This is a genomic window from Blautia sp. AF19-10LB (genome assembly GCF_003461245.1).
GTDB classification, from domain to species: Bacteria; Bacillota; Clostridia; order Lachnospirales; family Lachnospiraceae; genus Blautia_A; species Blautia_A intestinihominis.
On the sequence record NZ_QTWS01000018.1, the window covers coordinates 1 to 57,671 of the forward strand.

A 57,671-nucleotide genomic window follows, 5' to 3' on the forward strand; every position below is an offset into this window, starting at 1 on the left:
GACTTGCATGTGTTAAGCACGCCGCCAGCGTTCATCCTGAGCCAGGATCAAACTCTCTGTAAAAGTGTTTGATGTCTCAAGACAACCAACTAGCTTAGTTATCTCTCGTCATTACTGTTATAAAAAGTTCATTCTATTGAATGATGATTCGTTAAGAATTTTCGAGAATCGTATGTGTTTCACTGTTTAGTTATCAAGGTTCTTTTGTTTTGCTCTCTTGCGACAGCTCATCTAGGTTATCACATTCATCAGCGCTTGTCAAGTACTTTTTTCATTTTCTTTTCGAAGCTTTTATGATGTTTGCGCGTCGCTCTCAGGCGACTTGTCTACTCTATCACATCTTCATTTCCTTGTCAACAACTTTTTTCACATTTTTCAAAACTTTTGAAATTGTTTAAGTTGTTTATTCAGAAGAAACAATTCTTCGTGACAGCTCAGTTAGAATACCACTATAAAACCAATCTGTCAACACCTTTTTTCACTTTTTTTCTTTTTTTGTGTTATACTTTATAGTATCTCCCCAAAATGGGGCAAACATATCACATTACTATAGAAGAAAGAGGTTTTTATCTTGAAACAGCAATCACCCCCTTCAACATCAACCGCAGCAAATCCACTGGGTTCTGCCCCTGTTGGCAGTCTTCTTGCCAAATTTGCAGTCCCTGCCATTATCAGTATGCTGGTCAATGCTCTCTATAATATAGTAGACCAGATCTTTATCGGTCAGGGTGTCGGCATGCTTGGAAATGCCGCTACCAATATTGCATTCCCGGTTACGACGATCTCAACTGCTGCCGCTCTGCTTCTGGGAATCGGTGGTGCATCCAACTATAATCTGGAAATGGGCGCAGGTAATGAGCACAAAGCAAGCGAGATCGCCGGAAGCGCACTTTCCACACTGGTCATCACCGGAGTATCCATTGCCGCAGTCATTCTGATTTTCCTGCGGCCGCTGCTTATCTTTTTTGGCGCGACGGATACTGTTATGCCTTATGCAACAGATTATGTAAGCATCATTGCGATCGGTCTTCCGTTCTTTACTTTATCCGTCGGCGGAAATCATCTGATCCGTGCTGACCGCAGTCCTACTTATTCCATGACCTGCACCCTTACCGGAGCAGTCATCAACACCATCCTGGACCCGTTATTTATCTTTGGTTTCAAATGGGGCATCAAAGGTGGCGCCTGGGCAACTGTGATCGGTCAGATCGTATCTGCATTTCTGGTCCTGCTTTATTTTACAAAATTCCGCAAAATGTATCTGGACCGCAAAATGCTAAAGCCACAAATACACCACCTCAAAGCGATCACTTCACTTGGAATGGCTTCCTGCATCAATCAGATCGCAATTGCAGCTGTTCAGATCGTAATGAACAATATCCTTCGCTATTATGGATCAATTTCTGTTTATGGAAGTGATATTCCGATCGCATGCGTCGGAATCGTATCCAAAGTAAATATGGTCTTCCTGGCAATCTGTATCGGAATCGCTCAGGGTGCACAGCCAATCTGGGGCTTTAACTACGGTGCACGAAAATTTGACCGTGTTCGACAGACATATAAATATTCAGCCACCGCCTGTACGATCATTGCAGTGATCTTTTTCCTGTGCTTTCAGTTTTTCCCTCATCAGATCGTGGGAATGTTTGGCGGCGGAAGTGATCTGTACTTTAAATTTGCGGAAAATTATCTGAGGATCTTTATGCTTCTCACTTTTGCAAATGGCATTCAGCCAATGTCCGCAGGATTTTTTACTTCTATAGGAAAAGCAGGACTTGGTATTATCATGTCCCTTACGAGACAGGTGATCTTCCTGCTTCCACTTGTTGTGATCTTTCCGAAGTTTATGGGAATTGACGGCGTAATGTACGCAGGGCCAATTGCTGATGCGGCGGCTTTTGTACTCGCAGTCGTGTTTGCAAGAAGGGAACTCTCACAGATGAAAAACGAGTAAATCAGCGGACTTGCCACTGGCCACTGACACCTCCTCGATATGCAATGCAACAAAAAAGCCGGAGGGGCAGGTACAATACCCGTCCCCCCTGGCTTTTATTTACAGGCATATTCTTCGACTTCCACCACCACGTCGCCCCTTTTTTCTTTCCATATCATAAGATACACTTTATACCCCAGCGAATCTCGCGCGATCGTAAAAGGCTCTTCTCTCAGAATATCTGACTTATATCCCTGTTCCTCCAATTCCTGCTGTCTTTTTCTCGCCATTTTCAGCATCTTCTCATATTTCCGTTCCAGCTCATCCCCAAGAAAACGCCGTGGATACTCCGCTGTTGCTTCCCGCAGTCTCCGTGTCAGCAGATCCACAACTGCAGCATGTTTCTTTTTATGAAGCATGGCTGCAATTCTTTTTGCCCGGAATTTTGTCGGATGTTTCCGATATGTTTCCAGCTTTTTTTCGAGAGAAATATCTCCGCACTCCGCAGAGAGTTCTTTCATATAAGTAATGGCTTCCTCCGACGGAACCCAGGGATCCTCCCGCGGCACGATATACTTTTCAGGAACTGCCGGATAGCAGCAATAATTTAATGGAGGAAACTCTACAAGTGCCGCCAGACGTTTTTCTTCCTCAGTGCAGTATTCTTCGCCAAGATAATCGTACTTATCTCTCAGAATCGCAAGCCTGTATTCGAGCTGTCTCAGATATTCATATCCCTTAACCCAGAAATGTCCGGTGTACGCATATTCATACAGATACACTTCCAGATCCATCTCTTCAAAAAACAACGTCAAGACTGTCTCTCCCTGTTTCACCACCAGCACAAATTCCTCACCCTGTTTGTTCAGAGATGCTTCCAGTTCTCCCTCATACTCCGCATGATATTCGCCTGTCATCCGGGCATCCCGGAAGACCAGAAAGCTCTCCACAGCATCATTCATCAGGTATACCAGCCGTATATCCTGTCCTCTGCCAGCTCCGCTTTCTGAAAAAATCAACTCAAACTGATCCTGTTCCAGAAGCTGTGCCAGCTTTTCCAATGTATTTTCTGTCATTCTTTCTTCCTTAACTGATCTGCCATCTTACACGGCTTCCATTTTCATCTTTGTTTACGATCAGCTGATCTTCTATCTCCTGTTTAAGTTCTGTCACATGGGAAATGATTCCGATCAGTCTTGAGCCCTCTGCCATCTCCTGAAGGACTTTTACCGCCTGGTTGCGTGAGTGCTCATCCAGCGAACCAAAGCCTTCATCTATAAACATCATATCCAGATTGACCGCCGCAGAACTTTCCTGGATCTGATCTGCCATTCCAAGTGCGAGTGATAATGCCGCCATAAAAGATTCCCCTCCGGAAAGTGTCCGCACTTCCCGTTCTTTGCCGGTGACTGTAGAATATACCATCAGATCCAGTCCGCGATTTTTACCTTCGCCTGCTTTTTCCAAGTCATACATCCGAAATTCAAACTGCCCTGCAGACATCTCCTGAAAACGTCGGTTCGCCGCATAAAGGATCCTCTCCAGATAATATCTCTGGACATACGTTTCCAGATCCATACGTGCTCCACTTACATTTCCTGATGTCATCCGATACAGAGCATCGATCCGGGCATGTTCCTCCACAACTGCCTTTCGTTCTTCCAGTCTGGATGAAAGAGCAGCCAAAATCTCTCCATCGTCTTTGCTGTCCATACGCAGTTGATTATAAATCTTTTCTGCTTCCAGATATTCTGTCTCGGCCAGATCTCTTTCCTTCTGAATTTCTTCCAGGACTGGCCGTCCGACCTTCCCAACTGCATTCTTTGCAGAATCCCTCCTTGCCTGCTGTGCCGCTTTCTTTTCATAATAAGTATTAACTGTTTTCTGAAATTCTTCTGCCGCCTCACGGCTGTAAGCCTCTGCAAGTTCTTTCCATTCTTTTTCCGCCATCTGCTTCGTGCTCATTATTTCTATATAAGAAGTTTTTCGTTCTTCCACGCACTGTTTCTGTGTCGGAATTTCCTGTTGATAACGGCCGATCAGTGTCTCTGCCTGCTTTTGCGAATTCACAGCTTCTTTTGCTTCTGCCGAAGCCTTCTGATATGTTTCCTCCGCACGCTGTTTGCTGCTCACTGCCTGATGCAAAGCTGCCTTTGCCGCTTCTTCTGTCTGAAATTCTGCAGAATCTTTCAGATTTTTCAATGTAGCCTCACTGCCTGCCAGTTTTTCTGCCGCTTCTTTTTCTTCTGTCATACATTGAGTATACGTTTCCCGAAGTTTTCGTCTCTGTTCTTCTATATTCTGAAGTGCCTCACGGAGTTTCGCCAGAAGTTTCGCGTCTTTCTTTAACTTGTTCAGTTCTTCTTCCAGCTGCTGCTTCCAGTTCTCCAGCACCTGGTCCATTTCTGTCACACTCGACTGCTCCGTTATAGAAGAAATACTTTTTCCCAGACGTTCCTGAAGTTTTCGTACACTGCCAATGTAGGTCGTTTTTCGTGTCTCATATTCTGCTCTTGCCGCCGCGACATCTCCTGCCGATTTCTCCTGCTTTTTGCGAAGTTTATCCACATTTATCTGCATATTCTGGAGTTTTTCTTCGGAGATATCCACATATTCCACAGCCCTTTTATGTGGATTCGGATGTTCTGTCGAGCCACATACGGGACATGGTTTTCCCGGTTCCAGTTCTTCCGCAAGAAAACCTGCCTGTGCGTTCAAAAAACGCTGTCTCATACTCTCATATTTTGTATTTGCCGCATTATAATCTTCTGTTATTCTGACATAATCTTCTCTTGCTTTGATCGCTTTTTTGCGGCACTGCTCTGCCTGATTTCCAAGTGTTCGAACGTCAGAAATTTCCTGCGAAACAGCATCTGCTTCTTCCTTTTTCCCCTCCGCAACTGCCAGTTTTTTGTCCACTTCTGCCAGCTCTTCACTCTGTATTTTCCACTGTTCAGCTTTCTGCTCCAGAGTTTCCTGCTGCTGCTGTGTTTTCTGCGTTTTTCTGGTCGCTTCGTTGTAACTTTTTCTGTCTGTTTCTGTCTGTATAGAAAGGTTTTTTATCTGCGTCAAAACCTCTAATGACTTCTGTACTTTCTCAGATATTCTGCTGTGATTCTGCAGCTCCTGATCGTATGTCTGCTTCGCCTGTTCTTCAGCACTTTCGGCTGCTTCCCGCGCGTTTTTCAGCATTGGCAGGCGTTTTTCCTGACTCAGCAGTGCTTCTTCCAGATCTCTCAGATGTTTCTGGGCATCACTCAGAAGCATATAGTTTTCCCTGATCTCCCAGGTATCTCTGATACGTCCGAGCAGCCCCTGCATCTCCTTTATTCTGCCTTCATCAGATGCATATTGCTGCAGTTTCTGTTCCGCATCTTCGAGCTGTACAAACCACTTCAGAAGTTCTTCTGCTCTTGTATATGCCTCTCTTTTTTCATCTCTTTTTTTAGCCGCTTCCTGGTATTCTTTTTCCGCCTCGCGGGTATGTTTTCCCAGCCAGTCACATAGTATTTCCAGCTCTTTCAGGAAATCTGTGAGGCGTGTCATCTCACCTTCTTCAAGTTGTTTTTTCAACTGTTTGAGTATCTCTGATCCGTATATTTCAGGTATGCGGATCCTGCTCACTTCGCTCTGACACTGTGTTTTCAAAACAGCGATCTCTTTCTCTTTTGCACGCTTCCGATTACCCAGTTCTGCCACGATCTCCTGGTACATTTCTGTATTAAAAAGCTTCCGGAAGATCACTTTTTTGTCATCGGATCTTGCCCGCAGAAGCTCCATAAATTCACCCTGTGCGATCATCGCAACCTGCATGAACTGCCCCTTCGTAAGTCCTGTGATCTCCTGTAATTTCCGGTCAGTTTCTTTGGACGGATATTCAGTCCCATCCGGCATAATGAGACTTACAGATCCCGTAACTTCTCTCTGTTTTCCCTTCGCCGCACCTCTGGTGATCATCTTGAGATGTCTCGGAACGCGGCGCACGGTATACACTTCCCTGGTCTCGCCCTGTCCCTCTGCAAAGACAAGTTCCACAAACGGTTCCTGCGCAAAATCCACATACTGACTCTGCAGAACAACGCCGTCTTTCTTATTTGTCGAAGAACTTGCCTCCCCATATAAAGCAAATACGATCGCATCAAAAATAGTCGTTTTCCCCGCTCCGGTATCTCCCGTAATAAGAAAAAGATTCTGGTTTACTTTCTCAAAATCGATCACTGTTTCCTTACCATAAGAGCCAAATGCCTGCATTTTTAAGCGTAAAGGTTTCATCTATTTCACCCCCTGAACCGTGTAAAGTACATCCTGCAGGATCGTCTTCTCTTCCTCATCCAGATCTTTTAGAAAAGAGCAGCATAACTCATAAGGGTCAAGCAGTTCTTCCGTCTGTAACGTTCTGGTATAATCAGCTTTTCTCAGATTTTCCCTTCGGATCTCCAGCAGATTCGGAAATGCCAGCCGGATGCGCTCCTGCATATCGATCACATCAAGATCTGCTTTATCTGTCAAAATGACTGTTACATAATCTGCACAGGATTCTTCCAGAACCTCTTCCAGTGTTCCCTTTACAACCTTCACCTGACGCAGTGGTTCAAGTGGTAAGACTGTTGTTTTGACTTCGCCTTTTGCGCCCATTTCTACCATTATGATCCCTTTCTGCTGCTGTGCTTCACTCACAGAGCAGGCGAGAGGTGTTCCGCAATAACGCCAGTTTTCGCTGCCAGCTTTCATTGGTTTGTGGATATGTCCAAGCGCCGCATAATCAAAAATCTCCAACACATCTGCGGAAATTTCATCGATATTTCCTACCGTGCAGATTTCTGATTCCATTCGCTCGATCTCATCTGCTTTCTTGCCGACAGGAAGATAAAACTGGTGGCTGACGAGTACATTTCTGTCATTCTCATCAATTTCCTCACGCCCGATCAGTCTGTGCAGAGTTTCATTATAAGAAAGATTATTTCCATTCTCATCCACCCCCACGACCTGTTTGACCATAGATGGTTTTACAAACGGAAGCAGATAAAAATTCACGTTTCCATATGCATCATGCAGAACGACTTTTTCTATATATTCTGCCTCTGTTCTCGGTGGCTGACCGATCATATATACCTTCTGTCTGGACAAAACATTTCGAAAACAGTTGACCCTCGGCGCACTGTCGTGATTTCCGCTGATCATCATGATCACCGCATTCGGAACAGTCTCCGTCAGTTCTTCGAGAAACCGGTCAAAAACTTCGACTGCTTCGGCAGACGGAACGGCTTTATCATAAATGTCTCCCGCGATCACAACCGCATCCGTCTCTTCCCGACCTGCTGCCTCGACGATCTTACTCAAAATATATTCCTGATCTTCCCGCAGATCACGGTTCATTAATTTCAATCCGATATGTAAATCTGATAAGTGAAAAAATTTCATAGTCACGTTCCTCTCCGGCAGTATTTTCTGCCTGTTACGATTCACCCTATTCATGGCACTCTCTGTCTCCATCATAACATCTTAGCTGTCTGCCTGCATCTTTTTCTTTCGCTATTTCTCAACAAGGAACTTTTTTATGTCGTTTCTTTTGCCTTTTGCACAATTTACTTATTCTAAAACCGATATTTTTCAGCTTTTATTAGTTACTTTTTACAAAGTTTTTTTGTCTTATTGATTTTTTTTGTGTATTATGATACACTTTGTTAAAAGGTATTACCTCATACCAATAATATCAAAAAATAAGAAAAAGGAGCAGCAAAACATGTATAGAGAACATGAATATTATCTGAAACGATGCATCGAAGTTTCCAAAACATCCCGTGAACACGGAAACACACCATTCGGCGCAATCCTCGTTGACGAGGATGGAAATATCCTGTTAGAACAGGAAAATGTAGAGATTTCCACTCACAAGAGCACCGGACACGCTGAAACACAGCTTGCAGAAAAGGCATCCACCATGTATTCCAAAGATTTTCTCTGGAAATGCACACTGTATACAACCGCAGAGCCATGTGCAATGTGCGCCGGCTGTATTTACTGGTCCAATATCGGCCGCGTCGTTTATGCAATGACAGAAAAGGATCTGCTGTCACTGACCGGATCTGATGAACAGAATCCTACCTTTGATCTTCCATGCAGAGATGTTTTTGCCAGAGGTCAGAAGGATATCCGGGTGATCGGACCATTCCCGGAACTTGCACCGCTTGCAGCTGAAGTTCACAGGGGATTCTGGAACAAATAACTTATGGGATCAGGGATTACAAAAACTATTTTATTTTTTTAGAGGGTATTTACTATGGGAAACACAAACAATACTAACGAACAGGATACAGAGTTCGCACTTTGTACCGTTCCTGAGAATGAGCGAAAAAGCTATTTCAGTCTGACGATCGTCTGGACTGGATTCGTATTTGTTATTACCAGTATGATGGCAGGAGGGGGATTATCTGCCGGGCTGGATTTTAAGGGAATTTTACTTGCTGTTGTACTTGGAAACGTCTTTTTGAGCATAATCGCCGTGGCTGTCAGCTATATTGCCAGCAAAACAGGCCTTACCTTTGCTCTGCTTACCAAATACAGCTTTGGTGAAAAAGGCTCCCGCGTTGCTTCCATGTTTGTACCTGTCGTAAACATCGGCTGGTATACCATTCAGGCAGCAACCTACGGACATTTTATCGCCCAGGCATTTAACTGGAGCGGAACTGCTGAATTATTCTGCATGGCTGTCAGTGCAGTTATCATGGGGATTTTCTCCATGAAAGGCTACAAGGCTATCAGTATTCTTGGATACATTGCAATCCCTGCAATCGTATTCCTGTCACTGGCAACCTCCATCTGTGCAGTAGGCATGGTTGGTGCAGACGGCATCTGGAACCATGTTCCGACCGACAGTATTTCTATCGGAAGCGGAATCACGATTGTAATCGGTACCTGGATTCTTTCCACTGCTACCTGTATCGCAGATATCATGCGCTATGCAAAATCTGCCAAATCTGCAATCGCAGCTACACTTACCGGACTTCTGGGCGGAAATATTTTTATGATTCTCTGCGGTACACTGACTTCCATCGCTGTTGGAGACAGTGATCTGACAAACGTACTGTTATCCATGGGTCTGCTGATTCCATGTCTGATCCTGATGACTACCAATATTTTTACTACCAATGCATCAAACCTGTATTCGACTTCACTGAACCTGTCCAACGCATTCAAGATGGACCGTAAGAAGATTATCATTGTGATCCTGATCATCTCTGCCGGTGCAACGCTCTGCAGACCTTATCAGATCTCATTCCTGTTTACATTCCTGAACCTGCTTGGTACTATCGTACCTCCACTTCCGGGAATTATTCTGGCTGACTATTTCATCATTCATCATGGAAGTTACGCCAGACTTGAAGGTGTGAAATTCCACAACTTCAACATTATCCCGTGGATTGCATGGGTTCTTTCACTGGTTCTGGTATTTACACTTCCATTTGGACTTCCGTCCCTGAATGGACTGATCCTCGGTGCAGTCATCTATACTGTACTTATGAAAATCACCAAAAAACAGGTTATCAAGGAGGATTAACTCATGGAAGAACTGAGAAAATATAAAATCGCAGCACTTATCGGAATCATCGTCATGGGCATCGGTGCTTTTATGGCGTGCCTCTGCACAACTTCATCACTGATCATGACAGGAAATGTTTTATTGATTGCCAGCATCTTTGTTCTGATCTACGCTTTTTCATCCTGGCAGCCGTAACAGAAACAATACTCAGCTTTGATAAATTTTTTCCTACCAAAAAAGAAACAGATCTTCTGTTCCGCACAGAGGATCTGTTTCTTTTTTATTTACTGTTCAAAAAATTCTTTTACGGATCTGGGAATACTTCAGTATAGAAGTATTGATATATTCACGAATATAAACACTCTCCCGGTTCTTCTCATCATAATTTACCGAACTCAGAAAAAGAAATGGTTTTCGCTCCGGAAAACCTTTTACTTTCATTCCTCTCGGCAGTATATCATCGCTCAGGATGGTATCGATTTCCACCTTATCCCAGGCAATCCTTCTTCCGGTTTCCTGATAAAGAAAATAGAAAATACTGTCTTTGTAGTTCTTCAGTTTCTCCAGTGCCTCCTCAGAAAAAATTTCTGTCGACACATAATCGTAGCTGATCACGCAGGGATGTTCATCCGCATAAAATACCTTAAGTGCACTCCAGACCTGTGCTCCCGGTGCCAGTCTCAATGCTTCCGCTACTTCTTTTTCGGCCGGCTCCATCCGAATTTCCAGTATCTCCATCCGTGCTTTATATCCACTGCTCTCGATCAGATCCGGAAAATGGATTGCCTGGTCAAACCGGCATGCAATTTCCCGAAAGTGCGGATTGACAAAAGTACCTCTTCCATGAACCCGGATGATAATTCCCTCTGCTGCCAGATCATCCAGCACGCTTCGAAGCGTCACCCTGCTGATCCCGAGAATACGGCAGAGTTCCTCTTCCCGCGGGAGTTTGTTGGCTACATCCAGATCCAGAGAATGAATATACTCTTCCAGTTCCGCACGAACCTGAGATTTAAGATTAATCTTTTTTATCTGTTTCATTATAATCATCAGTTCTTTCTGGTATATTTTCTTTTCTGTAAATAATAGTACCACAATTTCCTGATATATGAAAAGATTAGATTGATACTTTTATACTACAACAAAATTACTATCCCAATTAACTCCCATATATATTGACGTATTCTCATGTTTTTTTTATAATCAAACTACACCTACACCAGATAAAAAATTGAATATGATTCGACTATAATTTATGTAGGGAGGTTTTCTATTGTTTCAAATTTCATATTCCAAAAAGGCAATCAAATTTTTAAAACGCCAGGATATTCCTTCGCAGAAAAGATTGATAGCAGCCATTTCCAGACTTCCGTTGGAGGGTGATATAAAGAAATTACAGGGTACCGACGGATATCGTCTTCGTGTAGGAAATTTCAGAGTTTTATTTAATGTTAATGGTATCATAATAGATATCATCGATATCGGAAACCGTGGTCAGATTTATAAAGGAGTGTGATACTATGTCCAGTATAAAAGAACGAATTTTCGGAGCTGTTACTGTTATGAGCGAAGAGGATGCGCAAAAAGTCTGGGATCTGATTCTCTCCACTTTTGCTCTTGATAATATCGAACAGGTTGTGCCTGATCCCGACGAACAGGCAATTATGAACGCCTATAAAAATGGCGATCCTGATTATCAGCCATCTGTTTCTCAGGAAGATTTGCTTAAAGAATTGAATTTAAAATAACAAGAAAAAAGTTCCTGACAAAGTGCCGGGAACTTTTTTCTGTCTTATTTTTTATTTGTGTTTCTTCAAAATCCTTGTCTGCAGCGATGCCATGACTTCGCTTTCGGTTCCATAGAGCAGTTCATACTCTGCCGGAACTGGAACAGCCTGTGGCTTGCGCGCATAGTTCTGGATGAAGAGGTATTCAGTGTCTTCGCTTTCTCTTACGGTTACGGCAACGCCTTCCGGAATGAATTCGATCGGGGATTTCAGACCTGCTTCTGCAGCTACTCTGCCGTAGAAGTCCTGATAGAATCCAAGTTCCATATCCGCGCATACATAGTATACATGGCCTTTGCCGAATGCCTTGTGTGTCAGCACCGGATATCCCTGATAGAAGTCTTCGCCGTAGCGCATCAGCACTTCCGCATCGGAAACTTCAACCAGTTCGCAGAGGTTTTTGCAGGTATATACGCTGCTGATTCCAAGATGGCTTCCTGCCTCCGGGATTGCATGATTTTCTTCCCAGTCATAGAGAGCATCGATCTCTGCACTGCGGATTCCGGTCACATCCATAAGACCATACGGAGTTCCATCAAGGAAGCATCTGTCTGTACCGTCCACCAGTCCTGACCAATAGGAAAGCACCAGAGTTCCGCCGTTCTCTACATAAGTACGGAGTTTTTCTTCGTATCCGTCTTTGAACATATATGCCATCGGAGCTGCCAGGACTTTGTAGTCTGCAAGGTCATGTTCCATTGCGATAACGTCAACATTCAGACCCTGTTCTCTAAGTGCACGGTAGTTCTTCTGCACATTTTCACGATAATGCATATCTACATTTCTCGGTCCCTGCACATCAGCGATCGCCCAGTCATTTTCGCGGTCATAAAGGACAGCCGCCTGTGACCTCATACTGGTTCCAACAGTCTCCTGAATCTGTTCCAGAACCTCTCCAACCTCTGTTACTTCACGGAAAACACGGGTATCTTCTTTGCCGTAATGATCGATCACAGCACCGTGGAATTTCTCGGAAGCGCCCTGACTCTGACGAAGCTGGAAATACAGAACACTGTCAGAACCGTGAGCAACTGCCTGGAGAGAACCTGCCAGAAGCATTCCCGGTTTTTTGAGTTTGTTGATCGGTTTCCAGTTCGTTGCAGACGGGCAGGATTCCATAAGAAGGAACGGCGCTTTCTTGATGCTGCGCATCAGGTCGTGCTGCATTGCCGCGTCAACAGCTGTGACATATTCCTCTTTTTTGTGCCATCCCGGATAGTTGTCCCAGGATACAATATCAAGAACATCTTTGAATTTTTTGTAATCCAGACCGTCAAAATCATACATCAGATTGGCGGTCACAGGCAGTTCAGAACCTCCTTCACGAATCGCATCAACCTCATTTTTGATAAAGTCGATCGTCTGATCTGTGACAAAACGCTTCCAGTCAAGTTTCAGTGCATGAAGTTCATTTTCACCCTTCGTGGATGGGCTTTCGATCTGATCAAAGCTGTTGTAAATGTGGCTCCAGAATGTTGTGCACCAGCTCTTGTTGAGGTTTTCGATCGTGCCATATTTTTCTTTCAGCCATTCTCTGAACTTCGCCTGGCACAGCGGGCAATGGCATTCTCCACCGAACTCGTTGGAGATGTGCCACAGCATAACTGCCGGATGTTTGCCGAATCTTTCGGCTAATTTCTTATCGATCGCATGGACTTTTTCTCTGTATACCGGAGAGGTAAAGCAGTGATTATGTCTGCCTCCGAAAAATCTTCTTGTTCTGTCCGGGTCCATACGAAGGACTTCTTCGTATTTGTCTGCCATCCATTTTGGTCTTGCTCCTGACGGAGTTGCAAGGATGGTATAGATGCCTTCTTTGTAAAGATTATTGATAATCTCTTCCAGCCAGTCGAAGTTATATTTTCCTTCTTCCGGTTCAAGAACAGCCCAGGAAAAAATCCCTACCGATACAGTGTTGATATGTGCTTTTTTGAAATATTCGATGTCTTTCTGAAGGATATCCGGGCGGTCAAGCCACTGCTCCGGGTTATAATCTCCACCATGAAGGTAACGTCCGTATTTCATCTGTTTCGCCATGTTGTCTCCTCTTAAAGTCCTTTAAATACAAAGGAAAATTCCATCTTTTTATCGGTTTCCAGTAAATATTCTTCGTGTGTGCGTGCTCCCCAGCTGTCATCTCCACCGATTCCCATCTGGTCTTTTGCAACACGTACAACAGTGTAATGAACCTCCGGAAGTTCGTATGGATGCATTGCATTTTCCATCTCATGCGGAGTGTATGGAAGTGCTGAGAACATCATTGGACCATTGTTCTCATCCATCTCAAAGAGCATTCCTCTTCCCTTGCGGTCAGTTACTTTTGCCCAGCGCACTTCTTCTTTTGCACCACATTCCTGCGGAACCATATATCTTGCAATATTGTCTGCGACTTTGTTTGCATAGATGCCAAGTTTTGCTCCTTTTTTACGGTCAGAATAGGTCTCTGCCTCTCCAAGTCCGTACCATTCCACACGGTCATAATCTGCATTGAATTTGAAGATCACACCAAATTCCGGCATGTCGCCAAGTTCTTTGACTGGGTCATAACTGAGGGTTGTCTTTACTCTTCCATCACCGGATACTTCATAGGAAAGTCTGCATTCGCTGAGTGGTGTGGTCGGCATGAGATACGTGTAAGTCACTTTTACAGTCTTCTCATTTACCTCTACTTCCGGCTCATTTCCCGGGCCGTATGGTCCCTGACGGAAGTCTTTGTGGCTTAAGTACATGCTGGCGATCTTCCACTGTCCGTAGCGCATTCCCATGAGATTTCCACAGTCATTATCCGTTGGTGCACGCCAGAAGTTTGGCTTTGGAATTGCCTCGATCATTTCTTTTCCGGCATATTTATAAGATACCAGACCGCCGTTCAATACAGAGAAAAGTACTTCAAAATGCGCTCCTCTGACACCGATATTGTGTGTACTGCGGATCACTTTTACACCTTCCGGGCAGGTCTTTTTCGGTTTTTCAACCTGGTATACATACTGTCCAAAAGCTACCTCATGTCCCGCTTCTGCCCATGCTTTATCTTCTTTCAGATGGAAGGAAACAGTCACTGCATATTCGCCTGGTTTCTCTTCTTTTGCGAGTGGAAGTGCATAGGTTTCTTCGCTTAATGGAGCAACTGCCGTTGCAAGAGAAGCCTTGCGGATCACTTTACCATTCTTTGCAACAGTTACTTTGCAGTCAAAAATATCTGTGTTCACAAACAGGTTCTTGTTGATGACTTTTACGCTGTCTGCACTGACTTCTGCAGTGATGTTCTGGTAGTTGAATTTGACTTCCTGCATCTTCGGAGAAGCATCTCTGTTTCCACCATATGCGATACCGTTTCCGCTGAAGTTGTAGTCTGTCGGACGTTCTCCGAAGTCACCGCCGTACGCCTGGAACTCTTTGCCGTAGCGGTCTTTTTTGTAGATAGACTGATCAATGTAGTCCCAGATAAATCCACCCTGATACTTCGGTTCTGTGTCGGTCAGATCTGTATATTTGTGCATTGCACCACAGGAATTTCCCATCGCATGAGTGTATTCACAGCAGATGAACGGCTTGGAATCATCTTTTGCAAGGAACTTTTTGATTGCCTCTACAGACGGGTACATCTGGCTTTCCATATCGCTGGTATCGTTATATCTGCGGTCATGGCAAAGACCTTCATAGTGAACCAGACGGGTCGGGTCTGTGTTGCGGAAGAACTGGGACATTTCAAAAATATCCTTGCCTCCGAAGGACTCATTTCCGCAGGACCAGATCAGGATCGCCGTGTGGTTTTTATCTCTCTGATACATGGAATTTGCACGGTCAAGCATCATATCCAGCCATTCCGGCTTGTCATGCGGTACAACGTAAGTGTAGTCCTTTGTAAATTCAGCAACATCCCAGGAACCGTGGGATTCCAGGTTTGTCTCATCGATCATATAGATTCCGTATTCATCGCAGAGCTGATAGATCAGGGATGCATCCGGATAATGGCAGGTACGGATCGCATTAATATTGTTCTGCTTCATCGTCTTAAGGTCTTTGCGAAGTTCTTCTTCGGATACGTGTCTTCCGCTTACAGAACTGAATTCATGACGGTTCACGCCCTTGAATACGATACGTTTTCCATTCAGTGTCATGATGCCGTCTTTCATTTCAAAACGACGGAATCCAACTCTCTGAGGGATCACTTCCTGAAGCTCTCCTTCCTCATTATAAACTTCCAGTGTCAGGTCATAAAGCTGTGGATCTTCTGCGCTCCAGAGTACCGGATCTGCTACTTTCCAGGAATAAATTTCTTCTCCGTCGAGTGCTTTTTTGTCCTCGATCACGGTCTCTCCGTCTTTGGAAAGAGTAATCTTAACTGTGCCTTTGCCCCAGGTATTTGTTCTGATCTCAAGTGCTGCTGCACTTAATGTTTCATCCGGGATCGCACGGATCTGAAGGTCATAAACATGAACTTCCGGTACAGTATAAAGGTAAACATCTCTGTAAATTCCGGAGAAACGGAAGAAGTCCTGGTCCTCGCACCAGCTGCTTGCTGTCCATTTGAATACCTGTGCTGCGAGTTTGTTTTCGCCTTCTTTTACATACTCGGTCAGTTCAAATTCTGACGGTGTAAAAGAGTCTTCACTGTATCCGACGAAGTGTCCGTTGAGCCATAATGCAATGCCGCTCTCTGCTCCCTGGAAGGAGATAAAGAGACGTTTCCCCTGCATTTCTTTCGGCACTTCAAAGTATTTCACGTAGCTTGCAACCGGATTGAAATGCTCCGGAATCTCACCCGGATGGATGTCCTCGTGGCCTTCCCACGGATACTGTACGTTAGCATACTGAGGTGCATCATATCCTTCCATCTGGATATGGGCCGGTACACGGATATCATCCCAGTCTCTGCAGCAATATTCTTCTTTTTCGAATCCCAGAATCGCACTTCCATAGTTACGGGCATAGTGGAATTTCCAGATTCCGTTGAGGTCATAACGGAAGGAAGTTTCTTTTTCCTGCGCTTCCTCTCCATCTCTGTAATATGTGTGGTCAGAATGTGCATCCATTCTTCCATCTTTGAAATACTGTGGATCTTTTACTAAAGAATAATCAAAAGTTTTCATCATTATCCTCCTGCGTTTTATGGATTCATTATAGTATGTATCTTTCTCATGTGGTATAATAAGTCATTCCAAAAAATATAACATTTCGAAACAAGGTAAGCTTATGCCAATTTACTTCCGAAACACTCCCGTAACCATGCCATTCATGTTTGATTCTGTCGGAAACCACTGGTATCAGGAGAGTATGCAGCGTCCGAACGGACATCCACATTATCATTATCTCCAGACGGAGAAGGGACGTGGACGAATTGAGATCCGTGGAAAACATTATATCCTGGAGGAACAGGAAGGAATCCTGATTGCACCGTCTGTCCCTCATTCTTATACGAAAGAATCTGAGGAATGGGATACTGTTTTTGCCACATTTACCGGCACACTCTCTTCCGGGATCTCTTCGATCCTTCAGAATCAGTCGGTTGTTTTTGTCAGTAAGGAGCAGGGATGTCTGATCGAGCACATCATTTCGGACGCCGTTTCTGAATTCCAGAAATCCATTCCTGACATGAAAGTTCTCTCTACGCTCTGCTATGACCTGCTGCTTGCTTTTACTCTGGACACTTCTTCCGGAAATCTGACCGCCGATCCGTTGTATCAGAGATATGTTGCCCCCACTGTACGGGAAATCGAAACCAGATATTCTGAGGAACTGACTGTTCAGGAATTGAGCAGCCAGGTTTTTGTCACTCCTCAGTATCTCTCCCGACTGTTCCGCAAATTCCTGGGTGTTTCGGTCTATGAATATCTGACCGGCTACCGGATCAACAAATCCAAGGAACTGTTGCTGACTCACACGCACATGAAGATCCAGGAGATTTCCCTCGCGTCCGGTTTCACAGACACCAGCCACTTTATTTCGATCTTTCGGAAATACACGGGAACCACTCCACTTGATTTCCGTAAGGTTTACCACATGTAAATACGTTAAAAAGTTACAAAAAAGGATGCCGCATAATCTGTCTGGGACATATTACGCAATATACCCACAGGACCAAGCAGCATCCTTTTATTTAATTCATAATTACTTAACCGCTCCGGTAATACCTTCTGCGAACTGTTTCTGCAGTACGAAGAATACAACCATTGTCGGGATGGAACAGAATAATACGCCACACATCAGCATACCATAGTCTGTTACATAACCTGTGATCAGGTTGGCGATCAACATTGGCATTGTCATCGCCTTGTTATCAGTCATGATTACCTTCGGCCACAGGTAAGAGTTCCATGCATTCATGAAGGTAATAACTGCTGCAGCTGCATATGTAGATTTCATAGTAGGAATGAACATCTGTAAGAAGATTCTTACTTCGCTCAGTCCATCGATACGAGCTGCCTCGATAATATCTATAGGGAAGGATCTTGCGTTCTGACGGAACATCATGATCATAAACGGTGTAGAAATGATCGGAAGGATAAAACCAACTGCTGTATTCAGAAGTCCTGCTTTGGAGAACATCTTGAATAACGGAACCATGGTAGCAACCTGAGGAACCATCATTGCCAGAAGCAGAACGGAGAACAGTCTGTCTTTTGCCTTATCATGATAAACTTCAAAACCATATCCTGCGATAGAGCAGATCAGCAGACAGATCACTGTTGTAAGGATCGCATAGAAGAAAGAGTTTCCAAGTGCTCTCCACAGTGGCTGCTGAGCTGTCAGGTTTTTGAAGTTTTCCATGAAGTAACTTCCCGGAATAATTCGTCCACGAGATACATCTGTTGATGTATTTGTTGCAGCTGAGATCATCCAGTATAACGGAAATACTGAAATAAATGACACGATGATCAGAAAAATATAGGTAGGAATCAATCTTCTCTGAATTGCTGATTTGTTTTTCTTAGTCACGTGTATCACCTACTTTCAAGTTGATAAATGCAAGTACAGCTACCATAATGAATATAAGGAATGACATTGCTGATGCATATCCAAAATTCGGTACGTTGATAAAACATGTATTGTAAACATAATGGGACATTGTGATCGTTGAGTTCGCCGGACCACCTTTTGTCAGGTTGACGGACTCATCGAACAACTGTAATGTACCATTGATTGACATGATAAATGTCATGATAATTGTCGGTTTCAGAAGCGGAACTGTAATCTTCCAGAAAGTCTTCCAACCATTAGCACCATCGATCTTGGCTGCCTCGTATACAGAATATTCGATATTCTGAAGGCCTGCAAGATAGAATACCATGTTGTATCCTGTCCATCTCCAGATCAGCGCGATGATGATAACGATCTTGGCACTGGTGGAGTTTCCAAGGAAGTTGTAGCCGGTAGATAAGATTCCAAGTTTGATCAGGATACTGTTGATCAGACCATCTGTTGCAAACATGGAACGGAAGATCAGGGAATAGGAAACCAGGGATGTTGCACATGGAAGGAATACGCATGTACGGAAAAATCCTCTGAATTTCAGGTCTTTGTTGTTGAGCAGCTGTGCAAGTAAGATTGCGAGTACCAGCATGATCGGTACCTGAATGATCAGATACAGGAACGTATTGACAATTGACTGCTGGAATACCTTATCAGCCATGATACGCTGATAGTTACTGAAAATTGGTTCTGCGAACCGCATGTTTGCTCCGGCACCTGTCTGTAAAGAAATGATAAATGCACGGATCATTGGATAAAAACTCATGATTGCGATCATCAGTGTTGCCGGCAGAAGGAAAATCCATCCGGCAGCTCTCTGTTTCGCGATCAATGACATGCCTTTTTTCTTGGAATTCACAGGAACTCCCCCTTTCAAACCTAACTTTTAACGCACGACAGGGGACTGCAAGCAGTCCCCCGCCTTGATTACTTATAAATGTTCACTTTTCGAGATTCAGATTACTCTGTCATCTTGAATGCAAGTGTATCCTGTGCTTCCTGAAGTGCGTCTTCTACAGATGTACCATTTACGATATTAACAACTGCTGTGTTGACACATTCTCTTGCTTCATAGTGATACGGTGTCTTTGTGAACTCCGGAATATGAGAAGAGTACTCTACAATTGTTGAGAAGATCGGCTGGTCATTGAAGAATTCGTTTGGCTCGTTGTAAACATCAGATTCTCCAGCTGGCAGGTAGCAGGAAATTGCTCCTGTTTCCGGAAGGATTGCATCATAGAAATCTGTGCTGGAACCAAATGTGCTTGCAAGGAAGTCCTCTGCGAGTTCTACATTCTTGCAGTTAGATGTAATGTACCAGGAAGATCCACCGTTGTTAGCGTAGTTTGTTGCACTGTCAACATCGTCAACTTTTGGCATTGTTGTGATCTGCCACAGACCTTTCTGATCCTCTGTCTGCATCAGAGTAGCTGTGATCCAGTTACCATTTACGATACCAGCAGCCTCGCCGCTTGTGATTGTTGCAATGTACTCATCCCAGTTGTTTACGAGTTTAACAACGTCGTTTTTAACAAGGTCTACATAAAGGTTGATGCATTTTTCTGCTGTGTCGTTTCCAACGATATAAGCTTCTCCGTCTTCATTTACGAAGTTAGCTCCGCAGGACTGCATCATCATCATCAGAGTGTCGCCGCCTGTAGCTTCGCTTGTAAGGAGGTATTTACCGGTCTTTTCATGAACGTCTTTACCGATTTCCATGAATTTGGACCATGTGATGTCTGTCAGGTCATCCAGTGTGTATCCAGCTTCGTCAAGGATATCTGTACGATAGCAGGCGATAACAGCACCGTTGTCGAACGGAACACCGTAATGTGTGTCATCTATCATTGAATAGGACTGTTTCAGTTTTCCGAAATCATCCCAGTTGATGTCCATATCTTTGAGATCTGTGAAAGCGTCCGGATAGCTCTTCAGATATTTCTGATAGCTGTTGTCCTGCATCAGAACGATGTCCGGAAGTGTGCTGTAGTCACCAGCGTTAGCTGCTGTTGTCAGTTTGGTCTGGCAGTCATCAGAAGATGTCTCAATAACGTCTACTGCAAATCCATCATGATCTTTTGCATACTGCTCACCAGCCATCTGCATGGATTTGATGTTGAAGTTCTGATCCCATGCCCATACGGTTAAGGTGTTGTCATCGTCTGCTGCATAAACAGTTGTAGCTGCGCCGGCAAAGGATGCTGCCATAATACCTGTCATTAATACTGCAAGTAATTTTTTCTTCATTTAGATGTCCTCCTTTTATTAAGCGTATTCTTTTACCCCGAATTGCTTATGAATCAATTATAGCATCCGATTCAATAGGATAGTTTGCAGAATCATTTACATAATGTGCATTTTCGACTATTTTGTGTATTTCGCACTATTTACATGATTCATTTTTGGGTTTTTTGTTTGTTTTTCGCATTCATGCGTTTTTTGTCGTATCATTTTGATGAAAAAAATCCTCTCTTTTCGACAGAATGCATAGATTCTTTGTTTCCAAGAGAGGTTTTTGTTCTTATTTCATAAATTTTTCATTCATTTTTTGTACATATTTCACATATTTTTTCACATTTTATGCAAAATAGACTTTTTGAGGATGCAGGGTTTTTATGGTATGCAGCATCTCATCCGTCAGATCAAGAAGAAGTTTTATTTTGTTTCCGTCCTCTTTTACGATCATTGTGTAGTATGGCACATCATCGTCGTAGGATGTGTAATCGTATTTTTTAAGCTTTTCTGTGCCGCCGTTTTTCTTGTATTTTGCAACGCTTTCGTGCCAGTGCGGCGCGGTCACTTCCATGTTTTTGAGTTCCAGGACATGAGCGGTCTTGCGGTATTTCTTGCCATAGATCACATCGATGGTAAGTGTATCGCTCTCAAGTGTGTACTCGTAATCTTTCTGGCTGAAGACATCATACACGAAATAAAGTGCCGCCAGCAAAAATCCTGCAAGCATGAAGGACTGAGAGATCGTGATTCCGAGTATTACAAAGAACACGGCAAAAATGATCATGACTTTTCGCAGGATACCGGACATGCTTTTTTTCTTCCGGGATACCTGCTCTACAATTTTGTAATCGTACATTAAAAAATTCCTTTCTGTTTTGGATTCTATTCTACCATCCCTCTTCTGAGTGGATGTCGAATTTCAGGATCTGCTGTTCGTAGCTTTCCGGGCGTTTTCGCCATTCGATCGGGGTAACTCCCATAAGCTGCTTAAAGTTCCGGTTAAACGTTGAGTTTGTCGTAAATCCGCACTTGTGGGCAATATCCGCCACCGGCGCATCTGTTTTCTGCAGAAGATCACAGGCAGTCTGGATTCGCACGGTATTGATATATTCCAGCGGGCTTACTTTCATATAAGAGGTAAAAAGCCGTCGAAAATGTGTCTCACTGATGTGGCAGCTTTTTGCGAGATTTTCGATCTTGATATCTTCCATGTAGTGATCGGATATGTAATCGAGAGATCTGGAGATCATGTTCGTGATCTTTCCCTTTTCTTCCGGAACTCTCTCTTCTGCTTCATTTCGATTCATTCTGGCAATTTCCGCCAGAAGTGACGCAAGGATTCCTTTTGCTTCCTCAAGATAAAATTCCTCGCCATTTCGCATAATATCCATGATCTTGAGGATCTTGGATGCTACAGAAGTATTGTCTGCTTCTTTTAGAAACAGTGGTTTGGAATAAATACGCTGGAGCATTTTTTCTGCTTTTACAGGATTGTCCAGAAATTTCCGAAGAAATCCCTCTACATCGATAAACAGATACTCCCACTGGCTAAGATCTCCCGGATCACTGTTCGTAGTATGAGGATAATTCGGTGGAAGGACCGTAAACTCTCTTCCATGAAAACGCACCATATCCTCTCCCAGAATCAGATGCCCCTCTCCCTCATAGCAAAAGCCGATCTCAAGATAATTATGAAAATGAAGATAATCCACACCTTTGCCATAATTCTGCCGCCACTTCTGCCCCAGCAATGCCAGGATCGGGCTCCCCGCCGGCATCTGGTAGTAACGGAACTCCATCTTGGGTTTTTTTCTCTTTTTCGCCATTGTATCCCTCCGTTTCTCAGAGATATTGTATTATTGTACAACAAAAAAAGGGTAAAAAAAAGACCTCTCTGCCATAACTGGCATTGAGATCTTTTTCTTTTCCAGTCTTCTGACCGGTTTATATCGCTCCCAGAATTTCTCTGGCATTGTCGATCCGTTCCTTCGAAGGTGGTCTGACACCTTCCAGCGGATAAGGAATTCCTAGCTGTTCCCACTTAAATACACCAAGTGTATGGTACGGAAGCACTTCGACTCTCTCCACTGTTTTTAAAGTATGGATAAAATCTGCAAGCCTGTGGAGATACTCATCTTTATCGCTGCCTCCCGGAACCAGTACGTGGCGGATCCACATCGGTTTTCCCATATCTGACAATTTCCGTGCCATTGCCAGAATATTTTTGTTGGACTGTCCTGTAAGCTTGATATGTTCTTCTTCGTCAATCTGCTTGATGTCCAGAAGAACAAGATCAGTATACTTCATAAGCTCCAGCCATTTGGAATAAAAAGGTTCCTTTTCTGTGTAAGGATTGGCACTGGTATCAAGAGTCGTATGAACTCCTGCGGCCTTTGCCTGACGGAAAAATTCAATCAGGAAATCAATCTGAAGAAGAGGTTCTCCTCCACTCACAGTGATCCCGCCTTTGTTACCCCAGTAATTCTTATAGCGAAGAGCCTGTTTCAGAAGCTGAGACGGGGTGTACTGCTGCCCCTCTCCCATTTTCCAGGTGTCCGGATTATGGCAGAACTGGCAGCGCATTGCACATCCACTCAGGAATATCACATATCTGACGCCCGGTCCGTCTACTGATCCGAAGCTTTCCAGAGAATGGACATATCCTTTGATTTCTTCACTCATTATTACATTCTGTCGTGGCAGGTTCTGGCAATAACATCCAGCTGCTGCTCTCTTGTAAGGTCGATGAATTTAACGGCATATCCGGATACACGGATTGTGAAGTTTGCATACTCTTCTTTTTCCGGATGTTCCATAGCATCAATCAGTTTTTCTTTACCGAATACGTTAACATTGAGGTGATGAGCACCCTGATCAAAGTATCCGTCAAGCACACGAACAAGGTTCTCTGTACGTTCTTCTTCTGTATGTCCCAGAGCATCAGGGTTGATGGTCTGAGTATTGGAGATACCGTCAAGGGCATCTTCATAGTCCAGTTTTGCAACAGAGTTGAGGGATGCAAGAAGTCCGTTCTGCTCTGCTCCATAGGACGGGTTGGCACCAGGTGCCAGCGGTTCGCCTGCTTTTCTTCCATCCGGAAGAGATCCTGTAGCTTTACCATAAACAACGTTGGATGTAATGGTAAGAATGGAAGTAGTAGGTTTGGAATCACGATAGGTATGGATGTGTTTCAGTTTCTCAAGGAATGTAGAAAGCAGTGTTGTTGCGATCTCATCTGCTCTGTCATCATCGTTACCATAACGTGGGAAGTCACCTTCTACGATGAAGTCTGTTGTGATTCCGTCTTCATCACGAACAGCTTTAACTTTTGCATATTTGATAGCGGACAGGGAGTCTACTACGTGAGAGAATCCTGCGATACCAGTTGCGAAAGAACGGTCAACCTTTGTATCGATCAGAGCCATCTCTGCTGCTTCATAGTAGTATTTGTCATGCATGTAGTGGATCATGTTCAGTGTTCCAACATACAGATGAGCCAGCCAGTCCATCATCTTGTCATATTTAGCAACTACTTCGTCATAATCAAGATACTCAGAAGTAATCGGCTGATAGTTCGGTCCTACCTGCTGTTTTGTCTTCTCATCAACACCACCGTTGATAGCGTAAAGAAGGCATTTTGCAAGGTTTGCACGAGCTCCGAAGAACTGCATTTCCTTACCTGTCTCAGTAGCGGATACACAGCAGCAGATGCTGTAGTCATCACCCCATACCGGACGCATAACATCATCGTTCTCATACTGAACAGAGCTTGTCAGTACAGAGATGTCAGCTGTATATTTTTTGAAGTTTTCAGGCAGTCTTGAAGAATACAGAACTGTAAGGTTCGGTTCCGGAGCCGGTCCCATGTTTTCCAGTGTATGCAGGAAACGGAAGTCGTTCTTTGTTACCATGGAACGTCCGTCCTGTCCCATACCTGCAACTTCCAGAGTTGCCCATACCGGGTCACCGGAGAACAGCTGGTTGTAAGAAGGAATACGGGCAAATTTAACCATACGGAATTTCATTACCATGTGGTCAACAAGCTCCTGAGCTTCTTTCTCTGTAAGAGTTCCGTTCTCAAGGTCTCTTTCAATATAAACATCAAGGAATGTGGAAATACGTCCAACACTCATTGCAGCACCGTTCTGAGTCTTGATTGCTGCAAGATATCCGAAATACAGCCACTGGAATGCTTCTCTTGCATTCTTAGCCGGCTCGGAAATATCAAATCCGTATGCTTCAGCCATAACCTTCATGCCTTTGAGAGCACGGATCTGATCAGCGATCTCTTCACGAAGCTGGAAGTCATAACGTCTCATACCCTGACGGTCGCATGCTGCGAAGTCTTTCTGTTTTCCTTCGATCAAAGCATCGATACCATACAGAGCAACTCGTCTGTAGTCACCAACGATACGTCCACGTCCGTAAGTATCCGGAAGACCTGTCAGGATCTTGCTGTGACGGGCTAATTTCATCTCTGGTGTGTAGATATCAAATACACCCTGGTTGTGTGTTTTGAATTCATAGTTGTGGAATACGTCTTTGATCTTGTCGCTTACTTTGTATCCGTAAGTTTCGCATGCCTGCTCTGCCATTTTGATTCCACCGTATGGCATAAATGCACGTTTCAGCGGTTTGTCAGTCTGAAGACCAACAACTGTTTCAAGATCTTTAAGATCTTCGTCGATGTATCCCGGGCCATATGCTGTCAGAGATGTAACAACCTCTGTTTCCATATCCAGAACTCCGCCTTTGGCACGTTCTTCTTTCTGCAGTTCCTGAAGTTTTCCCCACAGTTTGTTTGTTGCTTCTGTTGGTTCTTCCAGGAAGGAAGCATCTCCGTCATATGGTGTGTAGTTCATTGAGATAAAGTTACGAACGTCGATTTTTTCTTTCCAACGGTTTCCTTTGAAACCTTCCCACTGTGAAAAGTTTTTCATTTTGCACCTCTCTAATATATGATTTATTCCGCGTATGTCCCGTCTAACTTTTCTTGCAAAAGAAAAATAAGACCGGAATCTTATTAGTTTCAAGTGAACACTCCCTTGTTCACGCCGCTAGTGTACACTATGGAATACGCCGTTGTCAATCGATTAGCGCATGCTTTTAATTTAATACAATTTGTAGCTGTGTCTTGATATTTTTTATCAACATGTTGTGGTTTTGTACTTTTTTACGTTCAAAAAATGTACCCGGAAAAGTACAAAAAAGCAGCCTCTCGCTGCTTTTATATTCCCCCGTTCCACACATCAATATGCAGAAGCTGGAACAATAATGCAAATACTGTTTTGTAGATCGTTCGTGCCTTGAGAGCTGTCTTGTCCATATATCCAAGATGCATTTTGACTGCTACAGATACGGTGCTGTCGATGATGTTGGACACGATCACCTCCGGATCCATCAGATCGGACACCCCAAACATCCTGCCGGTCTCTACCATATAATTAACGAATACTTCAAAGCTCTGCTGCCGCACCTCAAGGATCTTCTTAGTATAGTGTGCTGACTGGCAAAATCTCCAGTAAAAAATGGTCTGTTCCGGATCACTCATAAGGAATTCCCAATATGCACTCCAGAGAGTCCAGCACATAGATTCCAGATCCTCTGCTGTCTTAAGCTCTGCCTTCTGGTTCTGGATCAGATTCTGGATCATTCCTACAACCTTGCCGTCTACTTCAAAAAAAGATGTCTCCATCAGATCGAACAGATCCTTGTAACACTGATAAATATACGGGTCGGAAAGCCCGCATCCCTTTGATACTTTACGGACGGTAACGCCTTCGATGCCTTCTTCTGCTACTACTTTATATATGGAACGCTGAAGTCTTTCTTTTAATTCTTCTTTTGTATATTTTCGAGCCATTACACTCTCCTTCTGTATGCCGTTGATTTGGTTAAATTTGACCGAATCCCGACTGCTGACTTCGCTTTTTACATAAAAAAAGCAAGACAGCAGATGGATTCTCTGTTCTTGCAACTGGCTGGCTCGTTCTCGGCCCCTATAGCTTTGCGTCACTGCGTTACCACAGCTTTGCCTTTATGAAGTTAAGTTCATGGTAACGTAAATTCTGCATTTTTTCAAGGGTTTTGATCCAAATAAGTAAAAATTAATGTAAATGTTAAAGTAAATGTTAACCTGATTTATTTTAATTCATGGTGTAACATGGTATGATTAGAACAGTGAACAATGTAGTATCAATAAAATACGGGGAGGTAAACTATGTTTCAAATTCCCACAAAGATCGAACCGGCATATACCGCCGGGAACGTTCTTACACTTAACCAGCAAAAGATCCAGCCTGCTCTGCACAGGGGAAATATTCTTTCTGTAAATTTGAAGGAAACTTCATCTGGCCATGTACAGGAAAATCCCAAAAGAACGCAGGCTTATCGACATCCAGAACCAGCACCTGTAACTCCGACAGTATCTTCGGTATTCTCTGCTCCGCAGAAACACGATATCCCGGTCCTTCGTAACGTCATACAGAAGGGCCAGAAAGTCCGTATCGGCACAGTCGGGCAGCTTCCAAAGGTGCGTGTTGCACTTGGCTGGAACGTCTCTAACCCTCAGTGTGATATCGATTTATCCGCTTATCTTCTGGATGCTTCAGGCAAGGTTCCCGGCGATGACTGGTTTGTTTTTTACGGACAGACACTGAGCCCCGACGGAAGTGTTGCCCTGCATGTAAACGGCTCCAGGGCAGACCGTGAATATGCGGATATTGATTTTTTCAAACTGAATACTTCCATACGGAAGATCGTTTTTGTCCTTACGATCAACGAGGCACTGGAGCGGCACCTAAATTTCAGCATGGTCAAAGATGCCTATATCCGGCTTCTCGATCCGGATTCCGGTCAGGAGATCTACAGTTTCATGCTGACCGATTATTATGACAATGTCACATCCATGATGCTCGGAGAGATTTACTTACATAATACAGAATGGAAATTCAACGCCATCGGAAATGGTGTCGCCAGAGATCTGGCGGGGCTCTGCCAGTTATACGGCGTTGAGACAAACTAACGGGAGGATACTCTTATGATCAAATTTGAAACCATAAACGAACTGACACTCAAAGTCACTACTACAGGCAACGACGTTATCTTCACCAAGACCGGTGCTTTTATCGCAGGCGACTGCAGCGGCAACACTAATTACCGCTTCGAAAAAGTCCTTCTCGGACCGCAGAAAAGTCTCGCCCAGGCAGCACTCGGCTCCCTGATGCGCCGCGTCACCGGTGAAAACATTCCTCTTACCAAAGTCACCATGAACGGTCCATCCGAAACCTATTACGCAGAAAGCGCACAGCATGTTCTGGTCTATAAACTGGAACCGGGCGAAACGATCTCTGTCGAATCCGAAAACCTGCTTGCATTTACACAGGACTGCAAATACAGCGTCCGCTTCATCGGTGTCGGCGTTTTGTCCCAGAAAGGTCTTGCTACCACCACACTTACCGGAACTGGAAGCGAAGCTTATGTGGCGGTCATCACTGACGGAAACCCGATCGCACTCAGCAATGTACAGTCCCACAATACGATCTCTGTCGATCCGGATGCTGTGATCTGCTGGATGGGCAATGGCGCCTGCGACCCGCGCATCACAACAGATGTCAACTGGAAAACCTTTATCGGACAGGCTTCTGGCGAATCTTATTCCTTTGAATGGCATGGCGGAATTCCGGTAACTGTTATCATTCAGCCTTCTGAACGCAGCGGCGGTATCCGCGTTGCAATCGATTAAAAAAATATCCCCTGCCACTTTAGCAGGGGATATTTCAAAATCAGCTCTTTTTATTTGTTAGATCTCATGATCGCTTTTCGTACCATATCCACAGGGATGATCAGTACTCCAAGAACCATGGAAACAAGCAGTGCTTTCAGTGTCAGAGGAGTTGTGCTGAAGACTTCTCCACCGATCTGGATCAGGACTGTCTGAAGAACAAAGATCGCACCCATTACAAGGATAAATCTCTTATTTTCTCCAATATGCTCAAACAGGTTAAATCTCTCAGATCTGGTATTCAGACTGTTAAAGATAATCGCATAAATAAAGAATGCAAACATAAAGGTCTTCTCATACAGATCCGGATTTGAACATCCTGCCGGCATAACTGCTGTTGTGATTCCGCCGACATTTTCCAGGATCAGGATAGATCCCAGAGTGATAAATATTGAACTTACACCAATTGCAGATTTGATATATCCTGTCAGGATATTGTCGCTTCTCTTTGCCGGCTGCTCGTTCATGTAACGGTTCAGGATCGGCTCACCGCCGAATGCCATAGCTGCCAGTGTATCCATGATCAGGTTGATCCACAGGATCTGTACGATAGAGAATGGCTCTGTCCAGCCAAGGATCGGTGCCAGAATGTTCATCAACAGGGTACTGATATTTACAGTTAACTGGAAGATCAGGAATTTGCCGACGGATTTTGCCATCGTTCTACTGTTCAGTACACAGTCTTTGATAGAAGTCAAACTGTTATTCAGGATGACAACATCGCCTGCTTCCTGTGCAACTGCGGTTCCATCTCCCATTGCAAATCCGATATCCGCCTGTTTCAGAGCAGGTGCATCATTGACACCGTCTCCGGTCATACCACAGACATCATCAAGCTGCTGTGCAACTGTGACAAGGCGTTTCTTGTCCAGAGGTTTCGCACGGCTGACAACACGAAGATTCGGAAGTTTTTTCTTAAGCTCATCATCAGAAAGCTGTTCCAGTTCATCATGAGTAAGAACAACTTCTGTCTTTTCATCTTTGAGGATTCCGGCTTCTTTTGCGATCGCAACGGCGGTCTCTTCGGCATCACCGGTAACCATGACTACCTGGATTCCGGCACGGTTCAGGACTTCAACTGTTTCGATCGCATCTTTTCTTACGTTGTCTCGCAGAGAAAGGACTGCAAGAAGGATCTTCTGGGAACCAATGATCTTCACTACGGAGAGAAGTTTCATAGTTCTCTTCGCCTGTGCGACCATCTGCTCTTCCACTTTGGCTTTCTCTGCAGATGTAAATTCTGCGATGCTGCCATCTTCTGTCATATAATGTGTTACGTCATTGATGATGTTCTCTGTTGCACCTTTCCAGTAAACAGTGCCATCATTTAGTTCTACGGTTGCACATTTCTTCTCGGAATCAAATCCGCTGATCTCTTTTACTTTGGACGCATCAACTTTATCCGGAGCACCCTTGGAAATAGCATAGGTCAGAAGTGCACGGTCCATGTTGTTACTTCCGATCGCTTTACCTTCAGAGATTTTTGCAAGGTTATTCAGAGTGATCGCTTCCAGGAAATCATTATGTGAGACATGGTCAACGATTCTTCCGTCTCCAAGGACAAACTCTACCAGTGAAAGATTTCCCTCGGTAATGGTTCCTGTCTTATCACTGAACAGAAGGTTCATGTAAGCAGAATCAGAAAAAGCTGCCTTATGGCTTACAAGGATGTTTTTCTTATACATGGATTCTGTGTTCATGGACTGAACCAGGCTGTTCATCATCGGAAGACCTTCCGGTACTGCCATGATAACGATGGAGGCCATCAGCATAACAGCCTCTGCGATCAGAAGAAGTACAAATACTGGTGTGATTGCTTCATCTGCTCGCATGATAGAAAGAACAACCTGCAGGACACCTGCGATCGCTGCTGCAGAAACACCAAGTTTACCGATTCCGCCGGCAACAACTTCAAGTTTGAGGCTGGAAGTATCTTTACGCTCTTCTTCCTCGTTTTCATCGGTAAGGGCTTTGTTGATCTTACCAAGTTCGGATGCATCGCCAATCACGGTTGCTACCATATATGCCTCGCCGCTGGTAACGACTGATCCCATAAATACTTTATGTGCAGAAGAATAATCTGTAGATTCTGCTTCTTCCATGGTATCTGCTGCGGACTTGGACTCATCACGGGATTCTCCGTTCAGAGCTGCCTGAGATACTTTCACATTGCCTTTGAAAACAAGTCCGTCAACCGGGACTTTATCACCTGCCTGGATCAGAATGGTATCGCCTTTAACAATATCACTTGTGAGAACTTTGACAAGTTTGCCGTTTCTGAATACTTTGGCGTAGGTTTTGCTGTACTCTTCCTGCAAAGCCTCACTTCGTGATGTATTTCTGTATTCAGACAAAGTGCTGAATCCAGTCGCAAGTGCGATCGCAATCACGATACTGATGATCTCAACGACATCATTGTCGCCGCTCAGTGCCGGAACGATCACGCCAAGGATTGCAAGTACAATCTTGAGTACCAGTGCAAGACATAGAACCTTGATCCAGATATCATCAAAAGCACCGATGAACATAGACCAGAGTGACTCTGTTTCTTTCTTGGCAAGTGCGTTGGTTCCATACTGCTGTTTGCTCTGCGCTGCCTGCTCCTCCGTCAAGCCCTGTTCAAGAGCTTTCCTGTTTAGTTTTTCACTCATTTTGGTGAATTCCTCTCTTAAAATAAATTTATATATATTCTGATAATGAAGCAGGAAGAGAAACTGCAAAAGTTTCTCTTCCCAAACTCTTCACATCATCATACATACCGTCTGCAAAGATCGCCGATCGATGTGTCCTTTGTGCCCTGACCGATGGCTCCGAATTTCCATTCGCCATTGTGTCTGTAGATCTCTCCAAAGATCATTGCGGTCATACCGGAATAATTCTCGGTAAGGTCATATTTACACATCTCGCGATTGGTACTTCCATCTACAATTCTGATAAATGCATTTTTGATCATTCCAAAATGCTGTTTTCTCTGGACTGCTGAATAGATATTTACAACGATCACGATCTTGTCATATTCCTGCGGCACCCTGGAAAGTTCAATGAGGATCTGCTCATCATCGCCTTCTCCCTCGCCAGTCAGGTTATCTCCCATATGACGGACAGTGCCTGATTTGTGCACAAGATTTCCGAAATAAACAACATCTGTCTTATCCACAAATTTACCATTCTTAAGCAGGATCGCGGTCGCATCACAGTCAATATCTGCCGCCTTAAAAAGCCCGAACAGCCCTGATCTCTGCTCTACCGCATCCCATCCAAGTCCTACGAGTACATTTGAAAGTCCCTTGCTCTCTTTGCTGAGACTGACTTTCTGTCCTTTTTGCAAACTAATCGACATATTCTATCTCCTCCCGGCATTCGCCAGTCAGTTAATGTGTAACGTTGTTTTTGATGCAAAAAAATTATGCAACTTCGATTCCGTAATGTCCGCAGAGTGCTGCCAGACCGCCCTGGAATCCACTGCCGATCGCATTGAATTTCCATTCGCCGTTGTGTTTGTAAAGTTCTCCAACAACAATAGCTGTTTCGATGGAGAAGTCCTCTCCCAGATCATAACGGATCAGTTCCTGGTTTGTATCTTTGTCCACGATTCTGATATATGCATTGGAAACCTGGCCGAAGTTCTGTCTTCTTGCCTCTGCCTCATAGATCGTTACTGTAAAAGCAATTCTCTCAACATTTGACGGAACATCTGCAAGAACAACTTCCAGTTCTTCATCATCACCTTCGCCCTCGCCAGTACGGTTATCTCCCATATACTTTACGGAAGCTGACGGATGTTCAAGATTTCCATAGAAGATGAATTCTTTGTCCGTCGGGCATTTACCATTGGAACCAAGCATAAATGCTGCTGCATCAAGGTCAAAATCTGCACCTGTGTCAAAAGCATTTACATCCCAGCCAAGTCCTACCATGATGTTCTTTAAGCCCGGATTTCCCTTTGTAAGATCTACTTTCTGTCCTTTTGATAAATTGATTGGCATAGCTGTTTCCTCCTTTATGATTTCCTCTTTTGAGAAATTTTAACATGTTTTATTTGCCTGCACCACCATAGGTTTTGAGAAATTCCTGTTTGATATTCTCAAGGCGGGCCGCATCGTCGATACGCTGTTTTCTTGCTTCCTTCTGAATATTCTGCGTTTCCTCGATACCATTGACGATCGTTCTCCACGTTGTTTCCAGCGTTTCGATCTTGACGGAACTTCCACTTGCAAGTCTCGCTGTCATCTTGGACTGCTCAACTGTATTCCTGGCATTTTTGATCAACATTTCATTTGTCTTCTTGTCAAGTTCTGACAGTGCCTCTGCCTGGATCTTCTGGCGTTTGAGCATGACTGCCTGGGCAAGCCCCTGCTTAAAGACCGGAAGCGTAACGATAAACGCTGAATTGATCTTTCTGACAAGGTTCATATTGCTGTATGCCATTGTCTTGATCATCGGAATGGACTGGATCGCAATATTCTCAGCAACGCGAAGATCCTGTGTACGCTGTTCCAGCATCATAAGTGCATTGTTCAGTCCTGCCAGTTCAAGCTGAATGGAGTTATCTCCTGTCGCCTCAAAATCTGCCTGGCGCTGTGCAATGTAAGCTTCCAGTTCACGGCAGCCCTGCTCACCGGCAAGAATGTATTTGACAAGCTGATGGTAATAATCGACATTTGCATCAAACATCTGCTCCAGCTTACGGTTGGACTGCTTGATCTCGCCCTCATACTCACGGAGCTGCACATAGATCTTGTCTACTTCCTCTCCCATTGTATGATATTTGTCGAGGATCTTTTCGAGCTGTTTCTTCATATTTCCAAACAGCTTGTTAAACAGGCCTTTGTTTTCCTGAAGTTCACTCGGATCAAACTTTGACATGATCTTGGACAGCGATTCAAGCATCTCACTGGACTCATCCAGCTGGCTCATACTCATGCTGTTCAGAACAACATCCGATGCTTTTGCAATCTCCTCTGCCGCCTCTGCACCGAAAGAAACGATCGTTTCGAGATTATTGACCTCGATCGTGCTTACAAGTGCGTCGACCTCCTCGGAATTCGTCAGTGTTTCATTCATTTGCTGACGGTCTGCCATGATATCATATGGCTGCACTGTCTCAATCTCAGTGCTGGCTGCCGGTGCAGATTCCACGGGTGATGCCGGTGGTGTTACCTTGCTGAAATCAATTCCCATAACACTTTATCCTTTCCTGAATAGTCTGTCACGCCATGACGTGTGTGCTGTTAATGGAATCGTATTCCAGTCAGGAACCTGCAGATCATACATAAAATCTCCTGTCTGATGTTCTTCCATTAATCTCTGGTTAAAATGGTTATCCATATTGTAGCCTGTCGGAACAAAGAAAAGCACATCAAATCCCAGCAGGTTCAAAAATGCTGCATAGACAGAATCCTCCAAAGTGATCAGTACTTCTGAAGCATTGATGTAGATCAGTTTCGGATTTTTCTTCGTAAAATCAAAATTCTGTATCAGCCGCGTGACCTGTTTCGGCAGGTTCAGTGCGACAGATATGATCGTATATTCTGTTCCATTCTCAAATGTTCCCCGGATCAGCCGCTGCTCGATCAACGCCTCCAGCTTGTCCAGGATGTACTCCTGCATCTCTTCCCGGAGAAATCCATACGGATATGCCGGATGATTCCGGATCTTCCTGCGCTGCAGTTTCCCGTTTCGGAAAAATTCCGCCGCGTACATTTTAATCGGATTCGGTGATGTGGAAGTCAGAAACGGAGGATGATCGATCACCACCGTTTCCGGTGTCATCAACTGTTTGATCGAGATCCAGTAACCCTCTGTTTTCCTGTCCTTCACGCCGGATATTTTTGAAAAAATCACCGGCATGTTCACGGTTCCGTCAGCCGTACTGAAATTTGGTCTGTATTTCATCTCCGTATTCCAGAGAAGTTTGATCTCCCTGTCCATAGTCTGCAGCGAGATCGTATTGGCTTTCGTAAACTGCTGATCCCGGAATATCACAGAGTCATTGTACATCAGTGTATCCAGTTCCCGTTCTGCATGATACGCGGCAGTTCCTATATGAAGCTGTGCGTTTTGCTCCGGAAACTGATCCAATTTCATTGAAGTCTCATAATTTATCTCATATAAAAGAGTATCTTCAAGCATGCAGTGTTCATTCCGGTCCGGACACAGAATCAGGACATCCACCGGCACTCTCGCCAGAAATTTCATAAAAAGAACTTCATTTACATTCTGACATACGCCCAGATGGATAAAACAACCTGTGTCGTTTTTCTTCCAGTTCTTAAAAATCTGGTTCTGATATCTCCGGATCCAACACAAAAGATACACACCCTTATTCATCAGTCTGTTAAGATTGATCTCCGGCTCTCCTGCTTCCAGCTTCATCACTTCTGCAAAAGCCCTGCAGAGTACTGCCTGCAGAACCGGGCTCACCGGATATTGTATATTCATCTGCAGATCCGCGATCATCTGCTCCACTCCTGTATAGTGGTTTCTTCGGATCCTCATGATCTCATCTGTTGTCGGGTTTGGAATGCTGCCATTCACGATCACTGTCTGCCGCTTCTGATTCTTCAGTTCCAGATAAAACTGGTACAGATCATTTGCATAAGTAAGTTTATCCTCCACACCACCTATCCGCAGATAACAGTTATAAAAAAGATCCTCCCTGTCGCCGCGCTGCTCCGGTGCTTTGAGGATATCTGCCAGTCCACTTCCTTCGATCCAGGCATTTGTGCAGTTGATAAGCCCATCCTTTGAACCAAACAACTTCTGATTCTCCTCTGCCTTCTCAACCTCTGCTCTCAGTTTCTTAAGTGAAAAATCCGCCGGGAATCCTCCGACGTTTTCTCCTGTATATAAAGTAGATTTCTGAGACTGCGGATCAAGTTTCAGATACGCTTCATCTCCCATCGGTTCTGCAAGGACCACATCACATCCTGCATTTGAAAGAACAGAAATCAGCAGAAGTTCATAATTACTGATCGAACCAACATAGAGGATCTTGGGAACATTTTGCTGTCCGAGCTGATTCACGATCCGCTCAAATTTGTAATAAAGCCAGCACATAAACTTGATATATGCATTCTTGAGCATATTTTCAGTTTTTCCCGCTCTTCTCAGTTCCTCCAGTGAATCATAGATGGAAGCGGCTACATTCTCGTTCTGTGAACGGTTCATCCTGGGAAGCCATTTCTGAAGCCCCGACATGATAAAGCCCATGCTGAGCTGAAAATCATTCCCCATCATTTCATAGTAATAAGACAGATTCCCCTCCGTGGGATTCGGTATCTTACCCTCAACGATCACTCCGCATTTCCCCGCGGCATCATAATAATCGTACAGAAATCTGCCGATTTCTTCCGAGTAACCATTGATACGGTAAAAATAAACACCCTTTTCCCTACGCTTCCCCAACTCTGTAAAAAAGTCACTGAGGCTTTGAATTTCTTTATGTTCTAAAACCAACGATTCTCACCTCAATATTTATTATAAATCATATTGTGACTCTCTTTTTTCAGAATAGTCACTGTAAATCATTTTATCATAGTCGACTGTTAATTACTACAGGTCTGAATTATTTTAAGATAATTTTTAGAAAATAGTTACATTTGTCATATAGCGTAAAGTTATGTCCTATTTTACAGGTAATAGCAGTTTCCACTGCATCCGTATGGAAAAATCTGCTTCTTCATTTCTGTCCGGAAAGCAGCTTCTGTGTCTGTATTTTCCAGAATCTCAAGAGCAGTTTTGAGGTTTCGGATATCTTTCTCCATAAAATCGGTGTAGTTGCCTCTGCCGACCAGTTTCAGGTGTGTAATCCCGGCATCTCTCAGTCTGTAAAGTGCACATAGACCGCAGCCGGTCGCACCGCACAGATAGCCGTTGTCATCGTATTTGGGGACAGTGGCATCTTCATCCTCAGATTCATCTCGTACCGGTTCCGTCCAATAGGGAACCCTGCACAGATGCCCTAGCTCATCACAGTGAAGCGAATTACAGAACGCTCCCGTAAACTGGCACATCTCATTCAGCACAAAAGCCTCAAACTCTGTCTCCGCCCGTCTCCCACCGGCAGTTCTTTCCGAGCAGATCACAGACTGCATATCCTCGAAGCTGTTTTTCCTGTGAAAAATCACCCTCTTCAGATCCAGACGCTGAAAAACTTCCACTGTTCTGCGGTTGATCTCTCCCATCTCACCACTCATATGGATTTCGCACGGGATTCCCTTCTCTCTCAGATAAACGATCAACGCCGGGTCTGCAATAATATAGCTCATAAATCCAAGTTTCATACAGTTCTCTATGATCTCCACGATCTCCGGATACTGCTGTGGAATATAGTACAGGGAATTGAATGTCAGATGTACCGGCTTTTTGTATTTCCGAATCATTTCTGACAAAATTTCCAGTTCACTGAACGCCCCAAGCTGCACATGATAACACAATACCTCACGACGGTTGAGCGGCATGACAGTTCCGTACTTTTCCGTCCACGAATACGGTACAAATCCGCTGAAAAACTCATCTGCACCTGCTTCCACGAAACGGATATATTCATCTACTGATCCCAGTCCTGCTGTAATCTTCATCATCTTTTTACCTCATAACAGATTCAGGACAAGTCTGTCTATATTTGAATCTGTATACCTTTTTAATTGTTCTGAATCTTCCAGGAAGTCCCGGTCCAGCGCAAACAGCGAATTATATCTCCCTATCATATTCAAATGTTTCGGATACAAAAACGCCGCATTTTTACAATACTGCGGACATTTGTATACCAATCTCTGTCTGCCTCTGTCTCCTTCTTTCTGCACTGCATACAACGGACAATACTGCGACGTATTCGTCTGGTAAAATGGAAAATGCAGGCTGTTTTTTCCTGCCGGGATATCCTGCATATAACCACAGGACTCCCACTCCGCCCGCTCAATTCCGAAACTTTCTCTCAGAAATTCCTGGTAAAAATCTGCATTGAAACTGTTCTGGCTGTACAGGTCTCGCTCGCCTTTTTTGTAATTGATACGGGGATCTTTTTTTCTTTTGTTAAGAAGCGTTCCGAGGCAGGGGAGCAAATGTTTCGTTTCTTTTCTGATAAAATCTGCCATTCCCCAGTCGTTGACTACACACTCCATTTCAAGTTCATTTTTGCTACACCAGTGATCGATTTTTCTTAACAATGCAAAGGTGTCTTCAAGCAAAATTTCTCTGACATAAGTAAAAGAAAGCGTAACTGCCGTAAACTCTTTTTTTGCCTTTTCCAGCATAGCGAAAAGAAGTTCTTCCTCTGGAAAAAGGAGATGACAGAACTGGTTTCCAATATAAATCCGATCCGGGATACGCGCTTCCAGACCGCTTCCCTGGAGATGATTTTTTCTCAGATAATCATGGTAAAATTCCGGAAGAGATTTTTGCAGGTATGCCGTATAGCGTTCCGGGCAGTCAAGTTCTATGGCAAATTCTGTGTGCTCCAGGATTTCCATATTGATCTCAGCACGACCTGCTTTTTCTGCAAACCAATACTGTCGCTGTTCCTCCAGACTGCTGCAATGCTCACCGTCAAATTCTGAGGGATATCCTGTCAGTTCGCTTTCAAGTTCTCCGTCATCTTCCAGTTTCAGCCGGATATATTTGCTGTACTGCCGCACAAGTTTCTGCACCTGCCGCCGATACTCTTCCTGCTCCGTCCATACAAGAAACTGCGTAAAAAAATCCTCTTCTTTCTCTCTGCAGATTTCAAATTCTGTAATGACTACAGTCCCGTATTCTGCCCTCTCCATATCATAAAAACAAACTTCCAGTTTCTGTGGGCTGCAGATAGCACTCGCGGTTCGAAAGCAGAATCCTCCCTCTGCCATTTCTGTAATCTGAATTTCTTTTCTGTTTCCCGGACTCTCCTGCATTACAGCACTCAGAAGTCCATACGGCAGCATGGGGATTCCATGAAAGCGTTCCTTCTTTTCCTGCATCCTGTACATCTCCTCATTTTTCTCGTCTCAGTATAACATTTTTTCTTTATAATACACAGAGGGTGTTATACTTTCCTTTCGTATAACACCCTCTGCATTTCCATTCGTGCGGCTTCTGTATGATTCTGTTATTTTATCCCGGTCATCTCTTTTAATTCATAAATATGTCCCTGGATCTTGTCTGCTTCCAGTTTCACAACTTGTGTCGTTTTTTCCGGATAGTATCTTGTTGAGGAAACAACTTCCCCGTGATTCAGATAAATTTCCACAGCTGTTGTGTCCACAAGCATCCGGAACTCTTTTAATCTGCCTGACGGAATGACTGCCTTTCTCTGTTTCCGTCCTGCACCGGCTTTCTCAGATAATCGCAGGCAAGCTTCTCTGCCATCTACCTCAAACATAAGATCATCTCCGACAGATATTCTGCATTTGCGTGAATCCAGTTTCAGGTCCAGCTCAAACGGTTTCCAGACTTCAATATTTTTCTGTGTCTCATCTATTTCACAACATCTTCCCCGAAGGGCTTCCATTTCTTCGACAGGATACTGGTACAATCTTCCATCATGTAAAGTGATCTCGCGCGGAATCGTCAGGCAGTGCTGCCAGCCCTCGTCTTTTGCTGTCGGATTCGTGTATTCCTCTTCGACATCCGGCAGACCCATCCAGCCGATCAGGATCCGTCTTCCTTTCACATCCTCAAACGTCTGCGGCGCATAGAAGTCAAATCCCATATCCCATTCCTGAAATTCTTTCACATTGATCTTATCCTCTTTCAGAAGGAAATAGCCTGACTGGTAGATATTCTGAAAACGATATTCTTCTCGTTCAAGTCCCTGTGGAGAGATGGACAGTGCCTGCTCTCCGTCGATTTCAAACAGATCCGGACATTCCCACATGTATCCGAACGGCTCTTCTGTCGTAATTTCTTTATCATAATCCCAGTTTTTGAGATCCTCAGACTTGTAGATCAGCACAGCTCCCTGGTCATTTTTCTTTCGACCGCCCAGTGCCATGAAATAGTCAGCGCCATCTTTCCACACTTTTGGATCACGCACATGCTGCGTATAATCTTCCGGATAATTGCGGTAATCGACTGCAACTTCCTTCGCACTGAAATGAACTCCGTCCTCGCTCTCTACGTGAAGAGTACTGGCCTGCCTCCCGTTATTGATGTAATCGTAATCCCCATCCACTTTGATATTTCCGGTAAAAAAAAGATGCAGCTTTTCATCCTCAACGATCGCAGAGCCGGAATATACACCATGGCAGTCATAGCTGCTGTCCGGGTACAGCGGCACACCCTCGTATCTCCAGGAAACCAGATCGTCGCTGGAATAATGTCCCCAGAATTTCAATCCGCCCTCTGCATCAAACGGAGCATACTGAAAAAACACATGATATCTTCCCTTGAAATAGCACAGCCCATTCGGATCATTCAGCCAGCCCGTCGGAGGCATCAGATGATGGGTAAGACGCTGTTTCTGAATTTCTCTGCTCATTGCTGCGGTTTCTTCGATCTTTCTTACTTCTGTGACAAGGATTCCTGTTAATGCACTCATTTTTCTGACCTCCTGTTGTTTTTGCGATTATATATTTATGGTATCATTATCATTTAGTTTTTACATGTATTTCATATACTATACATGTAACATTTTTATTTTATATGTAATCGTTTTCATATTTTCACGATATTATACACCATGCTATCCACAATTGTAAATAAGCATGATGCCACAAAAAGCCTGTCGAAATTTGTACATTTTATATAATATAGCAGAAAAGCCGACGGGTACCCGGGGATCTGCAAAGAAAAAGGACTTCCCCACGGTACAGATTTAACTGTACGGCAGAGAAGTCCTCATTATTTAATATTAATTTTCAGCTCAAGATCAGATGTTCAGAAGGTCGCTGAATACCTTAAGTGCTCCGTCTGTCTCGTGAGCAAGTACACGTTTTGCAAGGACTTTACCAAGCTGTACGCCTTCCTGGTCAAAGCTGTTTACGTTCCACAGGAATCCCTGGAACATAACTTTGTTCTCGAAGTGAGCAAGAAGTGCACCAAGAGATTCAGGTGTTACCTGATCACCAATGATGATGCTTGACGGACGTCCACCCTCGAAGTTCTTGTTGCGGTTCTCATCTGCTTTACCGCAGGCAAATGCTACGATCTGAGCAGCAACGTTTGCACAGAGTTTCTGCTGGCTTGTGCTGTCCTGGATCACTACATCTGTACCGATCTGGCTGTTCTTGAAGCCGATGAACTGAAGAGGTACAATGTCAGTTCCCTGATGCAGAAGCTGATAGAAGGAATGCTGTCCGTTGGTTCCTGGCTCACCGAAGATAACCGGTCCTGTCACATAGTCTACAGGCTCACCGAAACGGTTTACAGATTTACCATTAGATTCCATATCCAGCTGCTGAAGGTGTGCCGGGAAACGGCTCAGTGCCTGAGAGTATGGAAGAACTGCTGTGCTCGGATATCCCAGTACGTTGCGCTCGTAAACACCGATCAGGGCATCCAGCATAGCCGGGTTCTGCATTACGTCTTTGTTTGTTGCAAGCTTGTCCTCTGCTGCTGCTCCATCGAGGAACTGTGCGAATACTTCTGGTCCGAATGCCAGAGATAATACAGCACCGCCAACAGCAGATGTGGAAGAATAACGTCCACCGATATAGTCATCCATGAAGAATGCTGCAAGGTAGTCATCGCTCTTTGCAAGAGGTGATGTCTCACTTGTAACTGCGATCATATGTTTAGATGCATCCAGTCCTGCATTCTTGAGGGCATCTTTTACAAAAGATTCATTTGTCAGAGTTTCAAGAGTTGTTCCTGATTTGGAAACCAGTACAAAAATGGAATGTGCAACATCAATAGAATTCAGAACTGCTGCTGCATCATCAGGGTCTACGTTGCTGATGAATTTTGCTTCCATTTTGAATTTACCATTTTTCTTAGCCCAGTTTTCAAGTGCAAGATACATTGCACGAGGACCAAGGTCACTTCCGCCGATACCGATCTGGACAACAGTTGTGAATTTCTCGCCTGCTCCGTTTGTGATCTCACCAGCATGTACTTTGTTCGCAAATTCTGCGATCTTTTTCTGCTGTTCTGTATAGAAAGTTCTCTTGTCAACGCCGTCAGCTTCTACTGCGTTTCCAAGCTGTCCACGTGTCATATGATGAAGAACAAGACGTTTCTCTCCTGTGTTGATCACTTCTCCATTGTAAAGAGCTTCGAATTTCTCTGTAAGCTGTGCTTCCTCAGCCAGTTTCTTAAGTCCTTCCAGTACTTCGTCGTCTACCTGTTTTGCTGCAAAGTTATAAGCAAATCCCTCTGCCATCGGAACGCTGTAATTCTTTACACGCTCTGCACCGTTTTCTCCTGCCATAACTTCTGCAAGGTTTACTTTTTTTACTCCTTCGAGTTCCTTAAAAGAAGCAAGTGTATCCAGATTGTTCCAGGTAATCATATTTGATTCCTCCTTAAATATTATCGGTTTTTCGTTTCCGAACTTTTTCAATCATTTTGATTATAATATTAAATATGGGGAAATTCAAGGTAATTGTTCACAACTGGTCATTCCAGATCAATTTCCCATATCAGTCGCAGATAAGTGTCTGTCTGGAATCTGCGCCATCTTTCTTGAAGTCGGAATTTACAAATTCGATCTTCTTTGGTTTTATTTTGATGAGATTCATCGGATGCAGCATTTTTTCCAGAGCCTTCAGTGGAATCTTTCGGAAATCTGCCGCCTGCACATATTCCTGTGAAAATGGCTCTACAATAGATGCCAGGCCTGTGACCTGCATTCCTTTGAGCTTGCCAAATCCTTCATATTTATCAAAGATGACCAGGCATACATTTTTGTTCTTTTCCAACGCATAAAACTTCTCGCCACCTTCAGAAAAAATCCAGAAGCAGTCGTCATGATACGTATACTCCAGCGGCGTACAGCGCACAAAATCTCCTGCCGTGGTTGCCAGTGCGCAGGTGTTGTTTGCCTGAATATACTCCTCCACGGCCTTTTTTAAAACATCCTGGTCCAGCTTTTTTGACTGTGCATCTTTTTCTTTCCAGTAGTTTGCAGCTCTTTCGTATTCCTCGTGAGAAAGATCTGTATTCTCAGGGATTTCCTCATATTCATCTTTGTCCAGACAGAGTGGGATTCCTGTCTTGCTGTTTACATTGATCCCGCCATACCAGGTTCCTGTCACTTCCAGGATATCGCCAACCTGATAATCCATGGAATAGTCGTCATTTTTCTTGATTACTCTGATCTTTGCCATTTTTGTGCCTCACTTTTTGTTATAGTCGGATTACTTTTTGTCCAGGGTAAACTGTAACTTTTCATCGTCCCAGTATTTTACATTCAGTCCTTTATCCAGGAAATACTGTTCGATCACCTGATGCATCTCATCATAATGTCCCTCGCAGGCACAGTTTCCCAGTGGTTCGATCCACAAAGCCTGTGCTCCGCAGGCGTCGCGAAGGTGGAGTTTGAAATTCAGATGTTTTTGTTCCAGTATTCCGTTTACTTCTATGATTTCGTTGAAAGTGATAATTGCCATCGTTGTTCCTCCTGATGTTAAATTTTTCTGAATGGGATCTCCTTTCCATCATGTGATAAAACAATTTTATTTTGCTTTAATTCATATTCGAATTTATATATTGGTATTATTGAATTACCAGTAAAAGGAGCAAATCCAAAATCTGTCTCGAGTGGATTCAGCCACAATGTTACTGTATCATCATCCACTCCAATAATCCAGCCTCCGATTCCCGGATTTCCAGCCTCCGAATCATAAACGTCCAGATAAGGAATCTTTGCTGAATTAATTATAAGATCATAACAACTGTTATAGAAAAAAATGTCACTGTCATCGTCATCATCACTGGTCTCTGTCCCGTCTTTTTTCAGGTCTACTCCTGTATAATAGCCTGATATCTCCCCTAACCTTTTCGCATCTACGCTAAAATAAATCATCGAAAAAATGATCAGCACGATTACTGCCACTGTAATAACTATTTTCTTTTTCTTTGTATACACTGATATCCCCCTTCTGATAATTATAAATTCTGGTTTTATTATAATCTCTCTTTTTGTGGATGTACAACCAAATTTTCCGGCAAAGTTCGACCTTGCCTGCATGCAAAAAAATCCCGGTCTGCTCTGGATACTGGCAGTCCGGGATTTCATACTATATTAGATTATTTTACTTCCACAAGTTCAATCTTGAAATTCAGTTCCTTACCAGCCATCTCATGGTTTGCATCAAAAGTGATCGTTGTCTCTTCTTTGGCAGTTACTTTAACCGGGAATGGCTGTCCGTACTGGTTGGACAGATATACCTGCTGTCCTACGGTAAGATCCTCAGAACCTGGAAGCTGTGCGATCTCAAGTGTAAAGATTGCATTCGGGTCCGGCATGCCGTATGCTTCTTCCGGCATCAGGTGGATTTCTTTGATCTCTCCGACCTCCATATTGGCAACTGCTGCATCGAATCCTTTGATCATCTGTCCAGCTCCGCAGACAAATTCCAGCGGCTGTCCACGATCGTAAGAAGAGTCAAACTGAGTTCCGTCATTGAAAGTTCCCTTGTAATGAGTACGGCAGGTCTTTCCTACGTTCGGGCCTGTAAATGCCGGCTTGTGTGAACCACATCCACCACCGCAGGTTCCTCCGCAGGAATGTCCCTCTTCATGATCGCCACAGGAATGACCTTCTTCATGGTGATGATGGTCACAGGTTGTTCCTGCTGAAACCAGTTCGCCCTTAAGGTAAGCCTCTACCACCTCATCTGTATTTCCCTGAGCACCTGAGCATAACTGAACCCCAGCCTCTGCAAGTGCATTCTGTGCACCGCCGCCGATGCCGCCACAGATCAGGACATCGATTCCCTGCTCTGCAAGAAGTCCTGCCAGAGCGCCGTGTCCTGTTCCATTGGAACCGATTACTTCACTGGAAACAACTTTGTTGTCCTCTACTTCATAAACCTTGAAATTCTCTGTTTTTCCAAAGTGCTGGAAAACATTTCCATTATCATAAGTTACTGCAATTTTCATGTAAAAATCCTCCAATTCATACTATGTCTGTCTGATTAGTATAGCTTGTTGGAGAGATAAAAGCAAGGGAAGACTTTTTTATAGCTTTTTCTAAACCACAGGTTCATTGTTTTGCCCCGGAAGCTGTGCTAATCTTAATGCATCGAAGGAACACAAGTCCTTCAAAAGAAGTCTTGCAGAAGGCAGACTTCACAGATATTTTTATCATAATCTTATATTAATCAGGCGCGTACAGCAGCGAAATAAATTAGCCTTATGAGTTTTCTATTGTTGCTCAGGTGATCTTTTTTAACCATAACACAGATAACTTCTGATCGGAGGTGCTCCACGTTGAAGTGGTATAAAGAGAGGTATTTACGCTAAAAAACAATACACATATCAGATGAGATCTTACATCGCGTCTCGCTCATAATGATATAAGGTATAAAGAAGTCTAAAACCTTCTGCAAGTTGTAACCAGACTAATTCACAGAAAGGAGCAGCCAATGTCATTTCTTGATAATCTTAAAGAAGAAGCAAGCTTCACAGAGACATTGAACGGAGCAAAGACTCACTCTACCTCCGGCGATGCCTGTCTGGATCTGTTTGCTGTGGCCGGCGGCATGCGTCATCGTTCATACCGTGACCAGATCCATCTCTTTGATCGCGCTTATATCGAAAATCCAGAGCTGGCAATGAAGCTCCTTTTCTATATCCGCGATATCCGGGAGGGACTTGGCGAGCGTGAGCTTTTCCGCAACCTGATCCGGCATACCGCCAAAACCTGGCCGGAATCTGCCAGAAAAAATATTTCTTTAATTTCTGAATACGGACGTTTCGATGACCTCATGTGTCTGATGGGAACTCCATCTGAGGAAGCTGTTGTCGAGCTGATCCGCACTCAGTTGAACCAGGACTGTGAAGCTCTCAAAAAGCGAAAAGCAGGAAATATCAATGCACATATTTCTCTTCTCGCCAAATGGCTTCCTTCCATCAACACCTCAAGTGCACGTACAAGAGGACAGGCAAAGGTTCTTGCCTCTGCTCTTGAAATGAACGCCGGACAGTACCGCAAACTTCTGTCCGCACTTCGTGCAAATATTGCTCTGCCAGAGCGTTATCTTACGAGCAAAAAGCGGGGCAAAATCAATTATGAAGCTGTCCCGGCAGGCGCAATGCTCAAATATCACAAAACCTTCCACCAGCAGGATACCGAACGTTTTTCTGCTTTTCTGGCAGATGTCAATAACGGTCGGAAATCCATCCACTGTGACACGCTTTATCCATATGAGATCCTGCGTCCATTAATGCCGGATGGCCGCAGTCTCCCATACCGCGAACCTGACTCTGCAAATGCTGCACTGGAAACTCTCTGGAAGCAGCAGCCTTCCAAAGTATGTGAGCAGAATGCAATTTGTGTGATCGATGTTTCCGGCTCCATGTATTGTCATCGTTACGGAACGCCTATGCCGGCTCTAATCTCACAGGCATTGGGTCTGTATCATGCAGAACACTGCACTGGTACTTTTCACAATACATTCATCACTTTTTCATCCAACCCGGAACTGGTGGAAATTTGCGGTCAGACACTCGAAGAGAAACTTCGTTATATCCAGAGCAGCAGCTGGGAATTTTCAACAAACCTTGAGGCAGTTTTTGACCTGATTCTCCGGACAGCAGTCAATGCTGGCACACCTCAGGAAGAAATGCCTTCCACCTTATTTATCATCTCTGACATGGAGTTTAACGGTGCAGTGGAAAATCCGGATAAAACCATTTATGAAAATGCAAAAGCTGCATTTGAAGCAAAAGGCTATCAGCTTCCTGCTGTTGTATTTCATAATGTCAGCAGCTGGCAGATGCAGACTCCAGTCAGAGCTCATACCAAAGGTACTGCGCTCGCAAGTGGTACCGGAACTAATTCCTTCAACTACAAATTTGATGGAAACATCACGCCGATGGATCACATGCTCCGCGTTTTAAACAGTCCCCGTTACGCGGCTGTGCATGCATAACCGGAGACTGTATCACTGGTGTTTCCTCGATACATACGAAGAAAACAAGAAGAGGCCATTTCGGCCTCTTCGTATACCAGCAAATCTTCCATCTGCACATGGTACAGATGGCTGAGTGCCAGCAGGTTATCAATTGTAGGGAGACACGCTCCGCGTTCCCATTTGTAAACTGCCTGCTCAGATATGCCGCCCATGTATTCACATACAGCGGCAACTCTGATTCCGTTCTCCTTTCTCATATTTCTTAATCGTTTCCCTGTTTTTTCTATCTGAATCACAGGAAAAGAAGTCGTTGTCATACGACATTCCCCCTTTTTCATTCCCTCTGAATTATCTTCATCATTGCATCAATCTGTTCCTGCATTACATCGACCAGTTCCAGACGGTCAAGCCAGTCTTTTGGAATTGCATCCATTCCCAGATATGCTCCAAGAATATTTCCGGCAACAGCTCCGGTAGAATCACTGTCTCCGCTGTGGTTTACAGCTGCAATCAACATTTTTCTGATATCATCTGGATACTTCAGACAACAGTATATCGCAATTGCCAGTGCTTCTTCTCCAACCCATCCTCCGCCGAGTTCTTTTTCGATAGTGGATGCATCTTCCTCACAGGCTGCTTCACTCAGTGCAATAGCTTTCTTTATGAGCCGTTCAAAATATGCCATGCTTTCGGATTCTCCAAACTGATTTTTTGTATCAGCCAGAGATTCCTCGATGATGAGTTTCAACGGCTTCTTTTCTCCATAAATACATTTGAAAACAATATCCGAAAGCATGCCTGCCGGAATCCAGCCAAGCGGATGACCGTGAGTTATGGCTGCCGCTTTGGCACCATTCAAAAGAGGTAAACCGTAAGCGTCTGTGAATCCAAGCGGTGCAGTCCGCATAACGCCGCCACAGCCTTTGCTGTGGTTGATCGGTTCCTGAATTGTTCCCATCTTGCCTGATGTCAAAGCATACAGACAAGTATTACCCGGTGCCCGGCGGCAGTTCATTTTCGGAACCACGGCGAGTCTGCTTGGCCAGTCACATGGCAGTTTTACACTCATCCCCTGCGTCTGCGCCCATTTCAGATAAGAAAGGTAAATTTTTTCCTCCACTTCATCTTCTGTCTCCACAGACATTCCCTCCATGGTAAAAAGAGTCATCTGTGTATCATCCGAAATGATCGCTTCCTCTCCCGTCCGCAGCAGATCCTGGATTCCGTCTTTTCCATATTTATTCTTGATACTGCTATACAGGTCAAATTCCACTACATATCCCAGAGCATCACCCAACGCCCCTGCAAATACACAGCCGCTTATTTTGTCCTGAATCATCTGATATTTTTCTTTTTCCTGCATATTTGTCCTCTTTTCCACAAAACGCAATTCTCAGAGCCATATTTATTGTTACAAGAACAGTATAACCCTGAAAATTGCAATTTTGTTTTTTAGCGTCCTATTACCTTTCCATACTGCCGTCCATCCAGGGTCGTCCATTCCCTTGGACCATTTGCAGATCTTCCTCCTACGACTACTGCCGCTGCCGACGGACTGTCAAATGCGTAGTCCTCTGTAAATACATCATCGACAACAATCCCCGTAGTTATAAGATTGTCCCTGATATCACTATAAAACTTCTGGCAGCTTTCGGTTATATTTCTGGAAATAGTACTTCCTTTTACAACAACAAATTTAGAATCATCACCCAAATATCCGGTTGCATTGCATCCTCTGATCGCTATATGAAACAAAAGCTTCTGATTTGCCGGTGCATTGTCATTTTTTTCTATTTTCAGGTCCCATTTTTTCTCAAAAAGCTGCAGTAGTTTTTCCTGTCGTGTTTTCACAACATCCGGTGTCCATTTGTCCATATTTACGACCTGTGTTGTCAGGCTGTACGATGTAGTTCCGTTTTTGTTCTGGAAATATGTAGTTTTTTTCGTTACAAAATCATAATTCTGTGCTGCTGAATTATGCATTCTCGTTAATGGCACAAGATTTGCAATTCTGTTTACCCAGTAACGTCTGTCTTCCATATCCGGCCATGAAGTATCCCATTCGCTGCCCTTCTGTGGATTCTGCGGAAGAATATGTTCAATTGTAAAAATTTTTGCATCATATCTGGCAGCACCGTCAGAGGTAAATGAATCCAGTCTCTGAATAATATAATTACGTCGTCTGGACGGCATAGTGTAGATTTCCCCTGATAATGCCTCCATAAAAAGTTTTTTCTCATTATTCGTAAGCTCAATTGTTTCCAATGGTGCATTCAGAGAATGTTCCGGTTTACTGTCCATCTCCAGAAGCAGCCATTTATACCTGCTTACACGACGGTTTACATCCTGTGCCGTAACCTGAAGATATGCAGTCAGACGTTCCAGTTTTTTCATAAACTGAAGGGTATATGCTGAATCATGTGCATGTTCTGCCAAAAATTTTATTGCAGGCGGCATCCAATCATAGTTGTCAATCTTATTCAGCCAGTAAAGAATGTCGTTGATATCCTCTGCCCCTGAAGTCGACTCATATGTCTGATTCCTGAGAATTGAATATGCCTCTGTATATGGCATCAGAATCTTGTCTACAAGATCTTTCGGCGTTGTATTTTTGAGTACATATTCCCTGAATTCTTCCAGAAGGTTTTTCTTTACCCGATCTTTTGCAAATATTGTTCTTGTGTGGGAAAAAATCTCGTTAAAGCCATCACGCCCTACATCATTCTCAAGTTTTTCCCATTTCTCTGTATATTCATCACGCTCATTCTCCTGAATTCCACCGATAACCTCTGATTTTATGATATCAATCGGAAGAAGATCCAGACCGCGGCTGTTCATTACAGAAAAAACTCTGAATGCAGATTCCTGACTGGCTGTACTTACCGCAACAAGAAAACAGCGATTTAATAGAAAAATGCTGAATTGTATCAGTTTATCCTGATCCTTGTCAAATGCGTCTGCAAATTTCTCCATCAGGCATTTACAGTTTTCATAAATATGTACCTGTGCCTCGGTTTTCATGGATGACAGATCCAGTTTCATCAATTCTTCCAGTTTTACATTCTGAATATACTCTTCAAAAAATTTCTGATCACGGTCTCTCAGGTGAAGACGTGGTCTCGCCGGAATTCCTGCCAGTACATTTCCACTCTCCTGAAGAAGTTCATAACATGCCTGCTGTGCCTGACCTGTAAGATTTGATGCCAGTACAGAAAACAAAATCGTCAACGTTGTCAAACGCTGTTGTCCATCTATAACAGCAGCCTTTGATCTGTCCTCATCCTTGATCAGCACGATCGTACCCAGGAAATAATTATCTGCCTGCTCCGTCTGGTAAAAGTCATACAGATCTGTAAACAAAGTCTCCGTCTGCTCTGTCGTCCATGCATAAGGTCTCTGATACGCCGGAATATAATATTCAAAATCCGAACTGAATATTTTTAATAATGGATATTCTTTTCCTGTAATCTTACTGCTCATAAACTCCTCCACGAATGTATATTTTATCAAAAACAGCGGGCATTCATTACCCGCCCGTCTGTTTTTATTATACATTATTTACTGGAAAGTGTCTTTCTTTTATATGCTATTGCAACTTAAAATTTTATCATATCTTCCTATTCCTTATGGCGTCTCCTGTAATCTTCGCGGATCGGGTCACAGCAGGAAAATGCTTCATTCATTTCTTCTCTGTTTCTGGATCTGCGTACTGCTGAGACTGTTTCGGAAAGCACCTGGTAATTCAGTACTGTGCCTGCGCTGTCACTTTCATAGTTTAAAGCTCTGTCAGCTCCGATTCCAAATCTTGCAGCAACCTGAATGGCATCAATGTTTGCTCCAAGAAAAAGGAACTCCCATCCGTATTTCTGTTTTTCTTTCTCGACCATTCGCTTTACCTTGTCATAAGTGTAACACCGGCTGGCATTCTCCATTCCATCTGTAGTGATAATGAATAAGGTTTTTTCCGGTCTGTCTTCTTCTCTGGCGTATTTATGTACATTGGCAATGTGATGGATTGCGCCGCCGATCGCATCCAGAAGAGCGGTGCAGCCTCTTACATAGTACTGGCTGTCATTCATCGGCTCTATCTTATCCACCGGAACCCTGTCATAGAGAACTTCACACTGACTGTCAAAAAGTACCGTAGAGATTAAGACCTCTCCTTCTTCTTTCCGCTGCTTCTCGATCATGGAATTGAATCCCCCGATCGTATCTTCCTCAAGCCCTCTCATAGAACCGCTTCTGTCCAAAATAAAAACAACTTCTGTTAATCCCTTACGCATAATTTATCCTCCTCTGGTTTCTTATTTCTCGGTGTTTTTTCTTGTTGGACTCATTATACACAAAAGCTGCTCTTAACCGGTCGTTTGAAAAGCGACCCTTATTTTTCTACGAAATAATACATGGCAGACCATGTTCCTCAAGCTGAATATCCAGTTCGATCATGTCATAAATTTCATTCTCAATAAAATAGGAAAAAATAATATCTGTCTTATCGCAGGGTGATAATGCATAACCCGCTCTGGCAAGCAGATCTCTGGTCTCATCCAGATTCAGTTTTGCCCCTACGCAAAGACATAATGCTGTCAATTTGTTTGGGTGATAATTTACATTGTTTTTTATTTTTGAAAATATCTTTTTATCTACAATTGCCCGTTTCCAGACCTCAGCATTTTCCATCTTTCTTTCCTGGATCAGATACATTAAATACTCCGAAAAAGTATCCGAAAGATGGCTCATTCTCTCTTCCAGTTTTCCTTCGTGTAATCCTTCAAAATCCAGAAATGAAGCTTCATCTTCACCAAATCCACAAGGTTGTGAATCCACTCCACTCAAAAACAACTTTGGTTGTTTTTCCTGCATCCCATTATTTTTATTTGGTCTTCTGTCAATATTGGATGAGCTCCGCTCTCTCCACAACCTGATAGACTGTTCAGAAGACTTTCCGTATTCTTTTTCCCGAACACTCTCTACATAATTGTGGTCAATATAAGATTCCAGATCGGGATAAAGTTTTTCCCCAAGTGCTGTTGCCTTCCTGCCAAAAACGACCAGATAGATCAGCATCTCATTGCTAAGAAGAAATGTATTTATCTCATCTGCCGCGATTCGTATTCCCTCTTCCTTCGGATATCCGAAACCGCCTGTGGATATCAATGGAAACGCGATAGACTTAACCCCGTTCTCCTTCGCAAGCTGCAGGCTTTTGCTGTAACAGGAGCGAAGTTTCTTCTCTTCTCCATGCTTTCCATCGACATAATATGGACTTACTGCATGGATAATATACTTCGCCTGCAACTGAAAACCGGGAGTAATGAACGCACCGCCTTCTTCCACGAAACCGATATGTTTCTTACGATATTCCAGCAACTCCTGATATCCGGCCGCTTCGTATACTGCGCTGTCACAGCCTGTGCCAACAGCAGCATGGTCATTCGCTGTATTAACAATCGCTTCTGTGTTCATTTTTGTGATATCGTTGCGTATGATTTTAAATGGCATATATTCCCCCCGCTTTTATAAACATCCCATATTTACTGATATTTCCAGTATATACGAAACAAATAAAAAGTGCCAGAGTATTGCCACATTTGCTAAAACATGTAATAATTATTTTGTTTTTACCCACATATTCATAAAAAAGGAACTGATTCAAATGAAAACATACGAAGAATTACTCTCAGATATCGAAGACGATATTGAACTCATGGGTGCGTCGCATATCGTTTATTCCATGGAAGAAAATAATATCATTACAGACTACGATTACCTCCCATCCGATTCCTGCAATATCTCCACTACCTTAAAGGACCTGCAGGAAAATATCCGCCAGCAGATGCTGTACGCCAAAGTTTCCGGTCACCTCGCTGCTGCAGATAAAACTGCTCCGAAGCTGGCAGTTATTTTTCCGGGCATCGGATATACTGCTGACAAACCACTCCTGTACTACACAAGCCGCCTTGCCAGAAAACATGGATACCAGATCCAGACCGTCTCCTATGGCACCCTCCCGGAAAATATCAAAGGAGACTCTGTCAAAATGCGGCAGGCTTTTGATCTCGCCCTCGCACAGACAGAAGAATCCCTGCGCGATATCGACTGGACCTCTTACGGCAGCATCCTCTTTATTTCCAAAAGCATTGGTACTGCTATCTCTTCTGCTTATGCAGCCCAATATAATTTAAACGTAAAAAATATCCTGTTTACGCCATTGGCAGACACCTTCTCCTTCCCGCTCCAGGGAAGCATCGCCTTCCACGGCACTGCCGATCCGTGGGCTGAAACTGCTGCGATCCAGACTTTGGCAGAGCAGAAAGAAGTACCACTTTTTCTCACCAAAAACGCCAATCATTCCCTGGAGACCGGCGATATCCAGACCGATCTCTCCATTCTCAAAACTACGATGGACCGGGTTGAACGGTTTATCATTTAATCTGTGACAATAATTAAGCCCTTCTGAAGTTTAGCTCAGAAGGGCTTTGCTGTTTATTTCCATATTCCTTTGCTTTTCCGGACGTAATAGTAAAGATCGTTTTCCATCGCCATAACTTTTTCGAGTGGAATACTCTTGAACACTTTCATTTTCATCTTGAATTTGATCCATACAGCTGAGTAAATTCCAAGTACGATAAAGCAGCCACCTGTCAGAAGCCAGATCATCAGACGTTCATGTGGATCACTGGAGATGTTGAGGACCATATATGCGGTTCCGACGATTCCTATTACCGGAAACAGGGCACCGCATGGCACTTTGAAATTTCTCGGTGCATTTGGAAGACGTTTTCTGAAAACCAGCACATCCACATGTGCAAGTATGTACGAGATCATCCAGAATACAGAACCTGCCAGAATAAGGAAGGAGATCATATCCGCGGAACTGTCGCTCAAATATCCGAATATAAGGATTGCCGCACTTACAAACACCTGTCCAAACCACGGAACATTATGTTTGTTTGTCTTTGAAAAGATCTTCGGCATCATATTCATCTTTGCCATTCCCTGACAGATCACAGCAAGTGAGTTAACCGTGGAGTTCTGTGTACTTATTACCGCAAGCGCACCTACCAGCATCATCCAGACTTTTCCGACCTCGCCAAGTACCGCATATCCATAAAGAAGATGCGGTGCTGCTGAATCAGCAAGCTCGCCCCAGTCTACATAATTGTGGAAGCCAAGTACCATGACTGACTGCATGATAAAAATCAGAAACAGACCGATCATCATACCAAGCGGTACATTTCTCTTTGCATTTTTTACTTCTTTTGAGATCGGAATTGCATACTCTGCTCCGATAAACAGCCAGAATGCAACTGCTGTCATAGCCGCAATATCTTTAAAATCTGCATTGAGCACATAAGGCTGCTGTACTTTTACGCCTGTACCCATTCCGATCATTCCGATAAATCCCATCGCAACCAGGGAACCTACCAGCAGAAATGCAACAATATCCTGGATCTTCGCAAACATATCCACGCCGCGAAGATTCGCCAGCAGAATGATCACCGTCATAATGAGTGTGTATACAAAACTCGGAATATGACCTCCCACTACATCTGCCAGTGAAAAGGAAAAGATTGACGCTTCTACTCCACAGGACATTGTATTACAGATTATGTAGCCGCCAACCATCGATATCAGTGTCGGAAAAGGACCAAGTGCCGCAAGTGTGTACTGTGCAAGTCCACCTGTCGTGTTTGGCATAAGTGCATTGAGTTCTGACAATGATGCAACCGTAGTCATATTAAGCAGCATGGCAATTGCCATCGCAAGTATAAACGTTACTCCAAGTGTACCGGCACCATTTCCAAGTGATACCAGACAGCTGGTCGCCACAACAAGTCCGACTGAAATAGAGACTACGTTCCCCAGACCTAATTTTTTTTCATTCATAAGCAACTCCTCTTGTGTTTAAAGAGCTTTGACGCCCTCATCTCCTGTACGGACTCTGATCACATTGTCGATATCATATATGAAGATCTTGCCATCGCCGATATGCCCTGTGTAGAGTTCCTTTTTGATGATATCAACGATCTTATCTACTTTCTCCGCTTCCACTACGATATTGATCTGCTGTTTCGGAAGCAGTTCCATCACTTCATTGCGCTCAACCTCGTATTCCGGAGTTCCCATCTCAATTCCACATCCAAGCACCTGCATGACAGTTGCACCTCTTACACCAACCTTGCTGAGATTCTGGATCAGATCTGTGAGTTTTGACATTCCGGTGATCACTTCAATCTTTACTATTCCACTCATATACGGTTCCTCCCTGTAATTTCCTGCAATTTTCTATACTGCTCAATCGTTATACCTGCATAATTCTTAAATCCCTTCATCATATGCGCCTCGTCATAATATCCGCACTCAAGTGCAAGCTCATCATAACGCATATTTCCGGTTTTTAACTTTTCCAGAAGAATCTGAAATCTTATATACTGTGCAAACTGTTTTGGAGATATACTATGATAATTCTTGAATACTCTCCTGAGATAACATGCTGAATAATTCGTCTCATCTACAAGCTCATTCATACTCACACAGCCTTTTGCACGGGTGATCCTGCTTACCAGATACTCATTGATCTTTTCCTTATCTGAAAGATCAGGTCTTCCATAGACAAGGGTTTCATAAGCCTCTTTGAAGATCCTGCTTCTGTCAACAATGTTGTCGGCAAGTGCGATCTTTTCCGTAAGGTTTTCCCCAAAGATATTACCATCAATTTCCACATCGTTATTTACAAGCATGTCCATCGTCAGGTCCTTCGGAAGAATTCCCTGTCCCGGCTGAAATCTGACGCCGAAACACAGATCCGCATCTCCCAAGTTCCAGTCTTTTACACTAAATACCGTTCCACTTATATAGGTCGTAACCTTGTCACTTCCTATATTGAAAAGCAGATCAATACTTCCATCCGGGACTGCTTTCAGCTCATGTGTTTTTCCCTGTCCAAGTGAAAATTCATAAAAATGAGAAATTCCAAGCTGTGGACAGTTCAGCTTCTTGAGTTCATCGACTCCTAATTCTATGTATAACTGACGTGGATTAATGATCGTAGTATCTCTTCTCATAGTTAATCTCCTTTTTTAAAGAGAGTTATAACTAGTGAAGTTCAGGTTCGTCCCACAGATGAAGTTTTACGCCTATTCCAAGTTCCAGTGCTCTCTTGTAGACAGTTTCACCCCAGGCAATGTCTTCTACAGGCATGCCTCCAACGGAATAGATGATCCTCTGTTTGTCATTTTCTCTTCCTGCAAGCTTTCCAGTTATAACATCCGCAACATCTATTATTTCATCTCTGGTGATTTTTTTATCATGCAGAAGATCCATGAACTTACATCCTACGATCTGTACCGGGTCATAGCTTGGATATGGATACTCTTCAGCCCATGCTTCGTACAGTTTATAGTTATCTACAACCAGCTTCGTATTTTTATCAAGGTAAAAACTCTCATCAAATCTGGCTGCTGACGGCATACACACAAGAGCACCTTCCTTGATCCATTTTTCATCAATATACGGGAATAAGATCTCTTTATCTCCAACACAGGTAGTTGTGCTGATGATATCGCTGTCCCTGATGGCTTCTTCCATTGTCTCACAGACTGTGATCGTTTTGATCTGTGGAAACTCTTTCTTCACATATTCAACAAAGGAATCAATGGATCTTTGACCACGGCCTTTGATCTTTACAGTGTCGATCTTCGGGCAGACACTTATGAATGCTGCCAGTGATGTTTTTCCCATGACGCCCGGTCCTACGATCGTTACAACTTTGGAATCTTTTCTTGCAAGATATTTAGCTCCGACTCCTGGAATCGCACCTGTTCTGTATGCACTCAGAAGGTTCGCCGACATCAGTGCAAGCGGTTCTCCTGTATCTTTGTCGTTGAGCATCATCATAAGGATGGAACGTGGAAGACCTTTTTTCTTGTTTTCGGTGTTTGAACCATACCATTTCATACCTGCCATCTGGAAATTGCCTCCCAGATATGCCGGCATTGCCATGAAACGTCTGTCTTCACCATTTTTCGGCATTCCTTCGAATTCCGGATTGTCCGGGAAAGTAACCATACATCCGTGTGAGTTGTGGTTTTCACCACCCATTACGTAGTCACCTTTTTTGAGTGTGACCATCATGTCTTCCATGACTTCCACACATTTTCCCATGTCCTTGACACCGGCTTTGATCATATCCGGCTCACTTAAATATAAAAAATCAATCTTTGCACTCATTTTTTCTCCTCCATTCTATGTCTACATATGCATGTCGGAGAATCATCACCAATGAAAAAAGGCGCCAACAGATTCACTGTTGACGCCCTTGTCACGCACATATAGTAACATATTTTATTTTCGTAGTCCATATTACTAAAAAAGTTTCTCAATTATTTTTTTATGATTGTATACCTTAATCCTGTTGATTGTATTGTAAAAAACGATACAGCATCTTTATCTGCAAGGCTTAAATCTGTCATAGCGAAGTGCGCTGATATCTACGACTGTTTTTTCGCCTCTTACCATCTGGCTTAACATGAGTCCGACTGCAGGTGCAGTTCCGAATCCATGTCCTGTAAATCCACATGCAAGAATCAGTCCAGGTGCCTCCTCTACAGGGCTCAAAAATGGTACTCCATCGAAAGCTTCATCCAGCCATCCGCACCAGCTTCTTACGATCTTGGCATCACGCAGTGCCGGAATGTAACCCTGGATCGCTCGACAGCTTGCTGAAAGTGTCATTGAGTTTGTGATCATTCTGGATGGGTCTGCGATATTTGTAGACGGGTCTACCATCTCGTCGACTGTCTCCCAGCCTGAGTCTGAACCAAACACAAAGGATCCATGTTTTGTCTGATGTCCGTAAAAATCTGCCGACGCGCATCCAAACATTACATCGATCATATGTGGCTGCATTTCTGTTACAAGACATTCGTCGATCAGTCGTGTCATTGGAACATCGACTCCGACTGTTCTTGCGATCGCCCTGCTTTCATATCCCGCAACAAGGATGATCGTCTCACCTTCAAATACAGTTCCATCGTTCAGGATTACTTTTCTTACTTTTCCTTTTATCTTCTGCAGGCTTTTTACCGGTGCTTCTGTGTAGAATTTTACGCCCAGTTCAAGTGCTCTTTTATAGTATCCGAGAGTGGTTGTAAGCGGGTTTGCATGTCCGTCTGTCGGACACCAGCTTGCACCGATCACATCGTCAGAAAGATATGGGCAGATTTCTTTTACTTCTTTCTGATCGACCATTCTTACATCAAGACCTACAGATTTTGCGGAGTTTGCAAGAGCTTCCAGTTTTTTCATATGCTCCGGAGTTTTTCCCATTCTGAGATTTCCTTTCTGGGTATACTCTGTATCTACTCCGAGTTCTTCTGACAATGTCGGCCACAGATTCTGGATTCCATACATCGCATAT

Annotated in this window: 48 protein-coding genes, 1 rRNA gene and 1 riboswitch (1 of these 50 running past the window's edge); of the genes, 11 read left to right on the forward strand and 38 right to left on the reverse strand. The window is 43.7% G+C overall.

Annotated features, from left to right (window positions below):
* A 16S ribosomal RNA gene (locus DWX28_RS10755) occupies window positions 1-63 on the reverse strand; the annotation flags it as partial.
* A gap of 508 nt (window positions 64-571) precedes the next feature.
* Between DWX28_RS10755 and DWX28_RS10760 the strand changes: the two genes are divergently transcribed.
* Window positions 572-1,954 (forward strand): MATE family efflux transporter, encoded by a 1,383-nt coding sequence (locus tag DWX28_RS10760; protein WP_118252674.1) that lies wholly within the window; start codon window positions 572-574, stop codon window positions 1,952-1,954.
* A gap of 95 nt (window positions 1,955-2,049) precedes the next feature.
* On the opposite strand, the gene DWX28_RS10765 is transcribed toward DWX28_RS10760, so the two are convergent.
* From DWX28_RS10765 to DWX28_RS10775, 3 genes are read right to left on the reverse strand one after another with little or no spacing between them, the layout of a single operon-like run.
* A complete protein-coding gene (locus tag DWX28_RS10765) occupies window positions 2,050-3,009 on the reverse strand; it encodes a DUF3878 family protein (RefSeq protein ID WP_118252675.1) in 960 nt (319 codons plus the stop codon).
* A gap of 10 nt (window positions 3,010-3,019) precedes the next feature.
* The gene (locus DWX28_RS10770) at window positions 3,020-6,205 is read right to left on the reverse strand and encodes an SbcC/MukB-like Walker B domain-containing protein (protein WP_118252676.1); all 3,186 of its coding nucleotides are present in this window, start codon (window positions 6,203-6,205) and stop codon (window positions 3,020-3,022) included.
* The gene (locus DWX28_RS10775; protein WP_118252677.1) at window positions 6,206-7,354 is read right to left on the reverse strand and encodes an exonuclease SbcCD subunit D; all 1,149 of its coding nucleotides are present in this window, start codon (window positions 7,352-7,354) and stop codon (window positions 6,206-6,208) included.
* 322 nt (window positions 7,355-7,676) lie between these two features.
* Between DWX28_RS10775 and DWX28_RS10780 the strand changes: the two genes are divergently transcribed.
* From DWX28_RS10780 to DWX28_RS19390, 3 genes are read left to right on the forward strand one after another with little or no spacing between them, the layout of a single operon-like run.
* Complete coding sequence (locus DWX28_RS10780; protein WP_118252678.1) at window positions 7,677-8,159, forward strand: nucleoside deaminase; 483 nt, start codon at window positions 7,677-7,679, stop codon at window positions 8,157-8,159.
* A 54-nt stretch (window positions 8,160-8,213) separates the two neighbouring features.
* Window positions 8,214-9,491 carry a cytosine permease gene (locus DWX28_RS10785; RefSeq protein WP_118252679.1) on the forward strand — a complete coding sequence of 426 codons (1,278 nt, stop codon included), beginning with the start codon at window positions 8,214-8,216 and terminating at the stop codon, window positions 9,489-9,491.
* 3 nt (window positions 9,492-9,494) lie between these two features.
* The gene (locus DWX28_RS19390) at window positions 9,495-9,668 is read left to right on the forward strand and encodes a hypothetical protein (protein WP_158565305.1); all 174 of its coding nucleotides are present in this window, start codon (window positions 9,495-9,497) and stop codon (window positions 9,666-9,668) included.
* Window positions 9,669-9,764: 96 nt separating this feature from the next.
* Here the strand turns inward: DWX28_RS19390 and DWX28_RS10790 are convergent, their stop codons facing one another.
* Window positions 9,765-10,514 carry a GntR family transcriptional regulator gene (locus tag DWX28_RS10790; protein ID WP_158565306.1) on the reverse strand — a complete coding sequence of 250 codons (750 nt, stop codon included), beginning with the start codon at window positions 10,512-10,514 and terminating at the stop codon, window positions 9,765-9,767.
* Window positions 10,515-10,746: 232 nt separating this feature from the next.
* On the opposite strand from DWX28_RS10790, the gene DWX28_RS10795 reads away from it, so the two are divergent.
* Both DWX28_RS10795 and DWX28_RS10800 read left to right on the forward strand, forming a co-directional pair.
* Entirely contained in the window at window positions 10,747-10,989 is a 243-nt protein-coding gene (locus tag DWX28_RS10795; protein WP_022214525.1) for a type II toxin-antitoxin system RelE family toxin, read from the forward strand.
* 4 nt (window positions 10,990-10,993) lie between these two features.
* Window positions 10,994-11,221 (forward strand): hypothetical protein, encoded by a 228-nt coding sequence (locus tag DWX28_RS10800; RefSeq protein WP_022214524.1) that lies wholly within the window; start codon window positions 10,994-10,996, stop codon window positions 11,219-11,221.
* Window positions 11,222-11,272: 51 nt separating this feature from the next.
* Here the strand turns inward: DWX28_RS10800 and DWX28_RS10805 are convergent, their stop codons facing one another.
* Both DWX28_RS10805 and DWX28_RS10810 read right to left on the reverse strand, forming a co-directional pair.
* Window positions 11,273-13,297: a beta-galactosidase gene (locus DWX28_RS10805; RefSeq protein ID WP_118252680.1), complete on the reverse strand. Its 2,025-nt coding sequence runs from the start codon at window positions 13,295-13,297 to the stop codon at window positions 11,273-11,275.
* Window positions 13,298-13,308: 11 nt separating this feature from the next.
* Entirely contained in the window at window positions 13,309-16,353 is a 3,045-nt protein-coding gene (locus tag DWX28_RS10810) for a glycoside hydrolase family 2 TIM barrel-domain containing protein (protein ID WP_118252681.1), read from the reverse strand.
* 103 nt (window positions 16,354-16,456) lie between these two features.
* Between DWX28_RS10810 and DWX28_RS10815 the strand changes: the two genes are divergently transcribed.
* Entirely contained in the window at window positions 16,457-17,269 is an 813-nt protein-coding gene (locus DWX28_RS10815; RefSeq protein WP_118252682.1) for an AraC family transcriptional regulator, read from the forward strand.
* A 102-nt stretch (window positions 17,270-17,371) separates the two neighbouring features.
* Here DWX28_RS10815 and DWX28_RS10820 read toward each other — a convergent pair whose 3' ends face one another.
* The 8 genes from DWX28_RS10820 to DWX28_RS10855 form a co-directional block, all read right to left on the reverse strand.
* Complete coding sequence (locus DWX28_RS10820; protein WP_173905847.1) at window positions 17,372-18,199, reverse strand: carbohydrate ABC transporter permease; 828 nt, start codon at window positions 18,197-18,199, stop codon at window positions 17,372-17,374.
* Window positions 18,192-19,091, reverse strand: a complete 900-nt coding sequence (locus DWX28_RS10825; protein ID WP_118252683.1) for a carbohydrate ABC transporter permease — start codon at window positions 19,089-19,091, stop codon at window positions 18,192-18,194. The genes DWX28_RS10820 and DWX28_RS10825 overlap by 8 nt, the downstream gene beginning before the upstream one ends.
* A 101-nt stretch (window positions 19,092-19,192) precedes the next feature.
* Window positions 19,193-20,479 (reverse strand): ABC transporter substrate-binding protein, encoded by a 1,287-nt coding sequence (locus DWX28_RS10830; protein WP_118252684.1) that lies wholly within the window; start codon window positions 20,477-20,479, stop codon window positions 19,193-19,195.
* 331 nt (window positions 20,480-20,810) lie between these two features.
* Window positions 20,811-21,323, reverse strand: a complete 513-nt coding sequence (locus DWX28_RS10835) for a hypothetical protein (RefSeq protein ID WP_022213447.1) — start codon at window positions 21,321-21,323, stop codon at window positions 20,811-20,813.
* A gap of 31 nt (window positions 21,324-21,354) precedes the next feature.
* Window positions 21,355-22,293 (reverse strand): AraC family transcriptional regulator, encoded by a 939-nt coding sequence (locus DWX28_RS10840; RefSeq protein WP_227222547.1) that lies wholly within the window; start codon window positions 22,291-22,293, stop codon window positions 21,355-21,357.
* 118 nt (window positions 22,294-22,411) lie between these two features.
* Entirely contained in the window at window positions 22,412-23,149 is a 738-nt protein-coding gene (pflA, locus tag DWX28_RS10845) for a pyruvate formate-lyase-activating protein (RefSeq protein ID WP_118252685.1), read from the reverse strand.
* A gap of 2 nt (window positions 23,150-23,151) precedes the next feature.
* The gene (gene pflB, locus DWX28_RS10850; protein ID WP_118252686.1) at window positions 23,152-25,407 is read right to left on the reverse strand and encodes a formate C-acetyltransferase; all 2,256 of its coding nucleotides are present in this window, start codon (window positions 25,405-25,407) and stop codon (window positions 23,152-23,154) included.
* Between the two features lie 287 nt (window positions 25,408-25,694).
* Entirely contained in the window at window positions 25,695-26,330 is a 636-nt protein-coding gene (locus DWX28_RS10855) for a TetR/AcrR family transcriptional regulator (protein WP_118252687.1), read from the reverse strand.
* A gap of 106 nt (window positions 26,331-26,436) precedes the next feature.
* Window positions 26,437-26,513: riboswitch (cyclic di-GMP riboswitch) on the reverse strand.
* 174 nt (window positions 26,514-26,687) lie between these two features.
* Between DWX28_RS10855 and DWX28_RS10860 the strand changes: the two genes are divergently transcribed.
* Together DWX28_RS10860 and DWX28_RS10865 are read left to right on the forward strand one after the other, a co-directional pair.
* Window positions 26,688-27,491 (forward strand): TerD family protein, encoded by an 804-nt coding sequence (locus DWX28_RS10860; RefSeq protein ID WP_118252688.1) that lies wholly within the window; start codon window positions 26,688-26,690, stop codon window positions 27,489-27,491.
* A gap of 15 nt (window positions 27,492-27,506) precedes the next feature.
* Window positions 27,507-28,211: an AIM24 family protein gene (locus tag DWX28_RS10865; RefSeq protein WP_118252689.1), complete on the forward strand. Its 705-nt coding sequence runs from the start codon at window positions 27,507-27,509 to the stop codon at window positions 28,209-28,211.
* A 50-nt stretch (window positions 28,212-28,261) separates the two neighbouring features.
* Here DWX28_RS10865 and DWX28_RS10870 read toward each other — a convergent pair whose 3' ends face one another.
* The 13 genes from DWX28_RS10870 to DWX28_RS10930 all read right to left on the reverse strand — a co-directional run bounded on the left by DWX28_RS10870 (window position 28,262) and on the right by DWX28_RS10930 (window position 44,273).
* Entirely contained in the window at window positions 28,262-30,901 is a 2,640-nt protein-coding gene (locus DWX28_RS10870) for a cation-translocating P-type ATPase (protein ID WP_118252714.1), read from the reverse strand.
* Between the two features lie 98 nt (window positions 30,902-30,999).
* Window positions 31,000-31,590, reverse strand: a complete 591-nt coding sequence (locus DWX28_RS10875) for a TerD family protein (protein WP_022213638.1) — start codon at window positions 31,588-31,590, stop codon at window positions 31,000-31,002.
* Between the two features lie 64 nt (window positions 31,591-31,654).
* Window positions 31,655-32,236, reverse strand: a complete 582-nt coding sequence (locus DWX28_RS10880; RefSeq protein ID WP_118252690.1) for a TerD family protein — start codon at window positions 32,234-32,236, stop codon at window positions 31,655-31,657.
* Window positions 32,237-32,285: 49 nt separating this feature from the next.
* Window positions 32,286-33,431, reverse strand: coding sequence for a toxic anion resistance protein (locus tag DWX28_RS10885; protein WP_022213636.1), 1,146 nt, complete (start codon window positions 33,429-33,431; stop codon window positions 32,286-32,288).
* 6 nt (window positions 33,432-33,437) lie between these two features.
* Complete coding sequence (locus tag DWX28_RS10890) at window positions 33,438-35,708, reverse strand: YceG family protein (protein WP_118252691.1); 2,271 nt, start codon at window positions 35,706-35,708, stop codon at window positions 33,438-33,440.
* Window positions 35,709-35,881: 173 nt separating this feature from the next.
* Window positions 35,882-36,835, reverse strand: a complete 954-nt coding sequence (locus DWX28_RS10895) for a U32 family peptidase (RefSeq protein ID WP_330417652.1) — start codon at window positions 36,833-36,835, stop codon at window positions 35,882-35,884.
* A gap of 9 nt (window positions 36,836-36,844) precedes the next feature.
* Entirely contained in the window at window positions 36,845-38,209 is a 1,365-nt protein-coding gene (locus tag DWX28_RS10900; RefSeq protein WP_118252692.1) for a hypothetical protein, read from the reverse strand.
* Between the two features lie 128 nt (window positions 38,210-38,337).
* Entirely contained in the window at window positions 38,338-39,768 is a 1,431-nt protein-coding gene (locus tag DWX28_RS10905; RefSeq protein WP_118252693.1) for a glycoside hydrolase family 32 protein, read from the reverse strand.
* 330 nt (window positions 39,769-40,098) lie between these two features.
* Window positions 40,099-41,679: a glucose-6-phosphate isomerase gene (locus DWX28_RS10910; protein ID WP_022213631.1), complete on the reverse strand. Its 1,581-nt coding sequence runs from the start codon at window positions 41,677-41,679 to the stop codon at window positions 40,099-40,101.
* Window positions 41,680-41,809: 130 nt separating this feature from the next.
* Window positions 41,810-42,496, reverse strand: coding sequence for a pyridoxamine 5'-phosphate oxidase family protein (locus tag DWX28_RS10915; RefSeq protein ID WP_330417653.1), 687 nt, complete (start codon window positions 42,494-42,496; stop codon window positions 41,810-41,812).
* Between the two features lie 30 nt (window positions 42,497-42,526).
* Entirely contained in the window at window positions 42,527-42,778 is a 252-nt protein-coding gene (locus DWX28_RS10920; protein WP_022213629.1) for an RDAC family protein, read from the reverse strand.
* A gap of 17 nt (window positions 42,779-42,795) precedes the next feature.
* Window positions 42,796-43,359 (reverse strand): hypothetical protein, encoded by a 564-nt coding sequence (locus DWX28_RS10925; RefSeq protein ID WP_147342101.1) that lies wholly within the window; start codon window positions 43,357-43,359, stop codon window positions 42,796-42,798.
* 59 nt (window positions 43,360-43,418) lie between these two features.
* Window positions 43,419-44,273 (reverse strand): FKBP-type peptidyl-prolyl cis-trans isomerase, encoded by an 855-nt coding sequence (locus DWX28_RS10930; protein WP_118252695.1) that lies wholly within the window; start codon window positions 44,271-44,273, stop codon window positions 43,419-43,421.
* 485 nt (window positions 44,274-44,758) lie between these two features.
* Between DWX28_RS10930 and DWX28_RS10935 the strand changes: the two genes are divergently transcribed.
* On the forward strand, window positions 44,759-46,267 hold the full coding sequence (locus DWX28_RS10935; RefSeq protein ID WP_118252696.1) for a DUF2828 family protein: 1,509 nt from the start codon (window positions 44,759-44,761) through the stop codon (window positions 46,265-46,267).
* On the opposite strand, the gene DWX28_RS10940 is transcribed toward DWX28_RS10935, so the two are convergent.
* The 5 genes from DWX28_RS10940 to DWX28_RS10960 form a co-directional block, all read right to left on the reverse strand.
* Window positions 46,246-46,566: a helix-turn-helix domain-containing protein gene (locus DWX28_RS10940; protein WP_022213625.1), complete on the reverse strand. Its 321-nt coding sequence runs from the start codon at window positions 46,564-46,566 to the stop codon at window positions 46,246-46,248. The two genes, DWX28_RS10935 and DWX28_RS10940, sit on opposite strands and share 22 nt — an antisense overlap.
* Window positions 46,567-46,583: 17 nt before the next feature.
* Entirely contained in the window at window positions 46,584-47,612 is a 1,029-nt protein-coding gene (locus tag DWX28_RS10945) for an ADP-ribosylglycohydrolase family protein (RefSeq protein ID WP_243002412.1), read from the reverse strand.
* 89 nt (window positions 47,613-47,701) lie between these two features.
* Window positions 47,702-49,729 carry a DUF4357 domain-containing protein gene (locus tag DWX28_RS10950; protein ID WP_022214647.1) on the reverse strand — a complete coding sequence of 676 codons (2,028 nt, stop codon included), beginning with the start codon at window positions 49,727-49,729 and terminating at the stop codon, window positions 47,702-47,704.
* 137 nt (window positions 49,730-49,866) lie between these two features.
* Window positions 49,867-50,532 carry a vWA domain-containing protein gene (locus DWX28_RS10955; protein WP_022214646.1) on the reverse strand — a complete coding sequence of 222 codons (666 nt, stop codon included), beginning with the start codon at window positions 50,530-50,532 and terminating at the stop codon, window positions 49,867-49,869.
* A 106-nt stretch (window positions 50,533-50,638) separates the two neighbouring features.
* The gene (locus DWX28_RS10960) at window positions 50,639-51,751 is read right to left on the reverse strand and encodes a macro domain-containing protein (protein WP_118252698.1); all 1,113 of its coding nucleotides are present in this window, start codon (window positions 51,749-51,751) and stop codon (window positions 50,639-50,641) included.
* A 154-nt stretch (window positions 51,752-51,905) separates the two neighbouring features.
* Here DWX28_RS10960 and DWX28_RS10965 point away from each other — a divergent pair, with 154 nt between their 5' ends.
* Window positions 51,906-52,682 (forward strand): alpha/beta hydrolase, encoded by a 777-nt coding sequence (locus DWX28_RS10965; RefSeq protein ID WP_022214644.1) that lies wholly within the window; start codon window positions 51,906-51,908, stop codon window positions 52,680-52,682.
* 53 nt (window positions 52,683-52,735) lie between these two features.
* On the opposite strand, the gene DWX28_RS10970 is transcribed toward DWX28_RS10965, so the two are convergent.
* The 5 genes from DWX28_RS10970 to DWX28_RS10990 form a co-directional block, all read right to left on the reverse strand.
* Window positions 52,736-54,139 carry an APC family permease gene (locus tag DWX28_RS10970; RefSeq protein ID WP_022214643.1) on the reverse strand — a complete coding sequence of 468 codons (1,404 nt, stop codon included), beginning with the start codon at window positions 54,137-54,139 and terminating at the stop codon, window positions 52,736-52,738.
* Between the two features lie 18 nt (window positions 54,140-54,157).
* The gene (locus DWX28_RS10975; RefSeq protein ID WP_118252699.1) at window positions 54,158-54,505 is read right to left on the reverse strand and encodes a P-II family nitrogen regulator; all 348 of its coding nucleotides are present in this window, start codon (window positions 54,503-54,505) and stop codon (window positions 54,158-54,160) included.
* Complete coding sequence (locus DWX28_RS10980; RefSeq protein ID WP_022214641.1) at window positions 54,502-55,317, reverse strand: helix-turn-helix domain-containing protein; 816 nt, start codon at window positions 55,315-55,317, stop codon at window positions 54,502-54,504. Before DWX28_RS10980 ends, DWX28_RS10975 begins: the two co-directional genes overlap by 4 nt.
* 31 nt (window positions 55,318-55,348) lie before the next feature.
* Window positions 55,349-56,482 carry a tyramine oxidase subunit B gene (locus DWX28_RS10985; protein ID WP_022214640.1) on the reverse strand — a complete coding sequence of 378 codons (1,134 nt, stop codon included), beginning with the start codon at window positions 56,480-56,482 and terminating at the stop codon, window positions 55,349-55,351.
* A 216-nt stretch (window positions 56,483-56,698) separates the two neighbouring features.
* On the reverse strand, window positions 56,699-57,671 hold the 3' portion of the coding sequence (locus DWX28_RS10990; RefSeq protein WP_330417654.1) for an NAD(P)/FAD-dependent oxidoreductase. The gene runs 191 nt beyond the window's last position; the window shows 973 of its 1,164 coding nt (coding positions 192-1,164); its start codon lies off the right edge, out of view; its stop codon occupies window positions 56,699-56,701.

Bases quoted from the DNA above. Each gene is read 5' to 3' on its own strand.
- DWX28_RS10765 (WP_118252675.1), bottom strand. From the start codon at position 3,009: ATGACAGAAAATACATTGGAAAAGCTGGCACAGCTTCTGGAACAGGAT.
- DWX28_RS10770 (WP_118252676.1), bottom strand. From the start codon at position 6,205: ATGAAACCTTTACGCTTAAAAATGCAGGCATTTGGCTCTTATGGTAAG.
- DWX28_RS10775 (WP_118252677.1), bottom strand. From the start codon at position 7,354: ATGAAATTTTTTCACTTATCAGATTTACATATCGGATTGAAATTAATG.
- DWX28_RS10780 (WP_118252678.1), top strand. From the start codon at position 7,677: ATGTATAGAGAACATGAATATTATCTGAAACGATGCATCGAAGTTTCC.
- DWX28_RS10785 (WP_118252679.1), top strand. From the start codon at position 8,214: ATGGGAAACACAAACAATACTAACGAACAGGATACAGAGTTCGCACTT.
- DWX28_RS19390 (WP_158565305.1), top strand. From the start codon at position 9,495: ATGGAAGAACTGAGAAAATATAAAATCGCAGCACTTATCGGAATCATC.
- DWX28_RS10790 (WP_158565306.1), bottom strand. From the start codon at position 10,514: ATGAAACAGATAAAAAAGATTAATCTTAAATCTCAGGTTCGTGCGGAA.
- DWX28_RS10800 (WP_022214524.1), top strand. From the start codon at position 10,994: ATGTCCAGTATAAAAGAACGAATTTTCGGAGCTGTTACTGTTATGAGC.
- DWX28_RS10805 (WP_118252680.1), bottom strand. From the start codon at position 13,297: ATGGCGAAACAGATGAAATACGGACGTTACCTTCATGGTGGAGATTAT.
- DWX28_RS10810 (WP_118252681.1), bottom strand. From the start codon at position 16,353: ATGAAAACTTTTGATTATTCTTTAGTAAAAGATCCACAGTATTTCAAA.
- DWX28_RS10815 (WP_118252682.1), top strand. From the start codon at position 16,457: ATGCCAATTTACTTCCGAAACACTCCCGTAACCATGCCATTCATGTTT.
- DWX28_RS10830 (WP_118252684.1), bottom strand. From the start codon at position 20,479: ATGAAGAAAAAATTACTTGCAGTATTAATGACAGGTATTATGGCAGCA.
- DWX28_RS10835 (WP_022213447.1), bottom strand. From the start codon at position 21,323: ATGTACGATTACAAAATTGTAGAGCAGGTATCCCGGAAGAAAAAAAGC.
- DWX28_RS10840 (WP_227222547.1), bottom strand. From the start codon at position 22,293: ATGGCGAAAAAGAGAAAAAAACCCAAGATGGAGTTCCGTTACTACCAG.
- pflA (WP_118252685.1), bottom strand. From the start codon at position 23,149: ATGAGTGAAGAAATCAAAGGATATGTCCATTCTCTGGAAAGCTTCGGA.
- pflB (WP_118252686.1), bottom strand. From the start codon at position 25,407: ATGAAAAACTTTTCACAGTGGGAAGGTTTCAAAGGAAACCGTTGGAAA.
- DWX28_RS10855 (WP_118252687.1), bottom strand. From the start codon at position 26,330: ATGGCTCGAAAATATACAAAAGAAGAATTAAAAGAAAGACTTCAGCGT.
- DWX28_RS10860 (WP_118252688.1), top strand. From the start codon at position 26,688: ATGTTTCAAATTCCCACAAAGATCGAACCGGCATATACCGCCGGGAAC.
- DWX28_RS10865 (WP_118252689.1), top strand. From the start codon at position 27,507: ATGATCAAATTTGAAACCATAAACGAACTGACACTCAAAGTCACTACT.
- DWX28_RS10870 (WP_118252714.1), bottom strand. From the start codon at position 30,901: ATGAGTGAAAAACTAAACAGGAAAGCTCTTGAACAGGGCTTGACGGAG.
- DWX28_RS10875 (WP_022213638.1), bottom strand. From the start codon at position 31,590: ATGTCGATTAGTTTGCAAAAAGGACAGAAAGTCAGTCTCAGCAAAGAG.
- DWX28_RS10880 (WP_118252690.1), bottom strand. From the start codon at position 32,236: ATGCCAATCAATTTATCAAAAGGACAGAAAGTAGATCTTACAAAGGGA.
- DWX28_RS10885 (WP_022213636.1), bottom strand. From the start codon at position 33,431: ATGGGAATTGATTTCAGCAAGGTAACACCACCGGCATCACCCGTGGAA.
- DWX28_RS10895 (WP_330417652.1), bottom strand. From the start codon at position 36,835: ATGATGAAGATTACAGCAGGACTGGGATCAGTAGATGAATATATCCGT.
- DWX28_RS10900 (WP_118252692.1), bottom strand. From the start codon at position 38,209: ATGCAGGAAAAGAAGGAACGCTTTCATGGAATCCCCATGCTGCCGTAT.
- DWX28_RS10905 (WP_118252693.1), bottom strand. From the start codon at position 39,768: ATGAGTGCATTAACAGGAATCCTTGTCACAGAAGTAAGAAAGATCGAA.
- DWX28_RS10910 (WP_022213631.1), bottom strand. From the start codon at position 41,679: ATGATTACCTGGAACAATCTGGATACACTTGCTTCTTTTAAGGAACTC.
- DWX28_RS10915 (WP_330417653.1), bottom strand. From the start codon at position 42,496: ATGGCAAAGATCAGAGTAATCAAGAAAAATGACGACTATTCCATGGAT.
- DWX28_RS10920 (WP_022213629.1), bottom strand. From the start codon at position 42,778: ATGGCAATTATCACTTTCAACGAAATCATAGAAGTAAACGGAATACTG.
- DWX28_RS10925 (WP_147342101.1), bottom strand. From the start codon at position 43,359: ATGCAGGCAAGGTCGAACTTTGCCGGAAAATTTGGTTGTACATCCACA.
- DWX28_RS10930 (WP_118252695.1), bottom strand. From the start codon at position 44,273: ATGAAAATTGCAGTAACTTATGATAATGGAAATGTTTTCCAGCACTTT.
- DWX28_RS10935 (WP_118252696.1), top strand. From the start codon at position 44,759: ATGTCATTTCTTGATAATCTTAAAGAAGAAGCAAGCTTCACAGAGACA.
- DWX28_RS10940 (WP_022213625.1), bottom strand. From the start codon at position 46,566: ATGACAACGACTTCTTTTCCTGTGATTCAGATAGAAAAAACAGGGAAA.
- DWX28_RS10945 (WP_243002412.1), bottom strand. From the start codon at position 47,612: ATGCAGGAAAAAGAAAAATATCAGATGATTCAGGACAAAATAAGCGGC.
- DWX28_RS10950 (WP_022214647.1), bottom strand. From the start codon at position 49,729: ATGAGCAGTAAGATTACAGGAAAAGAATATCCATTATTAAAAATATTC.
- DWX28_RS10955 (WP_022214646.1), bottom strand. From the start codon at position 50,532: ATGCGTAAGGGATTAACAGAAGTTGTTTTTATTTTGGACAGAAGCGGT.
- DWX28_RS10960 (WP_118252698.1), bottom strand. From the start codon at position 51,751: ATGCCATTTAAAATCATACGCAACGATATCACAAAAATGAACACAGAA.
- DWX28_RS10965 (WP_022214644.1), top strand. From the start codon at position 51,906: ATGAAAACATACGAAGAATTACTCTCAGATATCGAAGACGATATTGAA.
- DWX28_RS10970 (WP_022214643.1), bottom strand. From the start codon at position 54,139: ATGAATGAAAAAAAATTAGGTCTGGGGAACGTAGTCTCTATTTCAGTC.
- DWX28_RS10975 (WP_118252699.1), bottom strand. From the start codon at position 54,505: ATGAGTGGAATAGTAAAGATTGAAGTGATCACCGGAATGTCAAAACTC.
- DWX28_RS10980 (WP_022214641.1), bottom strand. From the start codon at position 55,317: ATGAGAAGAGATACTACGATCATTAATCCACGTCAGTTATACATAGAA.
- DWX28_RS10985 (WP_022214640.1), bottom strand. From the start codon at position 56,482: ATGAGTGCAAAGATTGATTTTTTATATTTAAGTGAGCCGGATATGATC.